The sequence below is a fragment of the Veillonella fallax genome (assembly GCF_020687175.1).
GTDB classification, from domain to species: Bacteria; Bacillota; Negativicutes; order Veillonellales; family Veillonellaceae; genus Veillonella; species Veillonella fallax.
Genome location: NZ_JAJEQD010000017.1, coordinates 1 through 43947 on the forward strand (window position 1 = coordinate 1; position 43947 = coordinate 43947).

Consider the following 43947-nt stretch of genomic DNA (forward strand, 5'->3'; position numbering starts at 1 on the left):
GTTCTTTCCTTTTCTCTAAGAATTTTTACCAACCCCCAGTTTAACTGGGGGTTTAGTCATGCCTATTCGGCGTACAATAAAATGGTGTTGAACGCAAAGACGTCCAACACCATTTTTTAGATAAAAAATCACATTAATTTCTAAAAGAATACCACCCAAACAATTACCACACCATATAAAAATATAATTGCATGAATTATTAAAATTGAATTAATTATACTTTTCTTTTTTCTTTCATCATCAGTACTTTTATATCTATATCTATGTAACCATAATATACAAAAATACATAATAGCCGCTAATACCATACCTGAATAAAAATATGTATCTGATGTATAATAGTTAGTCTCATACAGTTTATTTATTAAGTATCCAGCAATTAATACAGCAAGCAATATAGACTCTATTAAGACTTGTGATTTATTCTTTGCTTTATACATAAGAAAAATATCATACAACAACCATATGCTAATGCCTAAAATTAATAAGTCATATATCATAAACTATTTCCTATTTCATAGAATATAAACCTAAAGGTTTTTTACAAATTGCCAAGATCCCTTACCAAATAATAAATAAACTACATACATATTTATAAATGGTATCAATAATCCTAATAGCCATAGCGCACTACTACCAGAATCATGTAATCTCATAATACCAAGTCTTACAATATATATAACTACCCATATATAGGCTATATCAAATACATATACTAATAAAACAGATATAAATTCAGTTTTCGGTAGAATTTTAGAAATCATCATTACCAATAAGATGAATAAAATAATGATTAACTGATAAGCTATATAATAATATAATATTTCTCCACGGCTTACTCGCTTTGATACATTAAATAATTGTAACGATCCACTTTCCTTGATAATTGATATAACTTTATAAAAAGAAAACCCTTCCTTAAATCTATTCCAATTCTCCAAGAATGGATAATGTATATATCCCCAAGTAGTTTTAATTACACCATCAGCCTCACCATATTTATTACGTGTATTCGTCCCTGATAAAAGCAATAATATAGAAAGAATACCGAATATAAAGCCTATATTTATATTTAAGATAGTTTCAATGGAATCCACATTACGTGTAACAGTAATAACATTTTCTGAGATATCAAATGGATTATAGAGAAAATATAGTATAATTCCTATCCATAACACAAGGTATAGCCATAAACGTCCTATATCCATAATACGTTGTAATGAGATAATGGCCAAAGCTAAGATAACAACAATATAATCAATTATTCCAACCAACTGTATATACTTATCACTATAGATATTAAACTTACCTATTATCATATTAGGCATAATAATAAACATTATAAAAACAATAAAAAGCGAGAAGAAATAAGACAGACGATCTAAACGCCAATTATATTTAAGACTACATATGTTAGACTGAAATAAAGCCCACTCATTTATTAATAATTGTATCAATAAAGCTCACCCTCACCTCTCCATACATTAAGTAAATAAATTTATTTACCAATTACTTGAAAAACCATAGTCATATAGCCTACGTCTACATAAATCATAGACAACACATAAACCTAGCAGCTTATAAAAATATCGTACATAATACCAATACAAATCATAAGTTGCTCCTCTATTTATATGTATATTACCCAGCACATAAATAAAAAATCCCCCTACTAAAATAAATAAAAAAGATATTCTAGTATTATGTATTAGATCGTATACATTTTGTTTTAAAAGTATTTGTTCTCTCTCAATAAAACCAAACATAGTCCTTCTCTCTTTTATCTGATAATTTTATTTTACTAAAATTTTATATTTATTATATATCATATTTTGATGGGACGCCTACACAACTACAGTAATAAAAATGGCGACCTGTACTTGTGTAGTGACATCAGGAACGAGGAACAAACAAGTATAGGTCGTCATTTTTAATTTATTTGTAGTAATGTTATTGGGTCCCATCAAAGTATGCTAGATATAAAGTAGAATAAAATTACTCATATATTCACACATTCATATCCTTATAACCAAAAAGAATATATTTATAAAAGCTAATACTATACTATATTCATCACATAAATTGCTTAAAAACCCTTAATTTTCCTATACTTCTAGGGGTATGGGGTTTATTGACACCCCTATGTTCCTTTGTTACGATTGGCTTAAGGTTATATATATGCAATATATCTATAGTAATCTATAAACTATATCTTTTATATAAAATTATTGTAGGTTACTAAGATTATTGCATAGACTTGTAGTTAAGTTATGGATAGGAGTATTAAAATGAAAAAACAATTAGCATTAGCATCCGCCATTTTAGGTTTAGCAGTATCCGTTGGGGCACCTGTTGTATCTAACGCAGCATACCAATTAAATGAAGAAGTAAAAGACCCTACTCCAGCATTGAAAGAGGCATCCACTATTGGTGTTCGTACGCATGAAACTAAAGAACTTCAAAATCTCCAAAATAAAGATGCAATCGTTGTTATGAGCTTTGGTACTACATACAAAGATACTCGTGCTAAAACAATTGATGCTACTGTAGATGCTATTAAAGCAGCTCATCCAAACACTAAAGTAGTAACAGCTTTCACAAGCCATATTATTCGTGATCGTATCCAACAAAAAGAAGGTATTACATACCCAACTCCTGAAGAAGCGTTAGACCAATTAAAAGCTGAAGGTTACTCTCGTGTAGCTTTAACATCTTTGGATGTTATTCCTGGTATGGAATATAACTATGATGTTGCTGTTTACAACTTATACAAAAATAACTTTAAGAAAATGACACTTGGTACTCCACTTATGTACTGGATGGGCCAAGAAGGTCAAACTGATGAAGTTGTACAAACAATTAAAGCCGTTCAATCTCAGTTCCCTAAATTAGGTAAAGAAGATGCGCTTCTTATCATGGCTCATGGTACCCCAGATCCTTCCAATGCTTACTACTCTGTAATCCAAGATCGTATCCATTCCCTTGGCTTGAAAAATGTATATATCTACACTGTAGAAGGTACTCCAAACCTTGAACAAGTTGTACCTCAATTAAAAATGCACGGTATTAAACATGTTACATTGATGCCATTCATGATGGTAGCTGGCGACCATGCTAATAACGACATGGCAGGCAATGAACCAGATTCCCATAAATCCATCCTTGAAAAAGACGGTTTCAAAGTAGATACTTATCTCCATGGTTTAGGTGAAAACCAAAATATCCGTAATATCTTCGTGGAACGTGCTAACGAAGCTTGGGATGCATTACAAAAATAATTTACTTAACAATTAAATTGTGTCGTTAAAAACGTATATAGGAGTACATCATGAAAAAACTACTACTTTGTAGTCTTGCTTTGGTCATGGTTGTACTAGCAATAGCTGGGTGTGGTAAATCCACATCCAGCTCTTCTGCTACTACGAAGGAACTTACCTTTAATGGTGAAACCTACACTGTACCAAAGGATCCGCAACGCATCGCTGTTCTTTCAAACTCTGTATTGTCCATGCTATACGCAGTGGATGGCAAAGCTATCTCCCGTGCTAGCACAACAGATAAATTAGCTCCAGATTTAGAAGCATTACCTGCATTAGGTCAAACGGCTAATATCAACATGGAACAACTATTAGGCTTGAAGCCAGATGTGGTATTGGGTTTGGAAAACCAACATAAAAAATATGAATCCCAATTACAATCTAACAATATTCCAGCAGTGCTTTTCAATTACGATGGCATCAAGGATAATGTACCAATGCTAACATTCCTTGGTGAATTAACCAACCATCAAGATAAGGCTAAATCCGTTATTGCAACCTATGAAAGCAACATTCAAAAGGTAAAAGATGCTATTAAAAACCAACAACCTGCACGTGTTGCTGTATTACGTGCCACAGGAAAGGGTGTAACTGCTGAAACTGATGAAGCAGTTACTGCATCCATGGTAAAAGAGCTAGGCATGACAAACGTTGTTGCCTCCCACCTAGAAGGCACAACTAAGGATAAAACTGTCCCTTACTCTCTTGAAACATTGACTGCAGATAACCCTGATATTATCTTCGTTGTTACAATGGGTAAAGAAGAAGAAATTACAAAAGCTATGAAACAAGCTATGACAGATAATCCTGCATGGGCTAATTTAAAAGCTGTACAAAATAACCGCGTAATATATTTACCATCTAAACTATTCCTATTAAACCCAGGTCTACAAACACCAGAAGCTATGGCACGTTTAGTTAAAGAAGCCTATGGTATTAATGTTACATTCTAACATATTGCATCATGCAAAAGAGGGCATCCCCCAAATAGGGAATGCCCTCTTTTTTATTAATATCAAGCTACTCAACTAATCCTTTTACGCGCACATATTTTTTATTATCAAATGTATCAAGTTGTACATCTACAGAGAAAACATCTCTAAACAACTCATCCGATATTATTTTATTTGTTTCTCCTGACGTTACTAAATACCCTTCTTTTATAACAGCCATATGATGTGAATATTGAACCGCCTGTGTTAGTTCGTGAAGTACCATGAGAACGGTTAAATTTTGTTCCTTATTTAAGCGTTTCAATAACTCCATAATTTCTAATTGGTGATTAATATCTAAATACGTTGTTGGTTCGTCTAAGACTAATAATTTTGGTTGCTGTGCTAGTGCCATAGCAATCCAAACACGTTGCCGTTCGCCACCAGATAGGGATGGGATTAATTGTTCTCTCAAATGATTCGTTTTCGTGATATGTAACGCATAGTCAACGATTTCACGATCTTCTTTAGCCGTGTTTTTCCACCAATTTTGGTATGGATACCGTCCACAATATACCAATTCTTCTACGGTCATATCCTTTGGCATATTAGGCACCTGTGGCAGAAACGCCATTTGACGTGCCAATTCATTTTGTGAATATGACTGTAATGGTTTACCTAAAATAGTCACACATTCACGAGGACTATGAATATATCCAATCATAGACCGTAAGAGTGTACTTTTACCACAACCATTAGGTCCTATTAATGTCGTAATTTTACCGATAGGAACCGATACATTAATATCATGTAGAATATGACGATTGCCAAGAGTTACGGATAACTGTTTTACATCAATAGCGGTATTCATTAGTTATCCCTCCTCAATAGATATAAGAAGAACGGCGCTCCAAAGAATGCCATAATAATGCCCACTGGTACCTCTATAGGGCTCCACATAACACGTCCTATTGTATCACTGACAACAAGTACTAACGCACCTAATAATGCGGATCCAGGCAGTAAATACGCATAATCATTACCGATTATAAGACGTAACATATGGGGAATAACCAAACCTACAAATCCGATAAGCCCAGCTATACTTACAGCACCAGCCGCTAAAAGAGCAGCCACTGCAGTCATAATAAACCGTGTTTGTTCTACCTTAAGGCCTAATCCCTTTGCAGTTTCGTCACCTAAACTTAAAATGGTAAGTCGTTTAGCTCCTAAACAGGCAAAAATAAGACCGACTAACGCGTATGGGAACAGAACCTCTACTTGAGGCCAACTGCGTGCAGCCAAGCCCCCTACCATCCAAAGTAAGGCTCCTTGCACACGATCTCCATAGAATACAAGTAGTGCAGAAATACCAGAGCCTAAAAAAGCAGCCACTGCAACACCAGCCAAGATGATACGGCTTGGGCGTACACCATTCTTCCAAGCAAGAGCATATACCATCATCGCCGCAGCCATAGCACCTAAAAAGGCTACCAACGGAACTATATGGTCATACCCAGGAAATAAAATAAAAATGATAACACCAGCTAATCCAGCACCAGAGGATACCCCTACAATCTGTGGATCTGCTAGGGGATTTTTCATAACTGCTTGCAAAATTGCACCAGATACAGCTAGACAAGCCCCCACTAACGCAGCTACAATATTGCGAGGCAATCGAATATTCCAAATAATTTGTGAAGATGTATCTGTTAGCTCACTAGACCATAATGTATGCCAAATCTCAGCTAATGATACGGGTGTTGATCCCCAAATAAGAGATATAATCATGCTCGTAATAACGGCGATGATTAAGATACAAATCACTGATACGCGAAATAATTTTCGTTCATTACTTGATGCCATATGAACCCCCCTCTCAAAAATTAACTACATTATAAGAGATCTAATACATTATATTTGACTATGTTTAGCAATTATTGTGAAAAATATATACAGTAAAACCCGAATCGTAGAACTACAAAAATACGATTCGGGTTTTGTATTATTTAGACTCTTTGCCTTCTACGAAGAGCATGTCATTGCGTTTTACGTCTGTGTAAAGCAATGCATTACATACGGAAGCAGCAATTGGGCTACCACCTTTGTTGCCTTTTACAGTGATGTAAGGAACTGGGGATACTTCCATCAAGTAATCTTTGGATTCTGCAGCGCCTACAAAGCCTACAGGGATACCAATGATAAGAGCTGGTTTAACGCCTTCTTCAAGAGCCAAACGCAATACTTCGTACAATGCTGTTGGCGCATTACCGATAGCAACGATTTGGCCTTCTAATTGTTTACCAAATGTACGCATAGCTGCGATGGAACGTGTTACGCCTAATTCTTTAGCCATTTTAGCTACATTTTCATCTTTAATTAAGCAATGTACTTCGTTGCCGCGAATTTTAAGAGCTGGTTTAGAAATACCTGTGCGAACCATTTCCACATCTGTATAAATATCTGCACCATTATCTAATGCTTCGATACCTTTTTGAACAGCATCAGGGCTCATTTTTACGAGTTGAGCGTATTCAACGTCGCCAGACGCATGAACAGTACGAGATACTACGCGTACTTCATCATCGGTTAAACCTAAATCTTTTACATAATCGTAAATGATTTCCATACTTTTATCTTCAATGGCTTTAGGATTTTTAACGTAATCCATTAGTGTCCTCCCATAATTTGAAAAATTCATCATTAGATGATACCACGTGGCCTTCAATTTTAACACGTGGACGATCGATAACAATAACATGGATGCCAAGATCCATAGCGGCTTGTAATTTTGTATCAGCACCACCTACAAGGCCAGAGTTTTTCATAACTACAACGCTCGCCTTTGTATCGTGGAACATGATGCGGTTCATATCGTAAGAGAATGGACCTTGTACAGCAACAATGCGTTTTGGACTTACATTGAGGTCTTCCATCATTTGTAACACCTCTGCAGTAGGCAAAATGCGGGTCCATACTTCGCAATCTTGCAAGGCTTCAGATTTAGCAAAGATGTGCATTGTTTTACTACCTGTAGTCAAATACACATGGCTATTATTTTCCTTCGCTAATTTACCTGCTAGATTAGCTGCTTCTACTTCGTCCACTACGATATGCAATTTATCATAGTCTGGTAATGGCACCTCTTTACGTTCGAAACGAACAAAAGGAATACCTTCAGCTTTTGCTGCATCTTGAGCCGTAGCCGTAACGATAGCAGCATACGGATGGCTTGCATCGATTAATAGGCGCACATTGTGCTTCTTAATTAAGTCTTGCATAGCCTCTTGGTCAAGACGGCCCGTATGTACGGTAATGCCAATATGGGCAGCAAGCTCTGCCCCATATTGGCTAACAACCGTAACAAGCACATCTTCGCCAGTTCGTTTTTGGATTTCTACCGCTAAGGTGCGGCCATCCAAAGTGCCGGCAATGACCCAAATCATAATTTGTAGCCTCGAGGTGTAATCATGCGACCATTTTCAATATAGGTTTGGCTGTTACCGATGATAACAAGTGTTTGCATATCTACTTCTTCATTTGTGAAGTTTTCAAGATCAGAGATTACCATATGTTGGCCTGGGCGACCTGCTTTTTGCACGATACCAACAGGTGTTTTAGGGTCACGGTATTTAAGAACGATTTCACGAACTTCATCTAAATGTGTAACACGTTTTTTACTGCGTGGGTTGTACAAGGAAATAACCATATCGCCTTGTGCACAAAGGTCTGCACGTTTTTTGATAAGATCCCATGGCGTCATCAAGTCGCTCAAGGAAATAACTGCAAAGTCATGCATCAATGGTGCACCCAATACAGATGCTGCTACGTTTACAGCGCTAAGGCCAGGCACGATATCTACAGAAGGGCGTTTTTCTGCTGGCACTTTATTAGCAAGTTCCAACACAAGACCTGCCATGCCGTATACGCCAGAGTCACCAGAGGATACTACAACTACTTGATGACCTTCTACTGCTAAATCAACTGCTTGTTGGCAACGATCTACTTCTTGCATCATTGCAGTACCTACAGTTTCTTTACCTTCGATGAGGTCTTTAATCAAGTCGAGGTATGTCAAATAACCTACAACGCGGTCAGCTGCTAAGATAGCTTCGCGCGCTTGAGGCGTCATAAACTCTTCATCGCCAGGGCCGATGCCGATTACTTTGATGTTACCTGTGCAATGGCTACCGTTGTTTTTGGATAAATTGTTTTGTGCTGTATTAATGTTCGGCTCTTGGCCGCTAGTAATGCCGTTGTCTCGCATACGTTTCCTACTCCTATAGTTCCTTTTACAAAATTAGATTCTTTTAATTTTTCTTCTTCAATGAGTGGTGCCATCTCGTCCTGTGTATAGAACACGATAGGCCACCCCATAATTTGCATAGCCTCTAAGAGGCCTACTTCATCTTGTTTAACGATGACCGATGCAGCCGTTACAAGGCTCTTTGGTGAAAGCTTATGTGCTGCTAGCGACTGTTGAATAGCGTTAAGAATCAATTCCTTCGGCGTATCTCGACGACAGCCAATGCCCATCGTATACGTACGAGGGCGCAAAATTAATTGATGTCCATACTCGGCAATTACTTTATCAGTAATTACAACTCTAGATGAACCCTCTTCCGCGCTTTCATTTTTACATGGAATAAGCTCAAGCTGATCCAACGAAACAACGTGAACCATACCATGTTCACCAATATGAGCTTTCGCAGCTTGTTCTAAATGCTCTGCATTCGGTAAGCTTTCATCGATATAATAATCAACCTGTTCTCCTCCAACAATGGCAGAGTTTACATTGATTAAGGTTTGAAAATCATCTACTAACAGATGCTCGTGGCGCGCCAACACGTCAGGCGCTGGCAATCCGTTTACATCCGTTGCGGTTGTAATGACGGGGTCCGCATCGATGGCCAGCGAAATGGACTGCGTCCATTCGTTGGCGCCCCCAAGGTGCCCAGACAATAAGCTAATCACATGGTGACCCACTTCGTCCATTACGACTACCGCAGGATCCTTGGATTTATGCTCAATATATGGTGCAATCATGCGCACTACTATACCGAGTGCCATAATACACAGTACTTGGTCGTAATCCTTGAAAATCTGTCCTATATGGTTTTTGAGGGAGTCAAAATAAATAGCCTCACCACCAGAGGGACGATTTTCCTTTTCAAAGCAATCCGCATGGGGTGCCACAAAAGACTTGATGCGTTGACCTAGCTTTGCACCTCGTTCAGATACAGAGAGAATAGCCGTTCTATTCTTCTTAACTCCAGTCGTAGATGCAGCAATTTCTGGTGCTTTCATCATATTAGTCCTTAGCACTGCGGTACATGTGAGCAAAGCCTTTGTCGTAAAGTTTAGATAATTCATATTCACTATCTAATACATGGCTTACTACGATCATAGCTTGGCGCAATACGCCCTCTTTCGCTACGATGTCCGCAATAGTTTCCAATGTGCCACGGATAATGCGTTGGTCTGGCCAAGACGCTTTTACCACGATAGCCACTGGAGTCGTTTTATCATAACCACCCTCGATAAGTTCAGCTACAACCTTATCTAACATTTGAACGCTAAGGAAAATACACATTGTCGCTTCATGAGCTGCTAACATGCGCAATTTTTCCTTTGGAGGCATTGGTGTACGACCTTCCATACGCGTAATAATTACTGTTTGAGATACATTTGGTAATGTATATTCTTGTTTCAAAGCCGCTGCTGTAGCAAGGAAAGAACTTACGCCTGGCACGACTTCATAAGAAATGCCCATGCCAGCCAGTGCATCCATTTGTTCTTGAATAGCACCGTAAATAGCAGGATCACCTGTGTGAAGGCGAACTACGCTTTTACCAGCCTCAACGGAGGCTTTCATAACAGCCAACACCTCATCAAGGTTCATAGTAGCACTGTTATGAATTTCACAGCCTGGTTTACAAGCCTCTAAAATAGCAGGGTTTACCAAGGAGCCAGCATAAATAACAACGTCTGCCTCTTGTACTAAACGATACCCTTTGCGAGTGATTAACTCAGGATCCCCAGGGCCTGCGCCTACGATATGTACGTCAACCATATTACTCTCCTTCTGCGATACGCGTTGCAGATACAATGAAAATTGGACTCAATGGGTCTAACAAATGATATGGACCAGCCTTACGGTAACGGCTAATGGACATTTGGTAACCTTCATAGGTGAAAGGACGACCTTTCAACTCTTTAAGGATGGTATAACCAGTTTCCATTGTTACAGCTGTTACAACTAAACGTCCGCCAATTTTTAAAAGACGTTGCGCCTCGTCCATGATGCCAGTCATACCACCAGCGCTGCCGCCTATGATAACAGCATCTAGCTCAGGCAATTCTTCCATACCTTCAGGAGCTTTGGACTTGATAACCGTCATATTATTTACATTGAATTTCTTCATGTTTTCATTGATAAGGTCGATGCCTTTATCAAAGCGCTCAATCGCATATACATGCCCTTTAGGCGCGGCCAAGGCTGCTTCAATAGAAATAGAGCCCGTACCAGCACCAACGTCAAGGACGATGCTATCTTCCTCGATGCGTGCCTCGTTCATAACGGCTTTGCGAATCTCGCATTTCGTCATTGGCACGTCGCCGCGGATAAATTCCTCATCAGGAATTCCGAAAAAATGTCTCATCCTAATACCACCATTACAGAATGACCAAAGCCTTCAAGCTCAGTTAACACCTCTAGCGTGGAGTCTACAATTTTTTCATCATCATAGCTCAAGCGCTCAAGGGCTGCTGCTCTCGTTTCTTTTGGCCAACCTGCATCTATTAAAATACGCGCAATATGCGCTGGATTATATTCAGGATCCGTCAAGAACCCCATCTTTTTACCTGCTTCATACACGAGTTTTTCAGGTGCCGGTTGGCGACCGTGAAAGCTCATTAAATCCGCATCATGCCACACCTCATTGAGTCGAGCGAAGGCAAAGGTCATAGAACTAATGCCTGGCACAACCTCAATAGGATTGGCAGGAAATTTCTTCTTTAAATATGGCAACAAGCTATAGTAGCCTGTATCACCACTTACCATAACGACAACGTCATGATCGTTGAGCTCACGCTCAATTTGCTCAGCTAATAGGCTAAGCTTACCTGTTACAGGATATGTAATTTGGCCAGGCTCCTGAAAGTCTTCTAAGGACCGTTCACTACCGACCAATACTGTGGCATGTTTAATTAAATTAAGGCCTTTAGGTACCACATAATCAGGATTACCTGGACCAATGCCTACGATATACAAGGTATGTGCCATTGTTCAAGCTCTCCTATCTCTTTAGCATGCTTATCCATTGCCAAAATCTCACCTTTTAAGGTGGTAATGATGATACCTACCTCTGCCTCGTTAGCAATATATCGCTCACTACGCAAAGATGCACGATCTACAACGCGTTGGTATACACCAGTCAGTCCTTCTCGTTCTAAAATCGGGAACGTAGACTCTGTAGTTTGGCAATTAAATAGCTCTTCACACACCGCTTGGGATGCCCCTTCTAAAGCGGCATAGGCTACGATGCTTTCCATGCGACCATCACTCATGCGATTGTGGGTATGGAAACTACCACTAGCTAATTTTATTAGCTTACCAATATGACCGATGATCAAAATACGCTTGAAGCCAATTTGTACTGCCTTTTCAAGCATAAAGCCAATAAAGTTACTGGTCTCTGCCATTTGGTTCTTATGAATACCTAATACTTGTTCAGCTAAATCTTGACCAATACGGCCCGGCACGAGAACAGCCGTTTCACAACCATTAGCTTTCATAACCTTTAGCTGAGGTACTAAGGAGTTCTTGAACCCTTCTTCACTCATAGGCTTAACGATACCCGTAGTACCGATAATGGAAATACCACCTTCGATACCCAGGGTATGATTTAACGTTTTCTTGGCTAATACCATACCGTTTGGTACACTCACCGTTACCGTTACACCTTGGCCATGTACACAATGCTCTTCAAAAACGATTTTCATCATCGCCCGAGGTCCTGGATTGATAGCTGGTTCTCCTGGAGGCATAGCAAGGCCCGGTTTTGTTACCGTCCCAACGCCAAAGCCCGCTCGGAATCGTAGTTCACCAGTATCATCAAGGGTCACCGTCGTTTCCACATCATTGCCATGAGTTACATCAGGATCGTCGCCGCCGTCTTTCATAACGGTCACCTTAGCCTCTATATCGGATATGACCTCTACCTGTTTGATAGGTACCTCAATATACTGACCTTGAGGATTTTCAATGACCACTTGATCCACGATGTTCTTATCTAAGAGGGCCAATAAACCAGCTTTCATACCTGCCGTAGCACATGAACCTGTGGTATAGCCACCCTTCATGTCCTCTACTTTCATAAGGCCTCCTACACCGATAGGGTTAGCAACTCCAATGAATCAAACTAACCCTATCTTATGGACATATGTTATTAGGAACGGAAGTTAACGAATTGCAATTCTACAGGAATATCCAATTGTTTTAACATTTGGATTACTGCTTGCAAATCATCTTTGTCCTTACCAGATACACGCACTTGATCCTCTTGGATAGATGCTTGTACCTTGATTTTCATGTTTTTAATTGCTTTTACTACATCTTTAGCATTTTCTTTAGTAATGCCTTTTTTAATAGTAATGATTTGGCGAACTGTTGCACCAGCAGCTGGCTCTACTTTGCCGTAGTCAAGATTTTTAATCGCTACGTTACGTTTAACCATTTTGCCTTTTAAAACATCGATAATGGCATTCAATTTATATTCATCATCACCGATGATTTTGATAGTGTCACCTTCAAGACTGATTTCCGCTTTGGAACCGCGAAAATCATAGCGCGTACCAATCTCTTTTTTCGCTTGGTTTACCGCATTATCTACTTCCTGCATATCCACTTCGGACACAACGTCAAAGGAACAATCTTTAGCCATTTTATACCTCCTACACCTGAACCCGTTGGGCATGGGGTTCACAGTATTACTTTCATCATCCTCATATTCCAAGTGAAAGTGTAAATGTACACCAAATCGGAATATATCTCTATAATTATACCTTATAACAGGCTTATTTTCTAGGTAAATCGATATTTTTAATTATAACTATTATTAATCATAGAAGTATTATACGGACTATAAATCGTAGATTAATACAAGAAATGTATATGTATAAACATGATATATTCAAAAATAGAAAAAGACTGCACTTTTACAAGTGCAGTCTTACCATTATCATTATAAAATTGTAATTTCATCATATGTAGGTTGAACTACTAACTCACCTTTAGAGTTGATAATCCCCCAGTTACCTTTGATTTTTACAGGGCTATAACCATGAGAGAAGCTACCAGTACCAGAAATATCTTTCATAACTGGAGTTTCTATCACTCTACCATCAAGAGATAGAATCTTATAATTACCTTCTTTGTTATATACCCAAGTATATGTATCACCAAGGAAAGTTTTTACGTTCATAGATTTATCGCCTTTATAGATCACACGACCTGTAGCCATATCTACTACATAACGATTGGTGTCATTAGTAACAGACATTTCATGTTCGCCTACAAACTCGATAGTATCGTATTTAAACGGTACCTCTTGTTTGCCTGTTTCCATATCAAAAATACCATATTTATTAGTATCTTTATTTTTCAATGTTAACAATACATTATTTACATCAATCGTGCCAGCTTCGTAATTTCCAGGTTGAATTACATATTGACCTTGACGATTCATAAAGCCTAATTTACCTTCATTACGAACCAAGGTACCATGCTCTTCCATAGGGTATACATAATCGTTCTTACTATCGATTACAACAGCACCATTACGATCAATATAACCGCGCTTCATACCATCATCTACAAGACCACCAAGTCCATCAAGATATACGCCACCATGATTATAGAAGTAACCCATCCCTACAAGACCTAAAATACCACCAAGGCCAAAGTGACTTACCTTACGGCGGAATTCAGCCAAGCCATTTTTATATGGATATACTTCATTAGATGGAGCATTAAATAATACAGTACCTTTACCATCAATAGCAACAGTTTTACCATTAGTTTTTACAAAGGCACGATCCTCACTAAATTTAGTTTCTACATCAGATAATGCTTTAAATTGAGGCTGAATCACTACATTGCCATTAGCATCTTTAAATCCTAGTTTACCTTTTTCTGTGAAAGCTACATAAGAATCACTTGGATAGCTTTGACTAACAGATTTAGGATCAAAATCATTTAGCTCTTTAACAGCCGTATTCTTCTCATTAAGGCTGCTATATAAAGCTTCTTGCGCTTCTTTACCAGATTCTAATACAGTACCATCGCCTTTAATATGAGAAATTTTATTTTTACCTTCTTCAACAAAGAAAGTACCATCCTTCTTACTGGATGCATCTAAGGATTTATAGGCTGGAGTGAGTACAACTTGACCATTTGTACCTACGATACCCCATTTCCCCTTTTCTTTTACAAGACCTAAATAGCCTTGTTGTAATAAGGAATCATCTTTCAATACCTTCATTGCTTTTTTTACACCTGCTGGTGGCTCTTTAACAGCACCAGAAATTGGTACAAACGTATCAAGTCGACCAATCCCCACACCTACGCCTACAGATGTACCACTAGAACGGCTTGAAGATTTTTCTGTAGTATTTGTTGTAGATGTAGATACAGTTGAAGTATGTTTCTCACTAGTTACACGCGTACTAGTAGATGTTTTTGTATCTTGATTTGTTACTGTTGTACTACTAGTGGATGTTGTTGTAGTTGCTGCAAAAGCACTTGTAGACATAGTCGCCAACACACAAGCGACTAATAAGGATTTCTTATTCAGTTTCATAAACCTCTCCTTTTACAAAGCAAACCATATACTCATCAATATATGGTGTTAAGATATTGAACGGCCAAAGCATTCAAATAAGTAAAATACCTACACATAAAAAAAATATAAAAAACATTAATAAAAATTATACTATATAATCTCATATAAAGACAACGAATTATGAAAAATTCTTCATCCATTATTTATTTGATATAATACTATGTATGAAAACAGCAACTATTATCGACTTGATTGTAGATTCCAACGTACATACCCAATCTATGAATCATATTATAAAACAACAGCATATTTCCCAACGTATGCGGCGGCGTTTGCGAAATGACGGTATTATAACGGTCAATGACGAACCAGCCTCTTGGAATACCCTTGTTCACGGTGGAGACCATCTCGTTATGAAGTTAACCCCTGAACAAGAGTTTAGTTTAAGTCCTATGGATTTAGATATCGTATACGAAGATGAGTATATTGTAGTTATCAACAAAGAGGCCGGTATTCTGATGCATCCCACTTCAACGGTACGAGATCATACTTTAGCAAATGGTGTTCTACATTACTACCAAGAAACAAATCAGCATTATGATTTCCATCCTGTTCATCGGTTAGATAAAGACACCTCTGGAATTGTTATCATCGCCAAAACCTCTGTAGTACAACATGCTTTTGATAAAAAGCGTACTCATTTCCATAAAAACTACGACGCCATTGTAGAAGGTCAATTACCTACTAATCATATAAGCGTACAGTGGCCTATAGGACGTAAACCAGGTAGTATTATCGAGCGTTGCTGCACGAATGAAGGTAAACCTGCTCATACAGATATAACTGTCATTGAGAGTAATACAATTGTAAAGAATAAGATGGAGCAATGCTTTACCCATGTGCAATGTTTATTACATACGGGGCGCACTCATCAAATTCGGGTCCATCTATCTCAACTGGGATATCCACTTGCTGGCGATGATCTGTACGGTGGCCACTTAGAATACATTCAGCGTCAAGCACTCCATGCGTCACGGGTTAGCTTTTACCATCCTGTGACGGATGAGTGGCTAGAATTACAAGCATCCATACCATCAGATATGAAGGCATTGCTCGCCAATTAAATAAATATATAACTACTAAATTAATACTAATCCATAGAAATTAACCCACATGGGCCATAAAATTAGACGAAATTTATGCATAAGTTATACAAAAAATATTGGCCCTTTATAGTGTTTCTTGATATACTTAACTTGAATTGATATATGATTGCAATACACTAGTTTTTTATCTAGCTCATATGCGCTAGAAATACTAGCAGTCACAGTATTAATAACATGATATGACAGGCCCTATGGCCAAGGAGGACAACATGCCATTAGTTACTACTACAGAAATGTTCAAAAAAGCCTATGAAGGCGGCTATGCTGTTGGCGCTTTCAATGTAAACAACATGGAAATCGTACAAGGTATCGTAGACGCTGCAAAAGAGGAACAATCCCCTCTTATCTTGCAAGTATCTGCAGGTGCTCGTAAATACGCTAAACATATTTACCTTGTAAAACTCGTAGAAGCAGCTCTTGAAGACAGCAATTTACCTATCGCTCTTCACCTTGATCACGGCGATTCCTTCGAAATCTGTAAAGACTGTGTAGACGGTGGTTTCACATCCGTTATGATCGACGCATCTCACCATGATTTTGATGAAAACGTAAAAATCACTAAACAAGTTGTTGAATATGCTCATGCTCATGGCGTGGTAGTAGAAGCAGAATTAGGTCGTTTAGCTGGTGTTGAAGATGATGTAAATGTATCCGATGCAGATGCTCGCTTCACTGACCCAGAACAAGCTGCTGAATTCGTACATCTTACAGGCGTAGACTCCTTAGCCATTGCTATCGGTACTAGCCACGGCGCTTACAAATTCAAAGGCGACCCTTACCTTGACTTCGATCGTTTGAAAAAAGTTGGCGAATTGTTGCCTGACTTCCCAATCGTATTGCATGGCGCATCCTCCGTATTGCCTGAATTCGTAGCAAAATGTAACGAATTTGGTGGCAACATTCCTGGTGCTAAAGGCGTACCTGAAGAAATGCTTCGCAAAGCAGCTCAAATGGCAGTTTGCAAAATCAATATCGATACAGACCTTCGTCTTGCTATGACTGCATCCGTACGTGAATACTTGGCTCAAAATCCATCTGAATTTGACCCTCGTAAATACTTAGGACCTGCTCGTGATGCTATTAAAGGCATGGTAGCTCACAAAATTAAAAATGTATTGGGTTCTTCCAACAAACTATAATCAATGGCTAGTGGATTTTTAAAAGGAACCTTAATTTTAACCATTGCCGGTTTCGTAGTGAAAGCCATCGGTAGTATTAACTGGATTCTTCTATCCCGCATCTTGGGTGGTGAAGGCATCGGTATCTACCAGATGGCCTTTCCTATCTATTTGTTACTATTACAAATTTCGAGCGCAGGTGTGCCGATTGCCATCTCTATTTTGACGGCAGAACGATTAGCCTTACACGACTTTGGTGGTGCTAAGAGAGTATTCAATATATCTTTTACAATGTTAACCATTACAGGCTTTATCGCCAGCCTTGCCATGTACTTTGGTGCAGATTGGTTGATCTCTAGTGGTCTCATTGCTGAAAGCCGTGCCTACTACTCTATCATCGCGCTCGCTCCGGCAGTATTCTTTGTAACGTGGATTTCCTGCTTCCGCGGGTATATCCAAGGCTATGAAATGATGACGCCAACGGCGGTCAGCCAAATCGTAGAACAACTGTTGCGTGTTATCGTTATGCTCGGTGCTGCAGCTATCTTGTTACCTTATGGTTTACCAGCTGCTGCAGGTGGTGCTAGCTTAGGTGCTGGCGTAGGTGCCTTTGGTGCCTTCCTAGTGCTCTTGTACTATTACTACAAATTGCCTAAGGCTAGTAGCACTGGTGAAAGCTACGAAGGTCCTCGTGAATCAGCTAAAGAAATTTTGTCACGACTCTTAACCTTGTCCATTCCAATTTCTTTGGCAAGTATCATGTTGCCGTTAACAGCCAACCTCGATTTGCTCATCGTACCACGTCGTCTCTTAGATGCTGGTTTCCCGATGAACGAGGTAACAGAACTGTTCGGTTATCTTACAGGTATGGCGGTACCGCTCATCAACTTGGCTACCATTATTACAGCAGCCCTTGCAACAAGCATTGTACCAGCTATTTCTCATGCCTTTGCAAAACGCGATCATGAAGGTATTTATGACCGTACTGCAGGCTCTATGCGACTAACATTCATGGCAACTGTACCATTTACAGTACTATTGTATGTACTTGCTGCTCCAACAGTTACCTTAATTTATAATGCACCTAAGGCAGAATTAGCTACGCAAATCACTGCGTTCTCTATCTTCTTCCTCGGTGTACACCAAGTAACAACAGGTATCTTACAAGGTCTCAACAAACCGCGTATTCCTGTAATTAATATGGGTATTGCCTTAGTTATCAAGGTCATCCTGAACTGGACATTAACAGCTATCCCATGGCTTGGTATCGGTGGTGCCGCGTGGGCAACCGTTGCTGATATTGGCTTTGCAGCGTTACTCAACTTGATTTACATCAAAAAATACACAGGCTACTTCCTCGATATTTCCCTTCTATGGAAAAATGTGGTCAGTGCCGGTGTCATGGGTATACTCATCTTTATGAGTTACCACTACTTAACAGATTTCTTACCAATGTGGATTAACTTCATACTCACTGGTATAGAAGGCTTATTGCTCTACGTTATTATCATGGTTCTTTTAAAAGGACTTAATAAAAACGATGGTGCAAGCATGCCACTTATCGGTAGATTCTTTAGATAAACATAACAAAAGAGGTTTAACACTCAAGTGTTAAACCTCTTTTTTACGCTACTAACTTTACACTATCTTTTTTATTGTATTACTTCTTATCATTATGTGCTTTTTTATCTTTCACAATATCTCTAATAGTAGGACTTGTTTGTAGTACGTCTAACATTATAGGCGAAATACCTATACCCACAAAAGCCTTATCATTCCACGCTTTGCTATGTTTAGCACCTACATATTGAATCACATCTCGCAATTTATAATTACTTACATGAACATCATGAGGTTTATATAAATAATACGTATAAAGATACTGATCATCATATAATACCATTCCTAAAAGAGTTCCTTTATCTTTGGTAACTTCAAAGTATAATGCTGGAACGCCATTATTCCAAACTGTGGCATACTGTAATCGTTTATGACCTTGTAAACCTTGTTTTTTAACAACAGACCGTAAGTAGCTATATAAAATATTTTGTTTTTCAACACTAGCACCTTTTATAAATGGTTGCTTACCAAGTACAGCTTTAATACGTCCAGACATATAAATATCATATTCAGCTGGGCCTATAACCTCATGTTCCTTGAATTTACTATTTTTTAATACCCTAAATGTATAAGGTCCTAAATGAACTGGATCAGTATATGCTAACACATCACTAGCAGGCTTAATAGAAGGTAAAACAAAATTAGCCAAAGGTCCCATTGTATCTGAGATGGAACGTTTAGTATCATCTTTAATATAATTTTTTATAATATCTTTATTAAGGGATTGACCAATATGATAAGAAAGATTAGGTGTTTTCGGTAATGTAAAATTGATTGTCCCCACAACCAAATGATCATCAAAGCCGATTACATCCCATGTTGCTTTTTCAAGTCCAGGATAAGTAAATACATCGCCATCTACAAATCGAACCGAATTTTTTCTCTTTTCTAATCTCTCATTCAAGGTGTTCTGTAAAAGAGATTTATTTAAATCACCATACTCTATATTTGTATCTTCCCATTTAGAGCCTTTAGGCTGTTGTCTTGTTTCATATCTAAAATCAGATACGGCGCTAATGGTGCCTCCCACACTCTTAATAGCAGACTTAGACGTATGTTTAGGATCAATAGACCAACCTACTATACTTTCTTTCGAGCCTGTAAATTTAATATCAGCCCCATTATCTGTAATAATATATACAGTCCTAGAATGATGGATTGCTCTAGTCAATTCTTGTACAGAATAAATATCATCATCTAATTTTTTATTATCATAATTTGGCTCATGTTGTGCCCATTTTTTAACTTCAGACTCTTGGTAGTCATCAACCTTCTTAGCAAATTCTCCTTGAATCCGATATTCTTGGTAAGCTTCTTTCGCAATATCTGGACGAGCTCCAGGGATATTAACATCAATGGCCTGAGATATTCCTATAGCCCCCATAAAGCCAATACAACTCAACAATAACAAACGTCTTAACTTCATATCTCTCTCCTTAAATACATATGTTTATTTATAATTTTAACACTTATTTTATATTTCATCAATTTTACTTGTATAGAAAAAAATATAGGCAAAGAAAAAGGTCTGACTATACAGTCAGACCTTTTGTTTATGCTGTTATTCCTATCATTGTAAGTATTTCCATAATAATTGGTATAACTACGGCAAAGAGTATGGTACTAATCATTACAAGGCCTGTAGCAAAAGGTAAATCAGATTTTGCTTCGTTTGCCACAATTGGCAATACGGCAATAACAGGTCCTGCCGATTGTGCTACAAAGGTTATGATCGCAATAGGTTCTAGAACTATGCCTGCACCATATTGTAGTGCCATAATGACACAGAACATAATAATTGGAGAGATAACAAATCGTCCTATGATACCACCAATAGAATCCTTATTGAGGCTCATACTCTTAAGTCCCGCATCATGAAGTACAATACCAATATAAATCAAGGATAATGGGGTTACCATATCTCCTAAGTAATTCAATGTAGTATGTAAAATTGGTGCTAAAGGAATTTCAAAGAATAAGAATATCAATGCTACAAAGAAGCCTAGTAATGGTGGAGGTAATAACTTCTTCAAATCAAATTTAAACTGTTTCCGCTTTGTTTCTGTAGCTACTTTGCTATTATTTATACCATCAGCTTTGTTATTATTGAAACCTAATTCGGCATTGGGCAGTGGATCTAGTTCTATAAGGAATACCCCTACCATCCATACGGAAATAGTGTTACCGATATAATATAACAAGAAATATGGTAGTGCATCTTGACCAAAGAGTGCAATTTGCACTGGCAATCCAATGAACAAGCAGTTATCATTAACTACCATATTGATAAAAATGCCACGCCTACCTCGAGGTACTTTTAGTACTTTCATCATGATGAAAGCAACGATATAGGTAATTACATAGGTTAATGTAACAGCTAGCATCCCATATCGTAAGTCCCATAAATCCGATGTATGTAGATGATGTAATACAGATATGAAAACACCGGCTGGTAAGGCAACAGACATGATAAATCTAGATAGATTACCACTAAATATAGGGTGAAACATCCCTCGCCCTTTTAATATATATCCCAACGATATAAGCAGTACAATTGGTATAATGCTCTGTAAGGATGTAAGAAAGACCATAGTAAACCTCCCGTACAGTTTATTCGTAATCTATCATACCATGTTTTTACCAAAACAGATACGAATATAATTATCCCTATAAAACTAATATGAATTTTATAAAATGTAACAATGTTAACATATTTTAGAATGTATAAGTTTTATAATTAATTACAATCGTAGTATTATTTATTCACGAATATTTGATATACTTAAACTATACTAATTGTACAAATTTTTACACATACGAGGTGATATTATGACAAAACCATTCATTGGTGTATCTGGCAATATCTTACGAGATAGCGGCGGTGCCTACGTAGATTTATTACGTTCTTATGTAAACCATGATTATCCACGCTCTATCGAAGAGGCTGGTGGCATTCCAGTTATCATTCCATTTACAAAAAATCTGGACGTAGCCCGTGAAACAGTAGCAAAACTTGACGCCTTATTATTATCTGGTGGCCATGATGTATCTCCACTTAATTACGGTGAGGAACCATTACAAGGCTTGGGCGACGTGTTTCCAGAACGAGATCAATTCGATTTTGCATTACTGAAAGCAGCAGAAGAAAAACAAATCCCTATCTTTTGTATTTGCCGAGGCATCCAAATCTTAAACGTATATCGTGGTGGCACTCTATACCAAGATTTAAAATATGATGAAAACTGTACGATTAAACATTCACAAAACCAAACTCCATCTCTTGGGACTCATACAGTAGACATTGAGTTTGAATCCAAATTGGCTAGTGCTATCGGCCGTTCCACATGGATTACAAATTCTCACCATCATCAAACAGTAAAACACGTTGGTAAAGGTTTACAAGTAGTAGCAAGAGCTAAGGATGGTACTGTAGAAGCATTAGAAGACGCTTCCTATCCTTGGTTAGTAGCCTGCCAATTCCATCCAGAAATGATGTCTGAAACAGATGAAAATGCAAAACGTTTATTTGCTGCCTTTGTAACAGCAGCTCGAGAAAATATAACTAAATAGTAGGAAGGTTTTAGTATGAAAGAAACAGGAAAATTTGGCTTCTGGAGTATTGTACTCCTAGGCATCAATGGTATTGTAGGGACAGGTATTTTCCTACTACCAAACAAAGCATATTCTATCATTGGTTCCGCTAGTTTAGGCGTCCTATTATTTGATGCCGTTATTGCAGGATGTATCGCCCTTTGCTTTGCTGAAGCGGCAAGCCTATTTACACGTAATGGCGGACCTTACCTATATGCAAAACATGCATTAGGTGACTTTTGGGCCTTCGAAGTAGGCGTTCTAAAATGGATTGTAACCGTTATTGCTTGGGCGGCCATGGCCGTTGGCTTTGCTACCGCATTAGGTGCTGCAGTACCGGCGTTAAGTGGTGATCTTGCAAAAGATGTTATTTCATTTATCTTGATTGTAGGTCTTACCATTGTAAATATCTTTGGTGTTAACGTATCAAAATTCGTTAACAACTTAATCACTATTTCTAAGTTAGTCCCTCTTGCCTTATTCATTGCAATTGGCATTTTCTTTATAAATGGAGCTAACTTTACGCCAGTCTTCCCGCAAGATACTTATGTGGATGGATCATTTGCACAAGCCGCAGTTCTTCTATTCTTTGCCTATACAGGATTTGAAGTTATTGCCATTGCTGCAGAGGATATGAAAAATCCTAAAAAGAATTTACCACGTGCTATTATCATGTGTATGCTTCTCGTGTCCGTTCTATATATGGCAATCCTCGCCGTATCTATCGGTGTACTCGGCTCTGACTTGGCTAATACAAAAGCACCAGTCCAAGATGCTTTTAACGTAATTGTAGGTCCTATCGGTATGTACGTTGTATTAGTAGGAACACTGATTTCTATGGGTGGTATCAACTTTGCGGAAGCTTACTATGCACCTCGTGTGGCTACCTCTATGGCTGAAGACGGTATGTTACCAAGTGCACTAGCAAAACGTAATCGTTATAATGCACCATATGTTGCAGCTATTGTTACTGCTATTGCCAGTGTATTACTCGCATGGTCTGGTTCTTTTACTACATTAGCAGCCATCAGTGCAGTATCTCGTTTTACACAATATCTACCAACATGTTTAGCGGTTATTATCTTCCGTCGTAAATGGGCAGACAAAGCTCGTTCTTATACAATCCCTGGTGGCTATTTAATCCCAGTTATTGCGATCGGCACATCCCTATGGATGCTCGCCCAAGCACAAACTAACCAATTACTTTGGGGTCTAGGCGGCTGTATCGTGATTTTACCATTCTACTACTCCTATTGGAAAAAGAAAAAAGCTGGTCTCATTAAGGACCATGATGAAATGTAAATACTACCAGTTAAAAATAATTATTTCTAATTAAATTTAAAACTACCAGTTGTCATGTTGTTTTGTAAACCGATTTTCAATAACAGGAGATCGATCTACTACAACGTGAAATTAACTGGTAGTTTTTTACATTTCTAGACAAAATATAATACTTTTAACTGGTAGTATCTCATTAATCATATATAGTTAGACTAAACATAATTCTTTTAACTGGTAGTATCTCATTAACCATATGTAGTTAGACTAAACATAATTCTTTTAACTGGTAGTATCTCGCTAACCATATATATTTAGACTAAGTATAGTACATTTTACGGATAGAGTTAATTAAAATAAATCTTCTTCAGTAGTTGTTGTCTTGGTTAGTTCTTCTTCGATATAGCCAACTTCATCAGTAGCTTCGTCTTCGTCGCGTGTGTCGATATAGATACTAATAAGCGCTAGTGCGCCTTCTTCATTGAGGGTTGCAATGGCACTCATAGGACCATAGGTTAAAATAAGGCCATCTTCTTCATCGCGAATGATATGAGGTACCGCATCAAAGTGTTGGTTCATGAGCTGATCAAAGTAATCTTCTACATCAAGGCCACTTTCAAGGGTGATGGATTCAGCATCGCCTTTTTGGAATACAACACGTGTGTCTTCATCTATATATTGGTAAAAATCATCTACATCAACATTCCCGGTTTCAAGCCACATGCTGAGGGCTGTAAGCCAATCTTTCACAGTAGTTGGTGCAGAAATAAAAGCATACTCGCTTTCATCATCGCCAAAACGAAGATCATCATACTCAATACTATAGTTTTCCTGACTAGAAACAATGCGGTCTACAAGGCCTTCATCATTTACATCTACAAAAATCATATACACATAGTTATCGCCGCTTTCATAAGAAACAGTCAAACCATGACGGCCCTCATGGAATAGCGCATCCTCCTCATACACATCGGTAATATGCATCACCTTGCACGTAACAGGCACATTATCAGCCTTAATAGACTCAGTCATAGAGGATAAAAACTCAATACTTTCATTACGATTGCGGCCAATAATACCACGCCCTATGGACATGTACTCGCAATCCTCGGCTAGAATATTTTCAATGCCGTGAATATCTGCGGATTCGAGAATAGATTTTATCAATAAAAGAGCTTGTATTTCAGTCATACTACGCCTCCTATACGCTGTAATTAATACTGCTATTATTGTAACACAATTATAGTAACAAATACGGCTATTCTCTTGATTTTCTCCATATTTATCATATACTTATAAAGTACATATTGATTTAACATCGGAGGTCCCCATGAAATATACAACCATCGTTTTTGATTGCGACGGCACATTGCTCGATACGGCTACAGATTTAGCGAATGCTGTAAATCATGTACTACGTACACATAACTTCCCTGAAAAGTCTCTAGCAGAGGTAAAAGCAGCACTTGGTAATGCAGTAACGTACTTGATGCGTCAATGTTTACCAAGTTCTGTGGCAGATAACGAATTAGCTCCATACATTGAGGAATTCAAAGCTTATTATGGTGAGCACTTAAAAGATACAACAGCTCCTTACCCAGGCATTCTAGATATGCTTGATGTATTGCGTAAAAAAGGCTATAAATTGGCTATCGTATCTAACAAAATCCAAGAAGGTGTAACGCCTCTCAACAAAGAATACTTTGGTGACCGCTTACCTGTTGCTATTGGTGAAAGACCAGGATTACAACGTAAACCAGCACCAGACATGGTACTCCAAGCATTAAAAGAGTTAAACTCTACTCCTGAAGAATCTATCTATGTTGGTGACTCTGAAGTTGACGTTGCTACTGCAGAAAACTCCGGCCTACTATGTATCGGTGTTACCTGGGGCTTTAGAGAAGAATCTCTCCACCAAGAACTAGGCGTAACACACATTGCTCGTAAAGCAGAAGATATTCTAAGCATTGTGGAAAACTTAAATAAATAAGGTACAAAGTTATAATCATTAATCTATAACAAATTCATATAAATTAAACGATTTACATCTTAAAACCGCTCAAAAATGGGAATTAAAATATTAGATCCATCATTTTTCGCGGTTTTTCTTTTATTTTTTCTAATTTATTTCAATTTTTACATTATATTTTTTACGCATAGATAATATTTTCAATCTATCGCCTTAAAAATGTGATATATGTTACATTTATGAGGCAGTACTTTCACATGAACACGCCGTCAATTCAATAGTTAGTGTATTGAATTTAAGGCCTATAAATAGCTCCATTCTTAGCTAACTTAATAGAGATTGGCAGTAAGATTTCCATCAATTGAATCATTAGTATGATATAATATTATTTTGTATACTAAGTTATGTATTTGAAAGGAGGAAAATATAATGCAACAATCATGGAAAATTGCATTTGCCTACATAGGTGTTATTGTAGGTGCAGGACTCTCGAGTGGACAAGATCTTCTACAATATTTTATAAGTTTTGGCCAAATAGGTCTTATTGGTGTTCTATTACTAGGTCTATTAAATGCCGCATTTGGTAAAATCATGCTTTCTTTGGGGAGCTACTATCGTGCAGACAATCATGAAGAAGTTTTTACACAGATTTCCCATCCTATTATTACAAGAATACTTGATTTTGTACTAATCGCTGGTAGTTTTATTATGGGCTTCGTTATGATAGCCGGTGCAGGATCAAACTTAGAACAACAATTTGGACTTCCTTTTTGGGTTGGCGGATTAATTTGCTCACTTTTAATCATAACCGTATCATTTATGGACTTTGATAAAATTACCAGTGTTCTAGGTATTTTTACACCTATTATGATTGTAATGATATTCATCATTACAGGTTACTCTTTTATTGGTAAAAGTCATGATTGGGCTGCGTTAGATACTATAGCCCACACAATCAAACCAGCCACAAGTAATGTATGGTTTTCTGTCATTAATTATTATTCACTATGTGCTATGACAGCTGTTTCTATGGCCTTTATTTTAGGTGGTTCTGTTGTTCGTATTGGTATTGCTGAAAAAGGTGGCACTCGTGGCGGCCTATTAGTCGGATTAGTTGTTTTTATAGCTGCTATCTCTATTTTTGCCAATCTAGATACTGTAAAAGATGCAGATTTGCCGATTCTTGCTATTGCCAATCAAATTCATCCTTGGCTAGCATATATATATGCAATCACAGTCTTTTCACTTATTTTTAATACAGCATTCTCTCTTTTTTATTCTATTGCTAGACGTTTTGCCAACGGCAGCACAAAAAGAATGAGAATTGTTATTATTTCTGTAGTAATCATAGGATATATATGTAGTTTCTTTGGTTTTAAAGATTTGATTAGTATCCTCTACCCAATTCTCGGTTATATGGGACTATTACTCCTAATTATTCTTATTTATGGCTGGCTACGTGATCGTAAAGATATCATTATGGAAAAACTCTTCCGAAGAAAGATGATCCATTTATCATTAAAAAAACATAGTCCTCACAAAAATCTTTCAGAAAAAGAACGTGAACTATTCCATACATTAGGTGATATTAGTCAAGCAGATACAAAATCTCTTAAAGAAGATATTCATAATGAAGCAAAAGAAATACTTTCAAATACGGAAACAGTTCAAGAGCTAAAAGACTATGTGGAAGAGCATCTCTCAATAGACGAAGAAGTTATACATCAAAATATCAATATCCTACAAGAACAACAGGAAGAATCAAAATCAACTGAATCTTCTAAAGATAGACCTATCAATAAGTCCAATATAAATAACAATGAAGTAAAATGAATAACGAGGAAATAATGACAGGTGTGGAATTAGAAATTATACTAAAAGCTGGAAAAATACTACTTAGCAGTGGCGCCGAAATCAGTCGTACAGAGGATACTATGAACTACATAGCACGAGCTATGAATTTTAAAGATTTAGAAGCCTACGTATCCAATAGAGGTATTTTTGCAACTGCTAAGAAAGCTGATGGAACTGAAATTACTCGTATTTATAACGTTCCTGAAGTCGATATTAACCTCAGTAAAATTGAATCTGTTAATGCTCTCTCCCGACGTATCACACAAAAAAATATTACTATTGAGGAGATTGAAAGTGAACTTAATCAAATTGATACCATGTCAGACTATTCTTTTTTTTGGAGATTAGTAGCTTATACGTTAGGAGCTTCGGGCTTTAGCTATGCAATTGGTAGTTCTATAACAGACTCTATAATTGCCGGTATTATAGGCTTAATATTAGGCGTCTATATGTGTACCATCAAACGCATACTTAGCTCTGATGTATTAATCACTATTTTAGGTAGTATTCTAATAGCCTTATTGGGTAATCTCTTTATCCACTTTGAATTAGGCTCCAACCTATCAGTTATATTACTAGGAGCCATGATTGACATTGTTCCCGGAGTTCCATTCGTCAATGCTATTAGAGAGTATAGCCAGAATAACTATAATACAGGAATAACCCTTATGATGGGCGCGTTACTTACCTGTATTTCAATGGCTGTAGGGGTCGCAGTAGTACAATCACTACTCTTCAACACACAAATGATTCCTCTTTATACCTCTAATTTAGATACTAATTCCTTAACCTCTATGTTTATGCGTAGTATAATGGCTGGTATTGGTACTACAGCATTTGCAATCTTATTCCGTGTAGCTAAACAACATTTTATCGATTGTACAATATTAGGATTCATCTCATGGTTCTTGTTCTTAACATTATCTTCACTACAGTCTAATGTTATGCTCTCCATATTCATCAGTGGTTTTATCATCGCCATAGCATCAAGAATATTGGCCGTTAAACGGAAATGCCCTGCTATAGTTTTCCTAATGACTAGCTTATTCCCTTTACTACCAGGGCTCAGCTTTTATCGATCCATTTATTATATGCTAATGGGACAAGAAACTATTGCCATTAGCTTCGCAAAAGAATCCTTTTTGATAGCTTTTACAATTGCTATATCTATCGTAATTGTAAAACATATAAAACCACCACGAATAAAAAAACACACTTATAAGTAATATAACCTTATAACAAATTCATATAAATTACTTGCACAACAAAAGAGGTTCCTATAAGTCACTACTGTGACCATTAGGAACCTCTTTTATTTATAACTATATTGTGCTAATTAGATATCACTTATTTATAACTGAACTGCGCATCCATAATCATTTGGCGCAACTGCTCAATGCGAATACCTTCAGGTAGCTTGTCTCTATAAAACTGCAAATTATAATAGTAACAAGTATCTTCATAATCAGTAACTAATACCATATCCGTCCTATTATGTAATGGCCAGCCATACATAAATTCGGCTAGCAAACTACGCACACCATCATTATTGACCTCTATTACATCATGCTTAACAGGCAATACCATCTTTACGGTAGGTTCAGGAACCGTCCTATCTTTAACAATCTCATTAACCTCAGCATCTAACGTGGAACTCGTACTATCGATAAATCTAGCCTTTACATGCATAAATACCCCATCAGAGGTTCTAAACGCCCTACCATCAATGTCCTTCGTTTCACCCTGTGTTTCGATAGCATTCTTTAATACTCGGAATTGATACGGTCCATAAAACTTTGTATCTGTAATAGCATCTAATGCCGCATCATATTGACCATTATGTACATTCGTAACATGCATAAAAGGCTTTATATCGCTAGCTTGTGAAAGCATCGGTACGGCTAGACACAAACCTAAGCTTATTAATGTAATACAACGTTTCATATGAGTCTCCCTCTCCCTAAAAACTATTATCTTATTTGTATTGTAACATAATTAATCTATTCCATTATAATAGTTACAAAATGAAAGAGGTTCCTATTGGTCACCTAAGTGACTATTAGGAACCTTTAATCTATTTACTTTTTTTATTTACATATCTATATTGAAGTTGAGGCCTCTAAATGGGTCCAGCCTTTGCTAATCAACTCGAGGATTGGCGGTGAAGAAAGGCATGAAAAAAGGCCCGACATAGAAGTCAGACCGTTTCTTCAATTTTAAAACTTTAGAAGCGAAGTCTGGCGACCAAACCATTTATGCCTCACTTTGATATAAATTATATCATATCTAAATAGGGAAAGGAGGCTCATACGATTTCTTTTTTATTTTAAAGCATAATGAACCTATTCAAGAAATAATATGCAAACTAAGCTTCACTGTCGTCAATATAAATATGTACAGAATTTGCTGGCCCCGCTAAACTACGGCCGATTTCAATCGTCATAGGTCCATACTTTATAAAGGATCTATTATTCTTATCATTAATTATATGTGGCATAGTATAGAAAAATAAATTCATTATCTTATCAAAGTCATTTATAATTTCTTCCTTACCTAACAACAAAATAGGTTCTTGATTTTTTCTTTGAAAATGTACACAGCATTCATCAGCAAGTGAATCATAAAAAGAATGCTTATCTACATATCCAGTTTCTAACCAAATACTAATGGCCGTAAGCCAATCCAAAAAATCAACAGGCTTCTTATAAAAAATGTAATCTATAGGTGGGGAATTATATTCAGCACGATGTTTATCAATTCTAAAACTCGGAATTTCATTACTAACAATAATTTTGTTAATAAAATTATTTGAATCTAACTCAATAAACATACCTATAGCATAATTGTCCATTTCATTGTATGCAATAGCGAGCCCTCTTTCACCTTCATAAAAAAACTCTTTTTCGTTGGTCCCCTCACTAAGTGTCATCATATGTGCATACACAGCTAAATTATCATCTCTGGTCCTTTTTGCCATTGAATTTAGAAAATCATATACTTCTATCTTTCCATTTTTTAATATATTCCTCTCAACATTAATATACTGACAATTATCTGCTAACAAATTATTAATCCCCTTAAAATCAGCATATTCTAATGCAGATTTAAATATTAATAATACATGATTTACATTCATCTAGGACACCGCCTTCAATAAAAGAAAAACTAATCATTAGCGCCTTAATAACTGAATTGACTACAATAAAACAAATCATACCACGTGCAGCTCATAATAATTTCATTATATAGTAAAAATTTATTGAAATAAATCTATAAAACCCAGAATTCAGAACGATAGATAAGACTCTTTTTACTATAAGATGAATTCTAAAATATATTGCGACAAATAAAAAGATATTGATTAAAATAATTACAAAACGAAAAAGGTTCCTATTGGTCACCTAGGTGACTATTAGGAACCTCTAATCTATTTACTTTTATAATTAACACCACTATATTGAAATTGAGGCCTCTAAATGGGTCCAGCCTTTGCTAATCAACTCGAGGATTGGCGGTGATCAATATGAGTACATTCAAAGTGTTATCGTTGATGATTTCCTTTGGTATACTTGTGGCGACCATTATCATGGCAGCAAAGTGATTGACCTCTAGCTAAAAGCTAGCTTTCTAATTGGGGCATGAAAAAAGGCCCGACGTTGAGAGCCAGACCGTTTCTTCAATTTCATTTTCGAGAAGCGAGAGCTGGCGACCAAACCATTTATGCCTCACTTTGATATAAATTATATCATATCTAAATAGGGAAGGGAATTAGACAATTTCCTTTCCTATTTAGTTTATAAACCTTACAGTTGTTATAACAGAGTGACTTATATCATCGACAAGATATAGTATCAATTGATATATTGATACTATATTACTACTGGGCTGACGGATTCGTAGAATTGACTACATGCACAGTAGCACACATCGTGTGATAGCCGACCGTCTGGGCAAGCTTTTGTTCAGGCGGTCTTTTTTATTTTCTTGTAGCAAATAATACTGTACAAAGTTTTAATCATCTCACCTATATGAAAGGAGTTTTCTTATGAGAAATCGCTGGCTTATTGCACTAGCAGCCATTGGTCTGCATATATCTATCGGTAGCGTGTACGCATGGAGCGTGCTTACACGACCTATCATGGCAGATATGGGATTTACTATGTCTCAAACAACATGGACCTTCTCCTTAGCTATTCTGATGCTTGGATTATCTGCAGGCTTTTTAGGATCTTTTGCAGAAAAAATAGGTCCCAAGAAAAGCGGACTTCTTTCAATGTCATTCTGGGTGGCAGGCCTATTAGGCACTGCTTATGCACTTAGTGTCCATAACCTCACCTTACTCTATCTCTTCTATGGTATCATCGGTGGTATCGGATTAGGTATTGGTTATATAACACCAGTTTCTACACTGGTAAAATACTTTCCAAATCGTCCAGGATTTGCCACCGGGTTAGCCATTATGGGTTTTGGATTTGCTTCACTCATTGCAGGCCCGCTTATGCAATTCCTCGTAGCTCACGTTGGATTAGTAAATAACTTCATTATCCTCGGCGTAATCTATCTAGTGGTTATGGGCGCCTCTTCTCTCTATTTGAAAGCACCTCAACAAAAACAACCACCTCGAACTACGAAAGATAAATCCACTATGTACGTTCATAACCATGGCATGCTAGCCAATGATGCTATGAAAACTTGGCAATTTGGTGCCCTTTGGTGGATTTTCTTTATTAATATTACCTGTGGTATAGGTCTTCTATCCTTAGCATCCCCTATGGCACAAGAAACCATTGGTATGACACCTGCAGCAGCTGCATCACTAGTTGGTATCATCGGTATCTTCAATGGTGGAGGTCGCATTGCGTGGTCTACTATCTCTGACTACTTTGGCCGTGCACAAACTTATATACTATTCTTTATTATACAAATCATCGCATTCTACATACTTGCCGAAACCAATAATGCTCTAACATTCCAAGTTTTAATTCTTCTCATTATCACCTGCTATGGCGGCGGATTCGCCTGTATGCCAGCATATCTTGCGGACCTCTATGGCATACGCCAACTCTCCACTATTCATGGCCGCATTCTAACCGCTTGGGGATTAGCTGGTATAGTTGGTCCTATGCTCGTGTCATACTTTCACGAAGCAGGATATGGATATACTACAGCCTTAGTATGCTTTGCTCTTCTATTCGTATTAAATACAATTATTGCTATAATCTTAAAAATATACGGCAAACGAGGTCTACATAAAAGATACTGTTAATTCCCCCGAACTAATTACAAAACAAAAGAGGTTCCTATTGGTCACCTAGGTGACTATTAGGAACCTCTCATCTATTTACTTTTATAATTAACGGCACTATATTGAAATTGAGGCCTCTAAATGGGTCCAGCCTTTGCTAATCTTCTAGAGATTGGCGGTGATCAATATGAGTACATTCAAAGTGTTATCGTTAATGATTTCCTTTGGCATACTTGTGGCGACCATTATCATGGCAGCAAAGTGATTGACCTCTAGCTGAAAACTAGCTTTCTAATTGGGGTATGAAAAAAGGCCCGACATAGAAGTCAGACCGTTTCTTCAATTTCATTTTCGAGAAGCGAGAGCTGGCGACCAAACCATTTATGCCTCACTTTGATATAAATTATATCATAATTAAGACAGGAATTATCTAAAACTATTTTATATTAACTAATTGACTAAAATCCCCTTAATTACTTATAAATAGTAATTAAGGGGATTCATACTTGTAGCGACCATTATTATAGCAGCAAAGTGATTGTTTTCTAGCTTAAGCTATTTTAATAGTCATGAAAAAGCCCGACAAAACTTCTTCCTGAGCATTATAACACAAATATATAAACTAAGACCAATCAAAATAATGTAATTTTATGTATTATAACATACTTATATAACAATAATTTAGTCCATTTGACATACTAAATCTGACTAGTAATAAAATTTTGTAGTACTAATTTACTTTCATGTATTTGCATTTTAAAATCATCATAATCAGCAGCTTTATTAGGAATTTTAAAGCCACGCTTAATAATATTTACATCATCACGCGCACTAACATTATTTTCATAGGTAGAACCCTTATTCAGATTTAATACAAGGGGTACTTGCCCTTCTGAATCAGGATAAATATAGTATCCCTTACTTGCATCAAATCTATACATATATGCCAATACTTACAAATAATCTCGTCCTCTAATATTTTCTATCGGTTTGTACTTTGCATCTACAATTAAACGAGGATCAGTTGATTTACTAATAAAATCAGGATATATTAAGCCTTTTCCATCTGAAAATAATTGTTGTGCACCAAATTTACTCTTATTTTTAGGATGATAAAAGTGAGAATTTAATAATATATTAATATATTCTTCCCATAACCATGCACCATCAAATAAGATGCCTTGAGAATTCTGTATACTGAACTGCACCTCCAAAAATTTTGTCCAATTTTTGGGGTGCAGTTCAAACAATCAGGTCTTTTTAGTAGATGCTAATTATCTGATAAGATTTTATATATCTAGATAAAAGTCATCTAATAAGTATGTTTTTACAGGTGTAATATATAGCTCATATTTCATTACAAGCTTAATCAATTCACTGCCATCAATAAGCGTTATAGGTTTGCCTTCAGCTGCAGCTTGACGTGCTTGTTCAGTAAAAAGATTATTAGTTATAAATACACCATAATCAGCTTGAAATTTACTCATAGCACCAAGGAATTAGTTGATTTCAGGTTCTCCAACTTTACCTGCATTATAACGCTTACATTGAATAACTACTCGTGTAGTCCTAAAATCATCTTCATCACGATGATATCCATAACCATCTATACCACCATCATTTGAAATTTTAATACTTTTCTCAGTAAACTTAACACCCATTTCAGTTAGTAAAGCCCTTGAGAATTGTTCAAACTTTGCAGGAGACATATTATTGATAGCCTCTTGTAATTTTGTTTTAAAATCATCAACTGGATCATTACCTATAACATCTGCATCGGCTTCTTCATCATCTGATTCCGAATTAGAAATAATACTATTTTTAATCTTTCTTTTTGCACTACTTTCTTCCCAATAAGCCTTTGCTTTATCTCTAACATCCAACTCTACATCTAATTGAGATACATTAAGAGATAGCCCGGCCTGTGTTAATGTAATTTGTGGGTTATACTTCGTATAATTGATTAATTTCACATATTCTAATTCTTTAATAGCAAAGTTAAACTTAAAATCGAACTTCTTATATTGATTTCCTGTTTTCTTAGAAGTATAAATTTTCTGCTCAAACTCAGCAATATGTTCATCCATATCACAAATACGTTCACGTATTTCAGAACGATCCAAACGACCGCCAGCCTCTTGTAAAACTAATAAAATCGGCTTAATCAAATATGAAACTTTTTCTTCTGAGTTTAGTGTATCAAAATACATAACAAACTCTCCCTTTATAATTTATAATCTTAAATATTTAAATATTTATCCAGACCAATCAATAAATAATCACTTATCTATTGTATTTGAAATATACAAAATATTATTCAAGTCATAAATTTAATTAGAACGCTTTATATAATCTGATAGTTCTTATCAAATAAATTAAAGAAATTATGTATCTTTATATTCTGGTTTTAAGTATTCATTTTCAATAGTCCTAAACAAGTCATTTTTAAGAATATATAATTTTAACTTAGCCCTAGATAAAGCTACATAGAATACATTCTTAGAAATGGTTGAGATATTACTAGGTAAGCTAAATGAATCATCTAATATATTATCATATGTATTTGTTAATATTATACAAACCTCCTCATAAGTACTGCCTTTAGAGTAAGACCAATTCATAGCATTAAAAACATAATGACTAGCTCTGCTATATACTAATTTAATGATTCTATCATTGTCTAAAATACTTTTTAAAGATGTAGCATCTACATTAATTATTTCACTTTCAGCAAGATTAGCTGAGTTAATAGGTATTGATAATTTCTTAAAGATTAAATCACAAATAGCTGCTCCACAGCGTCTCGAGCTACATAATGTATCTGTATCAACAGTTATACCTTCAGCCTCTACATTACTAATATAGTCATCATAGGTTATATCTCTTTTACGCGTTCCTTGTCCCCGACTAAAAGGTCGACCAGTATTATTTAGTCCGGATACTGAGTGCTGATAATAATCACCTACTGTAATAATATTATCTATATATTTAAACATTTTGATTAAAAAGTCATAATCACTATTCCGATAATCTTGTACTTCATCAATTAATACCCTATCAAAAAAGCAATTAAGTTTTTTCAGAGCCTTTTCCGCAATTGTATAATCACCATCTTTAGTAATTAAAGCTAACTCACTCATTAAATCACAATAAAACTTATTGTCTTTAGAGATATAATGCTCTATATATTCTTTTTTTTTATATTTAGGATTAAAACGACCATTGATTCTAGGCTTTGGAGATGCACTTGTTTCTACACCAAATATTGATTTATTCGAATCAAAGGCCTTTGTTATAGAAAAAACATATGGAAAAAGTATATATCTATATAAGAAAGCTGAAAATGTCAGTATGCATGTTTTATCAGGAATATACCCAAATCTTTTAATAATTTCATTACTTATATTTTTTATATTCTCATGTGTAAAGGCTAAAATCAAATTTTTTTCTTTTTCAACTAGCGTTTGACAAAGATAATAAGTTTTTCCAGAACCAGCAACAGCTAAAACTAACTTCTTATCCATTCAAATGCCTCCTCAATATAATCTGGTATACTAAATACTCTATCACTTGTCAAAATAGTATATGCAGATTCAGATTTACTATTAATCATTTTCCGTAGTACAATAGGTAAATTTTTACTTCTTCCATCACTATATTCTTTTACAGGATATTCAGCATCTTTATCTATATTAATAATTTCATCCAGAGCTTTAGAGTTAATATTATAAAAACAAACCTCCCATGTCCAATCTTTGATTGTTTTTCCCATAAAGAAATTAATATTAAGAGATGAGTCATTAGCTGTCTTAGCCTGATCTATTTTTTTCTGATTTGCATCATTGTCTGTAATAACTGCTACTTTTTTCTCATTATCTTTCATAATATCTAAATAATTTTTATATGATAAGCCATTTAATGAAATAATTGTTATATTATCCTCATCTAGCGAGGTTTTATAACATTGTTCATATAATAATGCTAACAATAAATACTCAGTTTTACCTTCAACTAATATAACTTTATTTGATAATAAAAACTCTAATAGCTTATTATCATCAGATTTGTGAAAAAACTGTACTGTATTTTTATCAAGATTATTAAATGACTTACTTTGTGTTGTTCCGATCCAAAGTATATTATTTAATCCCAAACGACTTGTTATTAAATTTGAATGGGTAGTCAAAATTATTTGACTATCTTCACAATGATTCTTAATCCTATTAATCATTGATCGTAAGTTACTATGACTTAAATGATTTTCTGGCTCCTCGAGTAAAATCAACTCAATTGATTCACCAGCTTTTGCTAATGCAATCTCAGTTTTAATTATATTTTCCATCCCACTCCCTTTTGATTCTAGTGGAATGTTATTATCATAAATTGTAATTAAATTCTCTAATATTAATTTAGATTCATTAATATTAAATACTCGATTATCATCAATTAATAAACTATTATCCCCTGAAAAAATATTATTTAAAGATTCACGAAAGAAATGTCTATTTTTATTACGTTCATTAGAGTCAAAAATATTATTAAATATTTGTTTATTATAATAATTATAGGAAGAACTCGTATCATTCTTTGATGTATCAATTGATATTGCTTTTATTAAATTATTTTGATATACATAAGATCGACCACTAAATGTTTCCCATTTTAAAATATAATAATCTACAGGAATAGTTGAATTAAAGCAAAGATTTCCATCACTTAATTCATCAGAGAATTCACATATAAATCGAAGTCCAAATAATTCTTTCTTTTTACGATTATGCTGGCCAAAAAGATCTTGACTTCTAGGATGGCTCTCATCAATATCTAACTCTAGTTCTATCAATATTTTTGGTAATGTCTCTAAAGAAGGATTTTGTTGATATTTAATAACATCGTGTACATTAAATAAATTTAGTAAAACTGATTTATCGACATTTTTATAGGACTGAAATATTACCAATTTAATAGCATCTAGAATTGTACTTTTACCAGCCTCATTTTCACCAACTAGAATATTTAATTTCTTATTGAACTCAATTCTAAAATCAAGAAATTTTTTAAAACCATTTATATATAATGATTTAATATATGATTTTTCCATAAATCAAGCTCCTTTATATTATCTTTTCACCAAAATAAAAAAGTAGTACTAAACACCATATAGTGTCTAATACTACTTCTAAACTTCCCTGACCATATATGGACAAAACTTCGGATATTCTATTACTAACAAATATACTTTACGATTTTATGTTGCTACTTCAATTCATCTCTTAACGGTATAACTTCATCAAACAAGCACTTTTCCCATGCTTCTATCATATGTTGAGGGTATGAAAATGGATCAGAATCGGGGTGTTGTAGTACATATACAGGATAGTTAGCACTGCCTACTATCCTATTTTTATTGTATATATCTTCACCTGGTGTAGATTGATTTACAGAAACCATAAGTTCGTCTATATCAACACACCATGTTGATGCAAAGGCTTCAACAATAGAGTCATAAGCTTTAGTAAAATATTCTCGTTTTATTTTCAATAGATTACTATCTTTATCTATCACCTGTGTATCAATATCATCAAGAATGTGTTTATAAATAGTTCGAACTGATTCACTCTTATTTAACTTTGTTAAAGCATCTTCAATTTTTGCACGAGTATCTTGACTGTTCGCCTCATATTCATTTAATAAAGCATCTATATAGCTTTTATCAACAGTATACGTCTGTACTGTACTAGAATCAAAGAAATCAATTAATTCAATACCAGGTTCATTTTTATCATCAGGTTTTAAGGATGCTTTAATCGTATTATATAAGCCAATATTGTCTTCTATAATTGCAATCTTTTTAGAAAAGGTGCCATGTTTGTCATTATCAAGTTCTATATTAAAGTCATCATATGAGGCAATAGCACGATAAGCTTTATTTAAATCCTGAAAGCACTTTACAAAGTTAATTCGCTCTGAAACGGGAGCATATTCAGTAATAGGATTATTTGGATTTACAGCATCTAATTTTACTAAAGCTGTATATGCAGCATTAAACTTCTTTTTAGATTCTTCATATGTTGGGTAGATTAAACTACTATTATTATTCGTTTGAGAATACAACCGAGTTGCAGCATATACATGTTCCTTCATCGTCGCAGGTTTTCTAAAGGTAGTAATCAAACCTTTATCTTTTCCTTTATATGTTCGATTAGTTCTAGAAAATGCTTGTATAAGTCCAGCATATTGTAAGTTTCGATCTACAAACAAGGTTTGACATCTAGGAGCATCAAATCCTGTTAATAATCGATCTACAACAATAACTAAGTCTAAATGTTTACCAAATTCTTTAAACTCACCTTTTTTACGAGCTAGTCTATTGTTAATGTCACCATTATAACGATTAATACTTTCAATAGACCAAGAGGTCCCAAACATCTGATTATAGTCATCAATAATCTCAGCCATTTCAGATTCTTTTAATGCTGAATCCTTTGTATTTTCCTCTAATGAGTATGTAATTGCTACACGTGGGAAATCTGGATCATTCATAACGGCACCCTGGCGCAAAGGATTATTGGGAAACTGTGTTTCTAACCAGTTCTTATTGGCCGTAAATTTCTTAATTGCCCTATAATAACGCTTCGCCATATCAATGGAACTAGTTGTCAAAATAGCAGACATTGTTGGCTTACCATCTTTAAATACAAATTTACTATAAGCATTGTTAGGGCTTAAAATTTTGCGAATTACGGATTGAATATGATCATCTGACTCATAATGTATACTCTGTAAATATTGCTCTTTATCAATATCCTTCATAGATTCAATAGTAGACACTAGCTCCTCATCTGTATAATTGATGTTTTTTTCTTCTGAGCGCATTGCCCGATACACTACATTCGCCAGCTCATCCCTATGTATAGTGGATTCATGTTCTACCTGAAAGCCCAATACAGATCCATCTTCAAGCGCATTTTTTATAGTATATCGATGTAAAACTTCACCATATTGATCATGTGTAGTCCGAGCATATTGACCATCAGAACTCTTTTTGTTCTCCTCAAAAATAGGTGTACCTGTAAATCCAAACCATGTCGATTTTGGAAATACTTTTTTAATATCATCCATATTTTGAGCACTAATAGCTCTATGGCATTCATCAACAATAAATACAATATGTTTTCCTCGAAGATTAGCCAGTCTTCCTGGTTCTTTTTCTTGCAAGTATTCAACAGCCTTATTTAGTTTTTGGCGTGTAGTCACAATTACTACATTAGAACTTGAATCTTGTTTAAGAGCATTTGAAAGCTCCTCGGTATTCCCAGTGCCGACTATAAGTGTATTTTTGTTAGTATTTACACCTGTTGAATAAGCAGAGGCAAATTTAGTAAACTCTGATGTCGTTTGATTATCTAAATCCTTTCTATCTAACAACATAATAGTTCTATCTATTCCACTCTTTTGAGCAAGTAGTTTTGTAGATACAAAACTAGTTATTGTCTTACCTGAACCAGTTGCATGCCAAATATACCCAGATTGATGTTTACTTGCAGACTCAAAAATTGCTTCTATAGCATGAATTTGGTATGGGTGTAAAACCATTAAGATCTTACTGCTTGGTTCTTCACTAAGAATCATATATTCAGATACTAATTCATGGGCTCTTGGAATATTTAATACCTGCTTTGCAAACTCATTAATATTCTCAACCCTTGTGTTATCTCGAGTTCGCCAACCAAACATAAATTTTTCTTGTAACTCATCTTTTGGAGCAGCAGCCATATATCGAGTTGTTTGTTCATTAGACATAACATATAGCTGTAACGTTTGGAATATAGTATTGGAAAATGTCCCTTCATCAATATATTTTTCTATTTGATAATAGGCTTGCTTAACCCCATCCTTTGCTATGGCGGTCTTTAATTCTATTTGAATAATCGGCAGACCACTTATCAATAAAGTGACATCAAAACGACGACTTCGTTCTTCTAAGTTAGATTTATTTTTTGCAATTTGATGTACTATTTCATAAGAAGAAAAACCCCCATTTTTTTCAATATTAGAATAAATAATTAACTCTATACGCCCTAAATCATTATCTCTTTCCAGAACAACTGAACACTTTCCCTTTTCACCACGCAGCCATTTAGCGGCTTCAAAAGGCGTTTTAGTATTTGCCAATATTTCTGATTGAATTCGCTCAAACTCACTATCAGTTAACATATTATCATTCAGTTCGCTTTTATTTCGAATCTCAATAATATTACGTAAATTATCCCATAAATCTTCTTCTGTTTTTAAATCCGAACGAAAAGTCCATTGTCCATGTTGTGCACAAAGTAAATCAATTAAATTTTGTTCGAGCTGAGCTTCTTTTGCATTATTTAATTTCCCCATATACTTATCCCTGTTATTCTATACAAACATTTTTTGAAGCAAGCCTTGTTTTACTTCTTGTAATCTTTCTAACTTACGCTGATGAAGGGTAATATTTTTATCTATAGAAGAAAAAAATTCTCCTATCATATTTACTTCATTATATTTAGGAATTGAAAATTGGGTTTCTGAAACTAATGACCAACTCGATCTAGGCATTTTGGTTCCACTAGATATATTTGCAACCGACTGATAAGCTTCACTCTGAATTAAATAATATAGAAACGCTGGACTAACATTTTGAGGTTGTAAAACCCAAAAGTCACCAACTGCAATGCCCCTAAATTGACACAGTAACCAATTTTGTAAATATGGTCTCAATTTACCAAATAAAACATCTCCAGTTTCAAAGAGTATTCCCTTTTTATGTCCAACCTTTTGTGAGATATTTTTATTAAGAGTTCCTATTCCCGAATTAATATCTTCAAATTCTACGTATGGTAAATCCGCCTCACTAATTTCACCGCGTTTAAATGCAATATCCTTAAACTTACGCTGTTCCCAAGCATCAGTAAACCCTTTAAATCTAAGCTCTGGAATGTTACTTCCATTTTTGGGAAATAATTTTTGTAATAATGCTTTCTTGGTTAACTTAATTTTTTCAAGCTTACGCTGATGAAGGCTAATAACACTATCCATCTTCTCAAAAAGACTCGAAATCTCTTTTTGTTCGTTAAGCAACGGAAATGTTAAATTAACGTCTTGTAGATCGGAATTATGTAAATGAACTACTGATTTTCCTTGAGCGCGTTTACTCAACTCTTTTTGTTGTTCTCCATTTGAGATAGTCAGAGCCAAAAATGTTGGATCCAATAAGTGATTTACTTTAATTACATTCAAATCACCACCAATAATAATTCCCTGATTTTTAACAACTGAAGCACGAGAAATATCTTCTGCAGTTTCACCGGATGCTGGAACTATTACTTCACCGCCTTGACTAATAACTGATTTATCTTTTAATTCAACAAATGTATCTACATTCCTAATAGTAGTCTCATAATTTGTATAAAGGCGACCATACAGGATAATTGGCTCTCCAGAAGGTGCTAAGTCTGATTTAGAATAGCCATTACCTTTTGAGAATGTAGCAATATCTCCTAACTTACGCTGTTCCCAATCTTCAGTAAATCCTCTAAATCGTATTCTTGGTTTATTTGTCATAATTAAATACCTCAAGTACACCATTTAACCAGTCTTTATCTTCATCAGCACAGTCTAACTGAAGAAGCATATCATAAATTTCTTTTTCTATTTTTGCTTCTTCTTCTTTAATAGCTTTCATCTCTTTGCCAAGTTCAACCATATCAATAGGAGCTTCTTCTTCAAAGGTATCAACATAGCGTGGAATATTAAGGTTAAAATCATTTTCTTTAATTTCTTCAAATGATGCTAAATAAGAGTACTTTTCAATACTTTCACGATTTTTATAAGTATCAACAATGCGTTTTATGTGTTCTGATTCTAATTTATTCTGATTTTTGAATTTTGTGAAATCATTGCTTGCATCAATGAATAACACATCACGTCCTGGGCGATTCTTTTTAAGAATAATTACAGTAGTCGGTATGGATGTTCCAAAAAATAGATTTGCAGGCATCCCAATCACCGCATAAATACTTCCATCTTCTAATAGTTTTTTTCGAATTGTACCTTCTGCGGCCCCTCTAAATAAAACACCATGTGGTAAAACAATTGCCATGGTACCAGATGTTTTTAAATGATAAAACCCATGTAAGAGAAAAGCAAAGTCAGCTTTAGATTTAGGTGCTAACTTTCCATAGCGATTAAAACGTGCATCATCCATAAATGTAGGATCTGCAGACCACTTTGCAGAGTATGGAGGATTCATAACTACAGAATCAAACATATACGGCTCATCTGTCGGCCAGTCTTTATTTAGTGTATCCCCATTATGTAGACGTTGATCTTCAGCATTTACTTCATGAAGAATAAGATTCATGCGTGCAAGATTATATGTAGTTACGTTAAGTTCTTGTCCATGGTATTGTACACGATCTGGATTGTTTAAATACTTACGTACATTTAGCATCAAAGAACCAGAACCCATTGTTGGGTCGTATACAGTAAATGATGGTGTGTCCTCTTGTCCAATTGTTACAATTTGAGCCATCATATCAGATACTTGTTGAGGAGTGTAAAACTCACCTGCTTTTTTACCTGAACCAGCAGCAAATTCACCAATCAGATATTCATATGCATCACCAATCACATCACCATCATGACCTAACACATCAACTTCATCTAGTTTTTTAATAACTTCACTAATAGTAATATTTCGTTGATTCGCATCTACACCAAGTTGCTTTGAATCTAAATCAATATCATCAAATAGCCCTTCAAATTGTTTATATGCTGTTTCCAATCGTACAAAAGCATTTCTCAAATGAACCAATTCAAAAGAATTATCCTTAACAGAATTAGCAAGTTCACTAAAAAGGTATTGCGGTTCTATATGGTACCCTAACGTATCTGACATAGTCGCAATCAGAACCACCCGTAAAACGGGTGGTTTGCTCACGGGCTATAAGCCCGTAGTACTAGGCCAGCGTCTAAAGGCGC

General features: G+C 35.8%; 38 protein-coding genes, 1 pseudogene and 1 riboswitch. Of the genes and pseudogenes, 13 read left to right on the plus strand and 26 right to left on the minus strand.

From position 1 onward, the window contains the following. Positions 1–530: 530 nt before the first annotated feature. Positions 531–1457 (minus strand): DUF805 domain-containing protein, encoded by a 927-nt coding sequence (locus LKD20_RS07955; protein WP_227721404.1) that lies wholly within the window; start codon positions 1455–1457, stop codon positions 531–533. Between the two features lie 831 nt (positions 1458–2288). On the opposite strand from LKD20_RS07955, the gene LKD20_RS07960 reads away from it, so the two are divergent. Both LKD20_RS07960 and LKD20_RS07965 read left to right on the plus strand, forming a co-directional pair. Continuing rightward, positions 2289–3278, plus strand: coding sequence for a sirohydrochlorin cobaltochelatase (locus LKD20_RS07960; RefSeq protein ID WP_227721405.1), 990 nt, complete (start codon positions 2289–2291; stop codon positions 3276–3278). Positions 3279–3328: 50 nt separating this feature from the next. Next, positions 3329–4270, plus strand: a complete 942-nt coding sequence (locus LKD20_RS07965; RefSeq protein WP_227721406.1) for an ABC transporter substrate-binding protein — start codon at positions 3329–3331, stop codon at positions 4268–4270. A 67-nt stretch (positions 4271–4337) separates the two neighbouring features. On the opposite strand, the gene LKD20_RS07970 is transcribed toward LKD20_RS07965, so the two are convergent. From LKD20_RS07970 to LKD20_RS08025, 12 genes are all read right to left on the minus strand, one after another. Continuing rightward, on the minus strand, positions 4338–5120 hold the full coding sequence (locus LKD20_RS07970) for an ABC transporter ATP-binding protein (protein ID WP_227721407.1): 783 nt from the start codon (positions 5118–5120) through the stop codon (positions 4338–4340). Next, positions 5120–6115, minus strand: a complete 996-nt coding sequence (locus LKD20_RS07975; RefSeq protein WP_227721408.1) for a FecCD family ABC transporter permease — start codon at positions 6113–6115, stop codon at positions 5120–5122. Before LKD20_RS07975 ends, LKD20_RS07970 begins: the two co-directional genes overlap by 1 nt. A 139-nt stretch (positions 6116–6254) precedes the next feature. Further along, positions 6255–6920 (minus strand): precorrin-8X methylmutase, encoded by a 666-nt coding sequence (locus tag LKD20_RS07980; RefSeq protein WP_024045186.1) that lies wholly within the window; start codon positions 6918–6920, stop codon positions 6255–6257. Then, positions 6907–7695 (minus strand): precorrin-6A reductase, encoded by a 789-nt coding sequence (cobK, locus tag LKD20_RS07985; RefSeq protein ID WP_227721409.1) that lies wholly within the window; start codon positions 7693–7695, stop codon positions 6907–6909. The genes LKD20_RS07980 and cobK overlap by 14 nt, the downstream gene beginning before the upstream one ends. Next, positions 7692–8381 carry a precorrin-3B C(17)-methyltransferase gene (cobJ, locus tag LKD20_RS07990; RefSeq protein WP_255621358.1) on the minus strand — a complete coding sequence of 230 codons (690 nt, stop codon included), beginning with the start codon at positions 8379–8381 and terminating at the stop codon, positions 7692–7694. The genes cobK and cobJ overlap by 4 nt, the downstream gene beginning before the upstream one ends. Before the next feature lie 29 nt (positions 8382–8410). Then, positions 8411–9556, minus strand: a complete 1146-nt coding sequence (locus LKD20_RS07995) for a cobalt-precorrin 5A hydrolase (protein WP_349226952.1) — start codon at positions 9554–9556, stop codon at positions 8411–8413. Positions 9557–9560: 4 nt separating this feature from the next. Then, complete coding sequence (cobM, locus tag LKD20_RS08000; RefSeq protein WP_060924182.1) at positions 9561–10322, minus strand: precorrin-4 C(11)-methyltransferase; 762 nt, start codon at positions 10320–10322, stop codon at positions 9561–9563. 1 nt (position 10323) lies between these two features. Further along, positions 10324–10911, minus strand: coding sequence for a precorrin-6Y C5,15-methyltransferase (decarboxylating) subunit CbiT (cbiT, locus tag LKD20_RS08005; RefSeq protein WP_054748358.1), 588 nt, complete (start codon positions 10909–10911; stop codon positions 10324–10326). Further along, complete coding sequence (gene cbiE / locus LKD20_RS08010) at positions 10908–11534, minus strand: precorrin-6y C5,15-methyltransferase (decarboxylating) subunit CbiE (RefSeq protein ID WP_227721411.1); 627 nt, start codon at positions 11532–11534, stop codon at positions 10908–10910. Before cbiE ends, cbiT begins: the two co-directional genes overlap by 4 nt. Beyond that, positions 11510–12628: a cobalt-precorrin-5B (C(1))-methyltransferase CbiD gene (cbiD, locus tag LKD20_RS08015; RefSeq protein ID WP_227721412.1), complete on the minus strand. Its 1119-nt coding sequence runs from the start codon at positions 12626–12628 to the stop codon at positions 11510–11512. Before cbiD ends, cbiE begins: the two co-directional genes overlap by 25 nt. A 71-nt stretch (positions 12629–12699) precedes the next feature. After that, on the minus strand, positions 12700–13194 hold the full coding sequence (locus LKD20_RS08020; RefSeq protein ID WP_227721413.1) for a YajQ family cyclic di-GMP-binding protein: 495 nt from the start codon (positions 13192–13194) through the stop codon (positions 12700–12702). Positions 13195–13494: 300 nt separating this feature from the next. Next, on the minus strand, positions 13495–15111 hold the full coding sequence (locus LKD20_RS08025; protein WP_227721414.1) for a WG repeat-containing protein: 1617 nt from the start codon (positions 15109–15111) through the stop codon (positions 13495–13497). Between the two features lie 206 nt (positions 15112–15317). On the opposite strand from LKD20_RS08025, the gene LKD20_RS08030 reads away from it, so the two are divergent. The 3 genes from LKD20_RS08030 (at position 15318) to LKD20_RS08040 (ending at position 18958) form a co-directional block, all read left to right on the plus strand. After that, positions 15318–16217 carry an RluA family pseudouridine synthase gene (locus LKD20_RS08030; protein WP_227721415.1) on the plus strand — a complete coding sequence of 300 codons (900 nt, stop codon included), beginning with the start codon at positions 15318–15320 and terminating at the stop codon, positions 16215–16217. A 251-nt stretch (positions 16218–16468) separates the two neighbouring features. After that, a complete protein-coding gene (fba, locus tag LKD20_RS08035) occupies positions 16469–17398 on the plus strand; it encodes a class II fructose-1,6-bisphosphate aldolase (protein WP_227721416.1) in 930 nt (309 codons plus the stop codon). 3 nt (positions 17399–17401) lie between these two features. Beyond that, entirely contained in the window at positions 17402–18958 is a 1557-nt protein-coding gene (locus LKD20_RS08040) for a putative polysaccharide biosynthesis protein (RefSeq protein WP_227721417.1), read from the plus strand. A 79-nt stretch (positions 18959–19037) separates the two neighbouring features. Here the strand turns inward: LKD20_RS08040 and LKD20_RS08045 are convergent, their stop codons facing one another. Then, complete coding sequence (locus tag LKD20_RS08045) at positions 19038–20423, minus strand: hypothetical protein (RefSeq protein WP_227721418.1); 1386 nt, start codon at positions 20421–20423, stop codon at positions 19038–19040. A 127-nt stretch (positions 20424–20550) separates the two neighbouring features. Further along, positions 20551–21588 (minus strand): AEC family transporter, encoded by a 1038-nt coding sequence (locus LKD20_RS08050; protein ID WP_227721419.1) that lies wholly within the window; start codon positions 21586–21588, stop codon positions 20551–20553. A gap of 238 nt (positions 21589–21826) precedes the next feature. On the opposite strand from LKD20_RS08050, the gene LKD20_RS08055 reads away from it, so the two are divergent. Further along, a complete protein-coding gene (locus tag LKD20_RS08055) occupies positions 21827–22567 on the plus strand; it encodes a gamma-glutamyl-gamma-aminobutyrate hydrolase family protein (protein ID WP_227721420.1) in 741 nt (246 codons plus the stop codon). Positions 22568–22582: 15 nt separating this feature from the next. Then, positions 22583–23890 (plus strand): APC family permease, encoded by a 1308-nt coding sequence (locus LKD20_RS08060; RefSeq protein ID WP_195185870.1) that lies wholly within the window; start codon positions 22583–22585, stop codon positions 23888–23890. A gap of 327 nt (positions 23891–24217) precedes the next feature. Here the strand turns inward: LKD20_RS08060 and LKD20_RS08065 are convergent, their stop codons facing one another. After that, complete coding sequence (locus LKD20_RS08065; protein WP_227721421.1) at positions 24218–25057, minus strand: hypothetical protein; 840 nt, start codon at positions 25055–25057, stop codon at positions 24218–24220. 139 nt (positions 25058–25196) lie between these two features. Here LKD20_RS08065 and LKD20_RS08070 point away from each other — a divergent pair, with 139 nt between their 5' ends. The 3 genes from LKD20_RS08070 to LKD20_RS08080 all read left to right on the plus strand — a co-directional run bounded on the left by LKD20_RS08070 (position 25197) and on the right by LKD20_RS08080 (position 28915). After that, on the plus strand, positions 25197–25856 hold the full coding sequence (locus LKD20_RS08070; RefSeq protein ID WP_227721422.1) for an HAD family hydrolase: 660 nt from the start codon (positions 25197–25199) through the stop codon (positions 25854–25856). A gap of 408 nt (positions 25857–26264) precedes the next feature. Next, positions 26265–27668, plus strand: a complete 1404-nt coding sequence (locus LKD20_RS08075) for a YkvI family membrane protein (RefSeq protein ID WP_227721423.1) — start codon at positions 26265–26267, stop codon at positions 27666–27668. A 14-nt stretch (positions 27669–27682) separates the two neighbouring features. Further along, the gene (locus LKD20_RS08080) at positions 27683–28915 is read left to right on the plus strand and encodes a threonine/serine exporter family protein (RefSeq protein WP_105089548.1); all 1233 of its coding nucleotides are present in this window, start codon (positions 27683–27685) and stop codon (positions 28913–28915) included. Positions 28916–29036: 121 nt separating this feature from the next. Here the strand turns inward: LKD20_RS08080 and LKD20_RS08085 are convergent, their stop codons facing one another. After that, on the minus strand, positions 29037–29633 hold the full coding sequence (locus LKD20_RS08085; protein ID WP_227721424.1) for a hypothetical protein: 597 nt from the start codon (positions 29631–29633) through the stop codon (positions 29037–29039). A 421-nt stretch (positions 29634–30054) separates the two neighbouring features. Then, positions 30055–30825 (minus strand): hypothetical protein, encoded by a 771-nt coding sequence (locus tag LKD20_RS08090; RefSeq protein ID WP_156718903.1) that lies wholly within the window; start codon positions 30823–30825, stop codon positions 30055–30057. A gap of 414 nt (positions 30826–31239) precedes the next feature. Here LKD20_RS08090 and LKD20_RS09620 point away from each other — a divergent pair, with 414 nt between their 5' ends. The 3 genes from LKD20_RS09620 (at position 31240) to LKD20_RS09650 (ending at position 33210) form a co-directional block, all read left to right on the plus strand. Further along, positions 31240–31290, plus strand: coding sequence for a hypothetical protein (locus tag LKD20_RS09620; protein WP_353511575.1), 51 nt, complete (start codon positions 31240–31242; stop codon positions 31288–31290). 270 nt (positions 31291–31560) lie between these two features. After that, positions 31561–31648: riboswitch (ZMP/ZTP riboswitch) on the plus strand. Positions 31649–31734: 86 nt separating this feature from the next. Continuing rightward, on the plus strand, positions 31735–32955 hold the full coding sequence (locus LKD20_RS08100; protein WP_227721425.1) for an L-lactate MFS transporter: 1221 nt from the start codon (positions 31735–31737) through the stop codon (positions 32953–32955). A 120-nt stretch (positions 32956–33075) separates the two neighbouring features. Continuing rightward, the gene (locus LKD20_RS09650) at positions 33076–33210 is read left to right on the plus strand and encodes a hypothetical protein (protein ID WP_255621355.1); all 135 of its coding nucleotides are present in this window, start codon (positions 33076–33078) and stop codon (positions 33208–33210) included. A gap of 422 nt (positions 33211–33632) precedes the next feature. On the opposite strand, the gene LKD20_RS08110 is transcribed toward LKD20_RS09650, so the two are convergent. The 8 genes and pseudogenes from LKD20_RS08110 to LKD20_RS08145 all read right to left on the minus strand — a co-directional run bounded on the left by LKD20_RS08110 (position 33633) and on the right by LKD20_RS08145 (position 43864). After that, the gene (locus tag LKD20_RS08110; protein WP_227721426.1) at positions 33633–33875 is read right to left on the minus strand and encodes a hypothetical protein; all 243 of its coding nucleotides are present in this window, start codon (positions 33873–33875) and stop codon (positions 33633–33635) included. Positions 33876–33887: 12 nt separating this feature from the next. Continuing rightward, entirely contained in the window at positions 33888–34184 is a 297-nt protein-coding gene (locus LKD20_RS08115; RefSeq protein ID WP_227721427.1) for a 5-methylcytosine restriction system specificity protein McrC, read from the minus strand. Positions 34185–34223: 39 nt separating this feature from the next. After that, positions 34224–35144 (minus strand): annotated as a pseudogene (locus LKD20_RS08120) (restriction endonuclease). A 174-nt stretch (positions 35145–35318) separates the two neighbouring features. After that, the gene (locus tag LKD20_RS08125; protein WP_227721428.1) at positions 35319–36458 is read right to left on the minus strand and encodes an AAA family ATPase; all 1140 of its coding nucleotides are present in this window, start codon (positions 36456–36458) and stop codon (positions 35319–35321) included. After that, entirely contained in the window at positions 36443–38035 is a 1593-nt protein-coding gene (locus tag LKD20_RS08130; RefSeq protein WP_227721429.1) for an ATP-dependent nuclease, read from the minus strand. Before LKD20_RS08130 ends, LKD20_RS08125 begins: the two co-directional genes overlap by 16 nt. Positions 38036–38190: 155 nt before the next feature. Further along, positions 38191–41325: a type I restriction endonuclease subunit R gene (locus LKD20_RS08135; RefSeq protein WP_227721430.1), complete on the minus strand. Its 3135-nt coding sequence runs from the start codon at positions 41323–41325 to the stop codon at positions 38191–38193. An 18-nt stretch (positions 41326–41343) separates the two neighbouring features. Then, positions 41344–42528: a restriction endonuclease subunit S gene (locus tag LKD20_RS08140; protein ID WP_227721431.1), complete on the minus strand. Its 1185-nt coding sequence runs from the start codon at positions 42526–42528 to the stop codon at positions 41344–41346. After that, the gene (locus tag LKD20_RS08145) at positions 42518–43864 is read right to left on the minus strand and encodes a type I restriction-modification system subunit M (protein ID WP_227721432.1); all 1347 of its coding nucleotides are present in this window, start codon (positions 43862–43864) and stop codon (positions 42518–42520) included. The genes LKD20_RS08140 and LKD20_RS08145 overlap by 11 nt, the downstream gene beginning before the upstream one ends. Between the last annotated feature and the right edge of the window lie 83 nt (positions 43865–43947).

Excerpts from the sequence above, each read along its gene's own strand:
- LKD20_RS08100 (WP_227721425.1), top strand. The coding sequence starts at position 31,735 with ATGAGAAATCGCTGGCTTATTGCACTAGCAGCCATTGGTCTGCATATA.
- LKD20_RS07980 (WP_024045186.1), bottom strand. The coding sequence starts at position 6,920 with ATGGATTACGTTAAAAATCCTAAAGCCATTGAAGATAAAAGTATGGAA.
- LKD20_RS08025 (WP_227721414.1), bottom strand. The coding sequence starts at position 15,111 with ATGAAACTGAATAAGAAATCCTTATTAGTCGCTTGTGTGTTGGCGACT.
- LKD20_RS07995 (WP_349226952.1), bottom strand. The coding sequence starts at position 9,556 with ATGAAAGCACCAGAAATTGCTGCATCTACGACTGGAGTTAAGAAGAAT.
- LKD20_RS09650 (WP_255621355.1), top strand. The coding sequence starts at position 33,076 with ATGGGTCCAGCCTTTGCTAATCTTCTAGAGATTGGCGGTGATCAATAT.
- cobJ (WP_255621358.1), bottom strand. The coding sequence starts at position 8,381 with ATGACGCCTCAAGCGCGCGAAGCTATCTTAGCAGCTGACCGCGTTGTA.
- LKD20_RS08145 (WP_227721432.1), bottom strand. The coding sequence starts at position 43,864 with ATGTCAGATACGTTAGGGTACCATATAGAACCGCAATACCTTTTTAGT.
- LKD20_RS07960 (WP_227721405.1), top strand. The coding sequence starts at position 2,289 with ATGAAAAAACAATTAGCATTAGCATCCGCCATTTTAGGTTTAGCAGTA.
- LKD20_RS08080 (WP_105089548.1), top strand. The coding sequence starts at position 27,683 with ATGACAGGTGTGGAATTAGAAATTATACTAAAAGCTGGAAAAATACTA.
- LKD20_RS08055 (WP_227721420.1), top strand. The coding sequence starts at position 21,827 with ATGACAAAACCATTCATTGGTGTATCTGGCAATATCTTACGAGATAGC.
- LKD20_RS08090 (WP_156718903.1), bottom strand. The coding sequence starts at position 30,825 with ATGAATGTAAATCATGTATTATTAATATTTAAATCTGCATTAGAATAT.
- LKD20_RS08125 (WP_227721428.1), bottom strand. The coding sequence starts at position 36,458 with ATGGATAAGAAGTTAGTTTTAGCTGTTGCTGGTTCTGGAAAAACTTAT.
- LKD20_RS08050 (WP_227721419.1), bottom strand. The coding sequence starts at position 21,588 with ATGGTCTTTCTTACATCCTTACAGAGCATTATACCAATTGTACTGCTT.
- cobM (WP_060924182.1), bottom strand. The coding sequence starts at position 10,322 with ATGGTTGACGTACATATCGTAGGCGCAGGCCCTGGGGATCCTGAGTTA.
- LKD20_RS08140 (WP_227721431.1), bottom strand. The coding sequence starts at position 42,528 with ATGACAAATAAACCAAGAATACGATTTAGAGGATTTACTGAAGATTGG.
- LKD20_RS08020 (WP_227721413.1), bottom strand. The coding sequence starts at position 13,194 with ATGGCTAAAGATTGTTCCTTTGACGTTGTGTCCGAAGTGGATATGCAG.
- cbiT (WP_054748358.1), bottom strand. The coding sequence starts at position 10,911 with ATGAGACATTTTTTCGGAATTCCTGATGAGGAATTTATCCGCGGCGAC.
- cobK (WP_227721409.1), bottom strand. The coding sequence starts at position 7,695 with ATGATTTGGGTCATTGCCGGCACTTTGGATGGCCGCACCTTAGCGGTA.
- LKD20_RS08075 (WP_227721423.1), top strand. The coding sequence starts at position 26,265 with ATGCAACAATCATGGAAAATTGCATTTGCCTACATAGGTGTTATTGTA.
- LKD20_RS07975 (WP_227721408.1), bottom strand. The coding sequence starts at position 6,115 with ATGGCATCAAGTAATGAACGAAAATTATTTCGCGTATCAGTGATTTGT.
- LKD20_RS08040 (WP_227721417.1), top strand. The coding sequence starts at position 17,402 with ATGGCTAGTGGATTTTTAAAAGGAACCTTAATTTTAACCATTGCCGGT.
- LKD20_RS08065 (WP_227721421.1), bottom strand. The coding sequence starts at position 25,057 with ATGACTGAAATACAAGCTCTTTTATTGATAAAATCTATTCTCGAATCC.
- LKD20_RS07965 (WP_227721406.1), top strand. The coding sequence starts at position 3,329 with ATGAAAAAACTACTACTTTGTAGTCTTGCTTTGGTCATGGTTGTACTA.
- LKD20_RS07970 (WP_227721407.1), bottom strand. The coding sequence starts at position 5,120 with ATGAATACCGCTATTGATGTAAAACAGTTATCCGTAACTCTTGGCAAT.
- LKD20_RS08060 (WP_195185870.1), top strand. The coding sequence starts at position 22,583 with ATGAAAGAAACAGGAAAATTTGGCTTCTGGAGTATTGTACTCCTAGGC.
- cbiD (WP_227721412.1), bottom strand. The coding sequence starts at position 12,628 with ATGAAAGTAGAGGACATGAAGGGTGGCTATACCACAGGTTCATGTGCT.
- LKD20_RS08030 (WP_227721415.1), top strand. The coding sequence starts at position 15,318 with ATGAAAACAGCAACTATTATCGACTTGATTGTAGATTCCAACGTACAT.
- LKD20_RS08130 (WP_227721429.1), bottom strand. The coding sequence starts at position 38,035 with ATGGAAAAATCATATATTAAATCATTATATATAAATGGTTTTAAAAAA.
- fba (WP_227721416.1), top strand. The coding sequence starts at position 16,469 with ATGCCATTAGTTACTACTACAGAAATGTTCAAAAAAGCCTATGAAGGC.
- LKD20_RS08135 (WP_227721430.1), bottom strand. The coding sequence starts at position 41,325 with ATGGGGAAATTAAATAATGCAAAAGAAGCTCAGCTCGAACAAAATTTA.
- LKD20_RS08045 (WP_227721418.1), bottom strand. The coding sequence starts at position 20,423 with ATGAAGTTAAGACGTTTGTTATTGTTGAGTTGTATTGGCTTTATGGGG.
- cbiE (WP_227721411.1), bottom strand. The coding sequence starts at position 11,534 with ATGGCACATACCTTGTATATCGTAGGCATTGGTCCAGGTAATCCTGAT.
- LKD20_RS08110 (WP_227721426.1), bottom strand. The coding sequence starts at position 33,875 with ATGTATAGATTTGATGCAAGTAAGGGATACTATATTTATCCTGATTCA.
- LKD20_RS08070 (WP_227721422.1), top strand. The coding sequence starts at position 25,197 with ATGAAATATACAACCATCGTTTTTGATTGCGACGGCACATTGCTCGAT.
- LKD20_RS08085 (WP_227721424.1), bottom strand. The coding sequence starts at position 29,633 with ATGAAACGTTGTATTACATTAATAAGCTTAGGTTTGTGTCTAGCCGTA.